General features: G+C 43.7%; 49 protein-coding genes (2 of these 49 cut by a window edge). 18 read left to right on the forward strand and 31 right to left on the reverse strand.

The annotated features are described in order from the left end of the window. Nucleotides 1-846, forward strand: partial view of a tetratricopeptide repeat protein gene (locus tag M1L62_RS20215; RefSeq protein WP_254561437.1) — the 3' portion only. 387 nt of this gene lie to the left of the window's left edge; the window shows 846 of its 1,233 coding nt (coding positions 388-1,233); its start codon lies off the left edge, out of view; the stop codon is at nucleotides 844-846. Between the two features lie 87 nt (nucleotides 847-933). On the opposite strand, the gene M1L62_RS20220 is transcribed toward M1L62_RS20215, so the two are convergent. From M1L62_RS20220 to M1L62_RS20240, 5 genes are all read right to left on the reverse strand, one after another. Continuing rightward, on the reverse strand, nucleotides 934-2,328 hold the full coding sequence (locus M1L62_RS20220; protein ID WP_310589994.1) for a dipeptidase: 1,395 nt from the start codon (nucleotides 2,326-2,328) through the stop codon (nucleotides 934-936). 119 nt (nucleotides 2,329-2,447) lie between these two features. After that, entirely contained in the window at nucleotides 2,448-3,104 is a 657-nt protein-coding gene (gene plsY, locus M1L62_RS20225) for a glycerol-3-phosphate 1-O-acyltransferase PlsY (protein ID WP_254561439.1), read from the reverse strand. Between the two features lie 153 nt (nucleotides 3,105-3,257). Continuing rightward, nucleotides 3,258-7,940: a hypothetical protein gene (locus M1L62_RS20230; protein WP_254561440.1), complete on the reverse strand. Its 4,683-nt coding sequence runs from the start codon at nucleotides 7,938-7,940 to the stop codon at nucleotides 3,258-3,260. Nucleotides 7,941-8,015: 75 nt separating this feature from the next. After that, nucleotides 8,016-8,852: a 50S ribosomal protein L11 methyltransferase gene (prmA, locus tag M1L62_RS20235; RefSeq protein WP_254561441.1), complete on the reverse strand. Its 837-nt coding sequence runs from the start codon at nucleotides 8,850-8,852 to the stop codon at nucleotides 8,016-8,018. Nucleotides 8,853-8,999: 147 nt separating this feature from the next. Continuing rightward, nucleotides 9,000-10,814, reverse strand: coding sequence for a glycosyltransferase (locus tag M1L62_RS20240; RefSeq protein ID WP_254561442.1), 1,815 nt, complete (start codon nucleotides 10,812-10,814; stop codon nucleotides 9,000-9,002). A gap of 229 nt (nucleotides 10,815-11,043) precedes the next feature. On the opposite strand from M1L62_RS20240, the gene M1L62_RS20245 reads away from it, so the two are divergent. Then, complete coding sequence (locus M1L62_RS20245; RefSeq protein WP_254561443.1) at nucleotides 11,044-12,612, forward strand: glycoside hydrolase family 10-like protein; 1,569 nt, start codon at nucleotides 11,044-11,046, stop codon at nucleotides 12,610-12,612. A gap of 111 nt (nucleotides 12,613-12,723) precedes the next feature. Beyond that, on the forward strand, nucleotides 12,724-13,941 hold the full coding sequence (locus M1L62_RS20250; RefSeq protein ID WP_254561444.1) for an NADH-quinone oxidoreductase subunit D: 1,218 nt from the start codon (nucleotides 12,724-12,726) through the stop codon (nucleotides 13,939-13,941). 287 nt (nucleotides 13,942-14,228) lie between these two features. Here M1L62_RS20250 and M1L62_RS20255 read toward each other — a convergent pair whose 3' ends face one another. After that, the gene (locus tag M1L62_RS20255; protein WP_254561445.1) at nucleotides 14,229-15,239 is read right to left on the reverse strand and encodes an aspartate-semialdehyde dehydrogenase; all 1,011 of its coding nucleotides are present in this window, start codon (nucleotides 15,237-15,239) and stop codon (nucleotides 14,229-14,231) included. Between the two features lie 211 nt (nucleotides 15,240-15,450). Between M1L62_RS20255 and M1L62_RS20260 the strand changes: the two genes are divergently transcribed. Then, the gene (locus tag M1L62_RS20260) at nucleotides 15,451-15,606 is read left to right on the forward strand and encodes a hypothetical protein (protein WP_254561446.1); all 156 of its coding nucleotides are present in this window, start codon (nucleotides 15,451-15,453) and stop codon (nucleotides 15,604-15,606) included. On the opposite strand, the gene M1L62_RS20265 is transcribed toward M1L62_RS20260, so the two are convergent. Together M1L62_RS20265 and M1L62_RS20270 are read right to left on the reverse strand one after the other, a co-directional pair. Continuing rightward, nucleotides 15,593-16,183: a DUF4082 domain-containing protein gene (locus M1L62_RS20265; protein WP_254561447.1), complete on the reverse strand. Its 591-nt coding sequence runs from the start codon at nucleotides 16,181-16,183 to the stop codon at nucleotides 15,593-15,595. The two genes, M1L62_RS20260 and M1L62_RS20265, sit on opposite strands and share 14 nt — an antisense overlap. 130 nt (nucleotides 16,184-16,313) lie before the next feature. Further along, nucleotides 16,314-16,892 (reverse strand): 5-formyltetrahydrofolate cyclo-ligase, encoded by a 579-nt coding sequence (locus tag M1L62_RS20270; protein WP_254561448.1) that lies wholly within the window; start codon nucleotides 16,890-16,892, stop codon nucleotides 16,314-16,316. 272 nt (nucleotides 16,893-17,164) lie between these two features. Between M1L62_RS20270 and M1L62_RS20275 the strand changes: the two genes are divergently transcribed. From M1L62_RS20275 to M1L62_RS20295, 5 genes are all read left to right on the forward strand, one after another. Further along, nucleotides 17,165-18,376, forward strand: coding sequence for an NADP-dependent isocitrate dehydrogenase (locus tag M1L62_RS20275; protein ID WP_254561449.1), 1,212 nt, complete (start codon nucleotides 17,165-17,167; stop codon nucleotides 18,374-18,376). A 180-nt stretch (nucleotides 18,377-18,556) separates the two neighbouring features. After that, nucleotides 18,557-19,807 (forward strand): BamA/TamA family outer membrane protein, encoded by a 1,251-nt coding sequence (locus tag M1L62_RS20280; RefSeq protein WP_254561450.1) that lies wholly within the window; start codon nucleotides 18,557-18,559, stop codon nucleotides 19,805-19,807. 48 nt (nucleotides 19,808-19,855) lie between these two features. Beyond that, nucleotides 19,856-20,644 (forward strand): AAA family ATPase, encoded by a 789-nt coding sequence (locus M1L62_RS20285; RefSeq protein WP_254561451.1) that lies wholly within the window; start codon nucleotides 19,856-19,858, stop codon nucleotides 20,642-20,644. Between the two features lie 218 nt (nucleotides 20,645-20,862). Next, nucleotides 20,863-22,092 (forward strand): pyridoxal phosphate-dependent aminotransferase, encoded by a 1,230-nt coding sequence (locus M1L62_RS20290; protein WP_254561452.1) that lies wholly within the window; start codon nucleotides 20,863-20,865, stop codon nucleotides 22,090-22,092. A gap of 164 nt (nucleotides 22,093-22,256) precedes the next feature. Then, entirely contained in the window at nucleotides 22,257-23,321 is a 1,065-nt protein-coding gene (locus M1L62_RS20295) for a ferredoxin--NADP reductase (protein WP_254561453.1), read from the forward strand. 71 nt (nucleotides 23,322-23,392) lie between these two features. Here M1L62_RS20295 and M1L62_RS20300 read toward each other — a convergent pair whose 3' ends face one another. From M1L62_RS20300 to M1L62_RS20320, 5 genes are all read right to left on the reverse strand, one after another. Beyond that, nucleotides 23,393-25,249, reverse strand: coding sequence for a M56 family metallopeptidase (locus tag M1L62_RS20300; protein WP_254561454.1), 1,857 nt, complete (start codon nucleotides 25,247-25,249; stop codon nucleotides 23,393-23,395). Next, nucleotides 25,246-25,626: a BlaI/MecI/CopY family transcriptional regulator gene (locus M1L62_RS20305; protein ID WP_254561455.1), complete on the reverse strand. Its 381-nt coding sequence runs from the start codon at nucleotides 25,624-25,626 to the stop codon at nucleotides 25,246-25,248. Before M1L62_RS20305 ends, M1L62_RS20300 begins: the two co-directional genes overlap by 4 nt. 271 nt (nucleotides 25,627-25,897) lie before the next feature. Continuing rightward, complete coding sequence (dnaN, locus tag M1L62_RS20310; RefSeq protein ID WP_254561456.1) at nucleotides 25,898-27,022, reverse strand: DNA polymerase III subunit beta; 1,125 nt, start codon at nucleotides 27,020-27,022, stop codon at nucleotides 25,898-25,900. 110 nt (nucleotides 27,023-27,132) lie between these two features. Beyond that, nucleotides 27,133-28,791 (reverse strand): gliding motility-associated ABC transporter substrate-binding protein GldG, encoded by a 1,659-nt coding sequence (gene gldG / locus M1L62_RS20315; RefSeq protein ID WP_254561457.1) that lies wholly within the window; start codon nucleotides 28,789-28,791, stop codon nucleotides 27,133-27,135. Between the two features lie 64 nt (nucleotides 28,792-28,855). Next, entirely contained in the window at nucleotides 28,856-29,749 is an 894-nt protein-coding gene (locus tag M1L62_RS20320; RefSeq protein ID WP_254561458.1) for a 3-keto-disaccharide hydrolase, read from the reverse strand. Between the two features lie 258 nt (nucleotides 29,750-30,007). On the opposite strand from M1L62_RS20320, the gene M1L62_RS20325 reads away from it, so the two are divergent. Beyond that, nucleotides 30,008-30,232: a hypothetical protein gene (locus tag M1L62_RS20325; RefSeq protein ID WP_254561459.1), complete on the forward strand. Its 225-nt coding sequence runs from the start codon at nucleotides 30,008-30,010 to the stop codon at nucleotides 30,230-30,232. Here M1L62_RS20325 and rnr read toward each other — a convergent pair whose 3' ends face one another. From rnr to lipB, 4 genes are all read right to left on the reverse strand, one after another. Continuing rightward, complete coding sequence (gene rnr / locus M1L62_RS20330) at nucleotides 30,233-32,620, reverse strand: ribonuclease R (RefSeq protein ID WP_254561460.1); 2,388 nt, start codon at nucleotides 32,618-32,620, stop codon at nucleotides 30,233-30,235. It lies immediately after the preceding gene. 66 nt (nucleotides 32,621-32,686) lie between these two features. Further along, nucleotides 32,687-33,496, reverse strand: a complete 810-nt coding sequence (locus M1L62_RS20335; RefSeq protein ID WP_374760314.1) for a 3'-5' exonuclease — start codon at nucleotides 33,494-33,496, stop codon at nucleotides 32,687-32,689. After that, nucleotides 33,447-33,860 (reverse strand): hypothetical protein, encoded by a 414-nt coding sequence (locus M1L62_RS20340; protein ID WP_254561462.1) that lies wholly within the window; start codon nucleotides 33,858-33,860, stop codon nucleotides 33,447-33,449. Before M1L62_RS20340 ends, M1L62_RS20335 begins: the two co-directional genes overlap by 50 nt. 12 nt (nucleotides 33,861-33,872) lie before the next feature. After that, nucleotides 33,873-34,625 (reverse strand): lipoyl(octanoyl) transferase LipB, encoded by a 753-nt coding sequence (lipB, locus tag M1L62_RS20345; RefSeq protein WP_254561463.1) that lies wholly within the window; start codon nucleotides 34,623-34,625, stop codon nucleotides 33,873-33,875. A gap of 186 nt (nucleotides 34,626-34,811) precedes the next feature. On the opposite strand from lipB, the gene M1L62_RS20350 reads away from it, so the two are divergent. The 7 genes from M1L62_RS20350 (at nucleotide 34,812) to M1L62_RS20380 (ending at nucleotide 44,940) form a co-directional block, all read left to right on the forward strand. After that, nucleotides 34,812-35,168, forward strand: coding sequence for a YraN family protein (locus tag M1L62_RS20350; RefSeq protein ID WP_254561682.1), 357 nt, complete (start codon nucleotides 34,812-34,814; stop codon nucleotides 35,166-35,168). A gap of 241 nt (nucleotides 35,169-35,409) precedes the next feature. Beyond that, entirely contained in the window at nucleotides 35,410-37,701 is a 2,292-nt protein-coding gene (locus M1L62_RS20355; RefSeq protein ID WP_254561464.1) for a glycosyl hydrolase family 95 catalytic domain-containing protein, read from the forward strand. 155 nt (nucleotides 37,702-37,856) lie between these two features. Further along, a complete protein-coding gene (locus tag M1L62_RS20360) occupies nucleotides 37,857-40,610 on the forward strand; it encodes a DUF1553 domain-containing protein (protein ID WP_254561465.1) in 2,754 nt (917 codons plus the stop codon). Nucleotides 40,611-40,615: 5 nt separating this feature from the next. Beyond that, a complete protein-coding gene (locus M1L62_RS20365) occupies nucleotides 40,616-42,091 on the forward strand; it encodes a DUF1501 domain-containing protein (RefSeq protein ID WP_254561466.1) in 1,476 nt (491 codons plus the stop codon). A 55-nt stretch (nucleotides 42,092-42,146) separates the two neighbouring features. Next, complete coding sequence (locus M1L62_RS20370) at nucleotides 42,147-42,467, forward strand: L-rhamnose mutarotase (RefSeq protein WP_254561467.1); 321 nt, start codon at nucleotides 42,147-42,149, stop codon at nucleotides 42,465-42,467. Nucleotides 42,468-42,493: 26 nt separating this feature from the next. Then, a complete protein-coding gene (locus tag M1L62_RS20375; RefSeq protein WP_254561468.1) occupies nucleotides 42,494-43,978 on the forward strand; it encodes a c-type cytochrome domain-containing protein in 1,485 nt (494 codons plus the stop codon). A gap of 41 nt (nucleotides 43,979-44,019) precedes the next feature. Then, a complete protein-coding gene (locus tag M1L62_RS20380) occupies nucleotides 44,020-44,940 on the forward strand; it encodes a sugar phosphate isomerase/epimerase family protein (protein ID WP_254561469.1) in 921 nt (306 codons plus the stop codon). Here M1L62_RS20380 and msrC read toward each other — a convergent pair whose 3' ends face one another. After that, the gene (gene msrC, locus M1L62_RS20385) at nucleotides 44,941-45,426 is read right to left on the reverse strand and encodes a free L-methionine (R)-S-oxide reductase MsrC (protein WP_254561470.1); all 486 of its coding nucleotides are present in this window, start codon (nucleotides 45,424-45,426) and stop codon (nucleotides 44,941-44,943) included. Nucleotides 45,427-45,744: 318 nt separating this feature from the next. Here msrC and purU point away from each other — a divergent pair, with 318 nt between their 5' ends. Next, the gene (purU, locus tag M1L62_RS20390; protein WP_256527746.1) at nucleotides 45,745-46,578 is read left to right on the forward strand and encodes a formyltetrahydrofolate deformylase; all 834 of its coding nucleotides are present in this window, start codon (nucleotides 45,745-45,747) and stop codon (nucleotides 46,576-46,578) included. A gap of 139 nt (nucleotides 46,579-46,717) precedes the next feature. Here the strand turns inward: purU and M1L62_RS20395 are convergent, their stop codons facing one another. The 13 genes from M1L62_RS20395 to ilvC all read right to left on the reverse strand — a co-directional run. After that, the gene (locus tag M1L62_RS20395) at nucleotides 46,718-47,872 is read right to left on the reverse strand and encodes a 2-isopropylmalate synthase (RefSeq protein ID WP_254561471.1); all 1,155 of its coding nucleotides are present in this window, start codon (nucleotides 47,870-47,872) and stop codon (nucleotides 46,718-46,720) included. A gap of 302 nt (nucleotides 47,873-48,174) precedes the next feature. Next, entirely contained in the window at nucleotides 48,175-49,245 is a 1,071-nt protein-coding gene (leuB, locus tag M1L62_RS20400) for a 3-isopropylmalate dehydrogenase (RefSeq protein WP_254561472.1), read from the reverse strand. 150 nt (nucleotides 49,246-49,395) lie between these two features. After that, entirely contained in the window at nucleotides 49,396-50,979 is a 1,584-nt protein-coding gene (locus M1L62_RS20405; protein WP_254561473.1) for a hydroxymethylglutaryl-CoA lyase-like TIM-barrel protein, read from the reverse strand. Between the two features lie 78 nt (nucleotides 50,980-51,057). Continuing rightward, nucleotides 51,058-51,654 carry a 3-isopropylmalate dehydratase small subunit gene (gene leuD, locus M1L62_RS20410; RefSeq protein WP_254561474.1) on the reverse strand — a complete coding sequence of 199 codons (597 nt, stop codon included), beginning with the start codon at nucleotides 51,652-51,654 and terminating at the stop codon, nucleotides 51,058-51,060. Nucleotides 51,655-51,780: 126 nt separating this feature from the next. Further along, on the reverse strand, nucleotides 51,781-52,152 hold the full coding sequence (locus tag M1L62_RS20415) for a GxxExxY protein (RefSeq protein ID WP_254561475.1): 372 nt from the start codon (nucleotides 52,150-52,152) through the stop codon (nucleotides 51,781-51,783). Nucleotides 52,153-52,308: 156 nt separating this feature from the next. Beyond that, a complete protein-coding gene (leuC, locus tag M1L62_RS20420) occupies nucleotides 52,309-53,712 on the reverse strand; it encodes a 3-isopropylmalate dehydratase large subunit (RefSeq protein ID WP_254561476.1) in 1,404 nt (467 codons plus the stop codon). A 283-nt stretch (nucleotides 53,713-53,995) separates the two neighbouring features. Next, on the reverse strand, nucleotides 53,996-54,286 hold the full coding sequence (locus tag M1L62_RS29760; protein ID WP_374760313.1) for a type II toxin-antitoxin system RelE/ParE family toxin: 291 nt from the start codon (nucleotides 54,284-54,286) through the stop codon (nucleotides 53,996-53,998). Further along, nucleotides 54,283-54,489 carry a hypothetical protein gene (locus tag M1L62_RS20425; RefSeq protein ID WP_254561477.1) on the reverse strand — a complete coding sequence of 69 codons (207 nt, stop codon included), beginning with the start codon at nucleotides 54,487-54,489 and terminating at the stop codon, nucleotides 54,283-54,285. The genes M1L62_RS29760 and M1L62_RS20425 overlap by 4 nt, the downstream gene beginning before the upstream one ends. A 71-nt stretch (nucleotides 54,490-54,560) precedes the next feature. Beyond that, complete coding sequence (locus tag M1L62_RS20430; protein ID WP_254561478.1) at nucleotides 54,561-55,409, reverse strand: helix-turn-helix transcriptional regulator; 849 nt, start codon at nucleotides 55,407-55,409, stop codon at nucleotides 54,561-54,563. Between the two features lie 6 nt (nucleotides 55,410-55,415). Beyond that, nucleotides 55,416-56,657: a threonine ammonia-lyase IlvA gene (ilvA, locus tag M1L62_RS20435; RefSeq protein WP_254561479.1), complete on the reverse strand. Its 1,242-nt coding sequence runs from the start codon at nucleotides 56,655-56,657 to the stop codon at nucleotides 55,416-55,418. Nucleotides 56,658-56,675: 18 nt separating this feature from the next. Continuing rightward, a complete protein-coding gene (locus tag M1L62_RS20440; RefSeq protein ID WP_254561480.1) occupies nucleotides 56,676-56,882 on the reverse strand; it encodes a hypothetical protein in 207 nt (68 codons plus the stop codon). Between the two features lie 2 nt (nucleotides 56,883-56,884). Continuing rightward, entirely contained in the window at nucleotides 56,885-57,322 is a 438-nt protein-coding gene (locus M1L62_RS20445; protein ID WP_254561481.1) for a DUF6932 family protein, read from the reverse strand. A 92-nt stretch (nucleotides 57,323-57,414) separates the two neighbouring features. Next, nucleotides 57,415-57,671: the final stretch of a ketol-acid reductoisomerase gene (gene ilvC, locus M1L62_RS20450; RefSeq protein ID WP_254561482.1), read on the reverse strand. The gene runs 790 nt beyond the window's last position; only the last 257 of its 1,047 coding nucleotides appear in the window; its start codon lies off the right edge, out of view — the gene reads right to left on this strand; the stop codon is at nucleotides 57,415-57,417.

Consider the following 57,671-nt stretch of genomic DNA (forward strand, 5'->3'; position numbering starts at 1 on the left):
CCTGCATTTTTCCTAGCGGCCGCCTATGCCTTCAAGGGACGTCTTTATTCGGAACGTAAAATGTGGACGAAAGCCACTTTTGCGGGAAAAAATGCATTAAAATACCTGGAAGTCTGCAAGGGCAACGGAGACTTATCGCCCGAGCTGCTTTTCGGGGACGGAATCTATAACTATTACGCGCAATGGGTACCCAGTGAATATCCGCTGCTGAAACCGATTCTGGCTTTTTTTCCAAAAGGGAATAAAAAACTCGGGGAACAGCAATTGGAAAAAGTAGGAAATAATGCCTTTTACACGCGTGTGGAGGCCCGGTATTTCCTCCTTCAGATTTACAGTATGGAAAACGAATATGGAAAAGCGTACGAAATGGCGAAGTACATGTGGCAGACCTTTCCAAACAATCCCTATTTTGAACGGTATTTTTGCCGCACGGCATTTGTGACGGGTAAAACTGCGGAAGCCGAGAAAGCTGCTCAGAATATTCTTGATAAGATAAGTCAGGGAATGCCGGGTTATGAAGGTGTGAGCGGCCGAAACGCGGCCTATGTTTTAGGGTTTTATAACTTGCAGTATTACCGGAATTATGATCTGGCAAGCCAGTACTTCAAAAAGGCGGTTGATTTTTCGACACAAACAAATTCTTTAAACGCCGGTTATTATGTGTCGTCACTTTTAGGGCTGGGGAAAATCGCTGAAATGCAGAAGAACTATGACGAGGCGCTTAGTTATTATAAACTTGCGGACGACAAGGCCGACCGTAATTCCAGTCAGGATAAGGAGGCTAAAAAACACATCGACAGTCTGAAAAAACTGAAACGCGAAGAGCGGAGGAACAGACGAAAATAATCATTTTTATACCCGTCGGATGGTCAAAAAACCATCCGACGGGCCGCTCCGTCCGACGGCTTTTTTGCCGTCGGACGGATAAAAAAACTACTCTCCCTTTTTCAAGGCAGCATAATGCTTGAAGAACAAAGGAATGGTTTCAATGCCTTTGTAGTAATTGAACAGACCATAACTTTCGTTGGGACCGTGAAGTCCGTCCAGATCCAGGCCGAAGCCCATTAAAATACTCTTTCTGCCCAGTTCCTGCTCGAATAAAGCCACGATCGGGATACTTCCACCGCCACGGGTTGGTATTGGTTTTTTACCAAAGGATTCTTCCATAGCCAGTTCAGCAGCCTTGTACTCCAGTGAATCCGTTGGTGTCACATAAGGCAAGCCGCCGTGGTGAGGCACCACTTTTACTTTCACCGAAGCGGGCGCTATCGATTTGAAATGTTTTGTGAAAAGATCACAAATTTCCAGATCCGTCTGGTTGGGAACGAGACGCATGGATATTTTGGCATTCGCTTTGGACGGTAAAACAGTTTTAGCTCCCTCGCCGATATAACCTCCCCAGATACCGTTTACGTCGAGTGTAGGGCGGACAGAGGTACGTTCTATCGTTGAGTAGCCTTTTTCTCCGGCGACATCGTCAATCTGAAGGTCTTTTTTGTACTCGTCAAGATCAAACGGCGCCGCATTTAAAGCGTCTCTTTCAGTCTGCGTTAGGTCCTGCACGTTATCATAGAATCCCGGAATGGTAATATGTCCGTTTTCATCTTTAAGTGACGCGATCATTTCGCACAAAACGTTGATCGGATTAGCAACACCTCCACCGTAAACACCCGAATGTAAGTCGCGGTTGGCTCCCGTAACTTCCACTTCCAGATAAGTAAGTCCGCGTAGTCCGGTTTCGATGGACGGCACGTCGTTGGCAATCATACTGGTATCTGAAATCAGGATCGTGTCGCATTTCAGCATATCCCGGTTTTCTTTCACAAATGTTTCCAGATGCGAAGATCCTACCTCTTCCTCTCCTTCAATCATCATTTTGACATTACAGGTCAAAGAATCCGTAGCAAGCATGGTTTCAAATGCCTTGATGTGCATGTAAAACTGGCCTTTGTCATCGCAAGCTCCACGTGCATAAATGCGCTCGTTTTTAATGACCGGCTCAAAAGGAGGCGAATCCCAAAGCTCATAAGGGTCCGCAGGCTGTACATCGTAATGCCCGTAAACCAGAACTGTGGGTAAGGAAGAATCTATTAACTTTTCCCCGTAAACAATCGGATGCCCTGGCGTTTCGTAAATTTCAACTCTGTCGGCTCCTGCTTCGGAAATACGGTCGCGTACAAATTCTGCTGCACGGCGCATATCATTTTTGAATTTGGAATCGGCACTAACCGAAGGAATTCTGATAAGATCCAGCAGTTCATTCAGAAATTTATCGCGATTTTTTTCGATGTAGTTATTCATTGTGTTAGCATTATAAAATTTAAAAATAAACCGTTCCGAATAGATTTTCCGGCTTATAAACCTGTACGATTTTAACGGTGCCCAATATAAAAAAATAACCCCTAAGGTTGGAACCTTAGGGGCGGGTATTTCTATTTTTTAATTTTTCAGGAATGTCCTTTTGACTTTGATTTCGCGAAAATGTTCACGCGGTTTTCATTTCCATTCAACAGTCTCACAATGTTTTTCTGATGCGTGATCACCACCAAAACGAACATAACAAAACCGAAGATTACCAGTAACGTCTCGGGCTGTCCGAAAACGCCCAGTAATGATAAAACCGGGAAAGCCAGTGTTGCAAGGATAGAGCTTAACGAAACATATTGAGAGGCAATTAATGTCAGCAGGAAAATGGTGATACTCATGGCGGCAAGTTCAGGGTGAATGGCTAGTACCATACCCAACAGGGTCGCAATACCTTTACCCCCTTTAAACCCAACGAATACCGGGAAAATATGCCCTACAATGGCAATGATACCAAAAATAATCTTGTACATCAGGATATCTCCCTCACCGATTGTTCCCATGTAAAAAAGCATGGAAGCAAGACAGGTGGCGGTCCAGCCTTTCATAACATCAATAAGCATAACAATGGTACCAGCCCGTTTGCCAAGTATCCTGAAGGTGTTTGTAGCTCCCGCATTTCCACTTCCGTGCTTCCGTACATCAATTCCGAAATAACCAATTCCGTACCATACTGAACTCGGTATAGATCCTAATAAATAGGCGGCTATCGTCGTAATTATAAACAAGGCTACGCTCATTTTGTATTATTAGTAGGTTAATTTGAACTTTAAAAGTTTCTTAAAAATACGATACTTTTGCTACTTAACCAAGCAAACGGTATTAAAACATCAAATTGCAAAAATAGGTTTACTTAACGAAAAATTAAAATTTACGTCATAATAGTTTGACAATCAGAACCCATCCGCCTTTTCTTCTTTTTTCTTTTTTTCTTCCGCCGGAACCACTTTTTTCTTGACAGTCTTGGTAAGTTTTGCCTTTTTCACCGCCGGTTGGTAGAAGTCGTCAAACCTGTTTACAAACAAATCCTTCTCTTCAACGCCCAAAGAGACCAAAGTCATATCTTTGGATTTTACATTGGCTCCTTTTGAGGTAACAAGGTCATTGAAATCAACCTGGGAGGAAACAACGCCAAGCTCTTTTTCTTTCAGGTCAAAATAATACCAGACATCCGGCGAGGCCTGAAGAAAGAGGCTAAACTCATCACCCAGTTCAGAACGACGAATTTCCAGCACGCCGTCCATCTGCGCATTGATGTTGTTTTTGCCAAAATTTGAAACACCGATTGGCCCCTGAGAGAAATACGCGTTGTGTACCGGCGACCAGTGCAGATCCACGCTGGATATCACCAGCGGTACGTCCAATGCAGGAGACGCATCGAACAATGGTTTGTAACCCGCAGCGGAAAGTTTCACATAGGCGTCCACGGCTTTGGAACCAATCAGTGCTGAAAGTTTTCTGTTCAGCTGCTCGGCATCGTCGTCGGCTGCAGTGCTGTTTTGTTCTTCCAGGTTCGTTTCCACGATTTTGGCAGCCAGCTGAGGCAGGACCGGTTCCAGCGCTGAAAGTTTCATCAGCAGCATCGAATTAAATTTGAAACGGGAACTGTCCACCTGCACATTTGCAATACCGGTAGATTGCAGCCAATCCGTGGCGGTAAATTTCATCGGACCGGAAAACGAGGCAATACCGGTTTTGTCATCAAAAGTCAGCGTATTGGCTTCATCAACCAGACCATCCGGACCTGGCGGCGGCGCTACTTTGAAGGCTTTTTTGTCTTCATCGTAGTTCATCGTTCCCTGTGCCAGATAGATATCCTGATCGCCGTCAGACTCTTTCGGAGATAAAAACGACATGTACATACCGCGGCTTTCATTGAAATGCAGACCCACGGAAAGCGGCAGCTCGTGTTCGTTTTTGAGGTTTTTATCAATTTTAACACCAACAGTTTCACCCGGAGCATCTTTGTACACAATCCATGAGCTCTGGAAGTCCTTGCGGAATTTTATAACAGGTTTTACAAATCCGTCCAGTTGCAGCGATGGTTGATAGGCGATTAGATTGATATCACCTTTATACTGGATTCTCGGTGAAAGGATCAGGTTTTCCGCTTCCTTGATCTGCGCTTTGGCCGTGGTGTAATATCGGATCGGGCCGGCTTCCTTGTTATTTTTTGATTTTTTGCCTTCTGCCGCAGCCTCAATTTCCCTCAATTCAAAATTCTGCATCTTGATATTGAAAGTGTCTTTTCGGGCGGTGATGTACTGATAAGTAGCCGATCCCTCAAAGCGGTTCCGTGAATCAATTTTTATATCGGCATCACGCAGACGGTGAGAGGCATTCAGGGTGTCGATCTCGATCCGGGCTTTCTTTAACGGAACAATTTTTCCGTTGCTACCAATGCTCACCATGCCTTTATCAGGAATGATTTTAACGTCTGCCGTACGGATAAAGGGTACACCGCGAACATTCAGCGTTACTTTATCCACATCATAAATCCCCTCAGAGCCCTGGAAAGTCAGACCTTCCTGTTCGGGGGAGATGGAGGTATAGGAAGATGTTTCGCCGAAACCTTTCATCAAAATAGTTTTTTTCAGGATGTCCCATTTTGCTGTGGCAATCAGCGTCTGATAAGACGCCGCGGGAAGCTGCATGCCCGACGAATCGGAATCGAAACCGGTGGAATCGGTAACAAAGTTTACGATCGACGTTTTGATGTTGAAGTCGATATTAACGTTTTTACCTGTCAGGATATCTTTCGCTGCTTTGGGCTGTCCTCCGTTAATTACAAACTGTGATTTATTGGCAAGAAATCCGTCCTTATTGAATTTTATATCAGAAGAAGTTAACTCTGAATCGGGCCGTTTTAGCTTGCCATTTCCATAAAGTCCCGAAGAACGCAAGAGCAAACCACCTTCCAGACTCGTTGTTCCTTTGTAAAACGAAAAGGATTTACCCTGTGTGTTGATAAACATGCTGTCGGAATTCGGGAACCAGCGCAATGCATAGTCTTTCAATTCTACGGCCGGGAAATAACCTTTGCCGATGGTGGCTTCTTTTATGCTCGCCAGTTCACCAGACGCAAGCAGGGAATCGGAGGTCAACAGCACATTTTTTGCCGTCATGGAGGCAGATAAATAACGCATGACAGCCTTCGACTTCAAACCGCTGTTATCCATCACGAGCGTATCCGTGAACCGCGCCATGGCTTTCCCTCCGTATAGTTTCATTTCAGTTACCGGCGGTTTGTACTCAAATCCGAGGGAGTTATCAGGCATACTTTTCAGGATGGTCTGAACGGGCGGGATAATGCCGTTTGAATTAAATGTTCCTTCAAAAATCACGTCGCGCTGATCCAGCCCGTCCATATCAATCTTCGGAATTTTGAAAAAGACCTCTCGCGGATACAGAACGGTACCCCTTTCCGGCTGATCGAAATAAACGATCATCCCGTCGGGTACGACAAGCCTCGGTGATTTTTTCCCTTTCTGGATACCTGACTTATTTTGAGGATCACTCAGGTAAAATGTACCTCCTTTTTCATATTTCACGTGTCCGCCAACTTGTCCGGATTGTCCCTTGGCAAATTTTTCCTTTGGCGTAAATGTGATCGAGTCGTTTGGATTTACATTGACAAAAAACTGACCGTAATTGAATTTTAGATTTGAGCCTCTGAACTGGTAATTATTGGCAACCAGCTGTCCGTTCATGGTAAAATCACGATTTTTGGCAATAACGAGTTTCTTGTCAGAAGGAACAGCGTATATTTTCAATGAATCACTGACGATAAACCTGCCAACGCCCAGAACGGTCAGCAGCGTATCCTTCATGGAGATGGTCGCATTGGCCACTTCATCGTTAGCCGAGAACTGAGACGTTACCTGGAAGTTGTCATAATCCGTTTTGTCAATATTACCCAAAACGTAAAGAATCCCTTTCTTGGAAACGGCAAATTCGTCCGTTACCTTATCATGCTTGAAATAACCTTCCAGGGCAAGCCTTTCTAATGCACGGTGAAGGATCACGGGATCCTGCTTGAATTTTCTAGCCACATCTTCCGCTAAAAAAGTCGGTTTTTTTTCAGTTTGGGAATAATTAACGGCCATTAAAAGCGGCTGAAAACCATATTCCTGCGCAATTCCCCTGAAACGTTCTTTTTTGAAAAAATCGAAGGATTCCAGTTTTACCGGTACAACCTGTTTTCCGTCGATGCGTAAAAATTCTACCTTATCGTTCGGGAAATTCCAGCGCATTGCCTGCGACCAGATGCTCATTTTGTGATAAGAATCCTGATAAGGAAGCGGCGCAAAATCTGTTTTTTCTGCACGTCCCAGTTTTACCTGTCCCTCCTGATCATTGTAAAAAAATGTGACACCGGGGTGATACAAAGAATCTCGTCCCAATGGCATAGAATAAGTTGCCATGGGTGCCGAAATCACGGAATCTTTCAGCGCAAACTTGCGGCTTGTGACGGTAAATGCCGGTTTTTCCTTGTAAGAAACCGTGATTTTGGTAGGTTCATCGCTCAGTGAAGTACTATACATCGTTGTGCCGATCAAGGCAAAACCTCCTTTATAATCGATATTTTTTCGCGATGCTTTAAGTTTCGCGTCGTTACGGTTGGAAACAAAACGAGGATACGGGGCTGGTTGGCTTTTTGATCTTTTTACACTCCGATACTCCAAAGTACCCTTGATGGGATTGGCAAGCTGATTTTCGTCGTGTAATGTAACATTTTCAGCCACTAATTTTGGCTGGGTAATGTTAAAAGAATAGGTATCTAAATCAGCAAAAATCGAAGAATCTCCTGCGGCCTGCCAATTAAATTTCCCTCCTTTTCCGGCGAAAATACCTTCTTTCAAGGAAACACTTCCGGTTGCGGGACCGAATACGGTTGAGTCGCCGGCCGCCACCATGCCAAACATTACGTTTTGCAGGTCTATCACGGCACCTGAAACGGGCGGGATAGGATTTGATTTAGGAGAAATAACAATGTTTGAGTCGACAGGAGTATCCCAGTTGTCGGCGGCCTGCACCTTCTGTGCTTCCACGACTGCTGCGCTGGTGGTATCAAACCGGAATTTGTACGAGCCGCTCAGCAGATAAAGTGAGTTGAAATTCGATGTGTATAGTTTATTGGTTTCAATCGTATTTTTTATTGTTTCCAGAATACGCTGAAAAGTTTTTGCGTCATATTTTTCACCGGATTTTGCGGCGAGATCAAGAAAACCGTCCACGTCGTTTCCTGCTCCCTTCGCGAGCGTATGCGTATTTTTGATCAGAAGATGCAGGACAGGGCCTGCTTTTTGTCCTTTGGAGAATTGCGTACGGACAACGCCAATAAATTTTGCCTGCTGAGGCGCACTGATACCGCTCATCCAGATGCTGTCCAGCTGGGCAGTCGACCGCATGTAAAGTGGATTTTTTGTACCGTCCATGAGCTTTCGGATCTGGACCATAAACTGGCCCGGATCGTCGGAAGCTTTGATATTTTGCGCGGATAAATTTTTTCCTGAGAGCAGGATTATACAGATTAACAGGAAGTAACGGGTGATCTTCATGTAGTATGCAGCCAAGGTTGATCTTATGATTTCTTTATTTAAGCCATTGAAATGCAGTAAGTAACATTTCAATGGCTTAAAACGCAGGATCTATTTTTCTTTTTCAAAAACAACGGTTGCCCATTGATTACGTGTATTGGATCTTAGTTTTTTCAGGCCGCTTTCTTCGGCACAACGTTCAATATCTGCCTGATCCATTTCATAAAATCCGCTGGTTACGAGCCATCCTCCCGGCAGCAGATGCTGAATGTATTTCGGGATTTCATCGAGCAGGATATTACGGTTGATATTAGCCAGAATTCCACCGAACATTTTCTCGGAGGGAACCTCGTTGATCGTTCCTTTAAAAACCTCCGCTTCCTCTCCCAGCCCGTTCATTGCAAAATTTTCGACCGTATTTTCAACCGCCCATTCGTCAATATCAAAACCCAGCAAACTCGTCGCGCCCAGTTTTGAAGCCAGAATCGCCAGAATTCCTGTCCCGCAACCGACATCCATAATCGAAAGGCCTGCATGGGGAAGGTTTAGCTGTTCGTTCATGACCAGCCAGGTTGTTTCGTGGTGACCGGTGCCAAACGACATTTTCGGTTGAATCAGCAAATCATAGGTAAAATCCGGATCAGGCTCGTGAAAAGTGGCCCGCACCCGGATTTCTTTGCCAACTTCAATAGGCTCATAACTTCTTTCCCACTCCTCATTCCAGTTCTTCCTTTCTAACGATTTCCATGTTCCCGCTATTGCAGTCATATCACTGTATTTGGCGATTAACTCTTGCAATGCCGTCTCATTGAAATCTTCTTCCGGTATGTATGCCGATAAACCTTCGTCGGTTTCCACGAAAGATTCAAATCCAGCCTCGGCCAGCTCAGCCATTAATATTTCTGTAAACTCTGATTGTAGTTCCAGTTGTACTTCTACGTAATTCATGCTTTTTGGGATATAGATAATCGACGGTGAAGGTGTTGATTTTTTTTAGGAATTCAAGGGATATGACTTAAAAAAGCCCACAAATGCGCGTGTGCGGCATTGCGGGCTTTTTACGATTTATGTTTTACGGGAAGATATTAGCTTCCGTCAGGGTTTTCTTCTTTTGACAGCCAGATCGTGAGCCGTATCATAATAAGATCTCAGGTTCATCCAGTCGAAAACATCGGAGATATTCTCAACCCGGTTGCGCTGCATGATCCTGTCGCGGCGCTGCATTTTCACAAATTTGAACAAAATATCAGCCATTTGATCGGCAGCCTGCGCATAAGTCTGTGATTTACGGTTAATGACATAAATACCACGATTTTCATAATCTCTCATGATCTGCATGATATAGTCGCCAAAACCGGATAGATCACTCGTCACAGTCGGAACGCCGCGAACCACACATTCCAGCGGTGTATATCCCCACGGTTCATAATAGCTTGGGAAAACACCAAGATGGCATCCGCGAACAAACTGCCCATAGTCAAGACCAAATAGCGGATTTGTTGACGAAATGAAATCAGGGTGATAAACAATTTTAACCCGGTCGCGCTCATTGTTCACAAGATTGGCCTTTTTACAGAAATCGGTGATTCCGTCTTCCTGTTTTAAATCGTGGGTTACAAAGGCAGGCAGTTTATCCGTTTTCCAGGTCTGAATGGTACGGCGTAGGCGCAGACGCCAGTATTCATCAACAAAATTATTCAGGTCTGGCATCTTGTGGTCAACACCGGATGCAGCCGCCAAAAACAATTTTTCGCCTACTTCTTTTTCAATGGCAGTACAGGTTTCCTGCAATTCATTCAGTACCGCTCTCGACTGCAAAACATCAGGATTTACAGAATAATATGGTTGTTTGGTCACGATAAACATCACGACAGTCGTATCCATATTGGCCTGCACCATTTTCCAGTTAAGGCGTGCAAGTGCTTCCAGCGTCAGGTCATAACCTTTGTTGCTGTACTCGTAGCGCCCCGACGTGAAAAAGTAGAGCGTTTTGTCAAGATCAAAAGAATAACTCGGGAAAAAATGTCCCAAAACAAATTCATGAATCCGTTCCTTATACTTCAAATGGAGATTCTGGAATTCATGGACAGCCTGAAACCTGACCACGTTTAATCCGTTTGGCGTCACCAGATCCGGCATTCTTCCCAGGAAAACCTCGCATTCGCGGGCCGTAACATCACTTACGGTCGTCAGCACGTGGGCACCTAAGGCAGCTTGTCTTTCAATGGAAGCCTGGGTTACGATGCCGTAATTCCTTGCTTCCTGTTCCCAGTCAAAAAATGGAAGTTTACTGTAAAATCCATCGACGTTTTGAGCCAGATACCGGCCAAGCATGGTTGCGTGTGTGGTAAAAGTCGTTGCGATTTTTACATTTTCTCTTTTGAGGTCGGGCAGTCCGCTGCTCGCCATCCATTCGTGAAATTGGGCAGATATCTCCTCTCTACGCGCATTTTCTTCTGCATATTCTTTCAGGTAAATACGCACCAGTTCCCCAAAACATAAGGTTTGGTTGACCAGCGGCTCCACATTAATAGTCGAGATCCGGTTATTTTCCCAAAGATTGTACTTGATAACATCCAGCTCATGAGCAATGCTATCGAGGTCAAAAAGTACAACACGTGGTTTGCCGGTTACAAGCCAGAAACCATAATGTACTCTATAACCCATTTCACGCAATCTGCGCACTGTGCGGCCAACAGTACAGTCATCCAAATCCGTAATTTCTTCAAATTCGGAGGATGCCTTCTTTTCAAAATAAGGGCCTAGCAAAAAGTAATTATCTTCCCACTTTTCCACCATTGCCGGCACTTTAGTCCGGATAACAGTATAAATCCCACCGACCTGATTACAAACCTCCCAGGCTATTTCAAAAAGGACGTTTTTTTTAGTTGTTTTTACAAATGGTTCCAATATGGGATATAGGTTAAAACGTTATAGCTGTATATGCAAAGGGTAAAATTTTTGCGTTTTGTCACAAAAAAACCTTGTAATTACACAATAAATATGCAGAAAAATTATTCACAATAACAATATATTGAACATGTTTATTTGCCGTTGAGACAAATTAAGCAACTTCTCGGCTAACTTTGGACTAAAATACGTTACTTTGATCGGATTAACATTTTGCATTCGTTATATAGTGAAAAAAATCCCAATTATTGCGTTTACCTTACTGCTGACCACTTTTTTGCTTAACGGTTGCAAAGCCCAAAGCACTGATTCTGAGAGTATATATCCACCCAAAAGAGAATTCAGGGCCGTCTGGATTGCTACGGTTGATAACATCGACTGGCCCAGCAGTAAAAATCTTGTGCCTGATGAACAGCGAAATGAGTTTTCAGCGCTTCTTGATTTTCACAAAAGGGTAGGAATGAACGCAGTTTTTGTCCAGGTACGCGCTGCCGGGGATGCCTTCTATGCAAAAAGCGCTGAGCCCTGGTCTGAATGGTTAACCGGCCAGCAAGGACGCCGGCCCGAACCGATGTGGGATCCAATGGAATTTATGATCAGAGAGTCTCATAAGCGGGGACTTGAATTTCATGCCTGGCTAAACCTGAATCGTCTGGTTCATAAATCTTCAAGAAGTGTCTCTTCCGAAAATATCAGTAAAATACATCCGGAATGGATAATCAGTTATGATGGTTATAAATTGTTTGACTTTGGCCTGCCCGAAGTACGCCAGTTTATAACTGATATAACCGTCAACGTGGCTAAAAACTACGATGTTGACGGAATTCATTTTGATGACTATTTTTACCCGTATGCGGTCGCCGGGCAAACCATTGAAGACGAAGCGACATACCGGAAATATGGGAGAGGATTTGCGACGAAAGCGGATTGGAGGAGAAATAATGTTGATCTGCTTGTCAAACAAATTCACGATGCACTGATGGCTACAAATCCGCGCATCAAGTTTGGAATAAGTCCTTGCGGTGTGTGGAGAAATAAGGGAACGGATTCGGAAGGTTCAAAAACATATGGCGCGCTTGCATCCTATGATGATCTTTTTGCTGATAGCCGGAAGTGGGTTCGTGAAGGATGGGTGGATTATATCGCTCCACAGGTTTATTTTTCTTCAAAATTTGGTAAAGTACCTTATAAAAACCTCGTAGACTGGTGGACGGAGAATTGTTATGGCCGCCACTTTTATGTGGGGCTCGGGGCCTATCGTGTAGGCGGCAAGGAAAAGGATGCGCAATGGGCTAATCCGAGAGAAATGCCAAATCAGGTTCGTTATTCGAGGGAGAATGAAGCAGAGGGGACTATATTTTTCAGCTCCCGTTCTCTAAAAAATAATAATCTGGGTTTTGTGGATTCCCTGCGGAATGACCTGTTCTATTATCCGGCCCTGGTTCCGACGATGACATGGAAAGATGCAATTCCACCGCTTTCACCTAAAAGTCTGAAAGCAACTTTGCTGAATAATGGACTTGAATTATTCTGGGAAAAACCCGACCCTGCAACGGATGGTGAAACAGCTACCTATTACGTTATTTACCGTTTTGAACCGACTGATAAACCGACGGCCCATGATCCAAGGAAGATTCTGGGCATGGCTTATGAAGGCGAGCGTTTCGTAGATATGACTGTTCAGTCTGGCAAGAGATATGTGTATTATATTACCGCCGTTGACCGGCTGCATAATGAAGGTAGGCCTATAGGTCCGTTAAAAGTTGAAGTACTTGATCAAAAACTGCAACGATTCTAGTCATTGATCGATGTGTGGGTTGGTTCTGATCTGCATTTGGCAATCAATTCGGTGAGGTTTTTGTTCGTATATTTGAAAAGACTTTCTGAGAAGAGAAAATAAGAAAATAGCATGAGTAACGCCATCCAATACGAATACCGTCCTGAATATCTTTCAGTTTCCGCCCCGAATAAGTACAACTCCGAAACGCTTCGTACTGAGGAAATGGTGCTGAATATGGGGCCGCAACATCCATCGACACACGGTGTGTTGAGGCTGGAAGTAGTGACGGATGGTGAGGTGATCGTTGACGTAGTGCCACATCTGGGATATCTGCACCGCTGTTTTGAAAAACATGCTGAGGCTCTGCCCTTTAATCAGATCATTCCATACGTAGACCGGATGGATTACGTAACAGCGATGAACTCCGAACATGCATATGTGATGGGTGTGGAACGGATGTTGGGTATTGAGAATGACATTCCAAAGCGTATTGAATATATCCGGGTGGTGGTTGCCGAGCTTAACAGACTCGCGTCACACTTTGTGGCTTTGGGCACTTATGCCATGGATATTGGTGCTTATACCCCATTTCTTTGGATGATGCGTGATCGTGAACAGATTTTGCGTTTGCTGGAATGGGTTTGCGGTGCGAGAATGCTCTACAATTATATCTGGATCGGAGGTTTGTTTTATGATTTGCCGGTTGGATTTGAGGAGCGTTGTTCAGAATTTATGAATTACCTGAAACCAAAGCTTCTGGAATTGCAGCAGCTGGTTGTGGATAACAAGATTTTTATTCAGCGTACTGCCAATGTGGGCGTCCTGCCTTTGCCGGTTGCTATCAATTACGGCTGTACCGGACCAATGCTGCGTGGATCGGGTCTGCGTTATGATTTGCGCCGTGTGGATGGTTATTCGGTTTATCCGGAACTGGATTTCGAGGTTCCGATCGGAGAAGGTAAAATGGGAACCGTGGGCGATTGCTGGGATAGAACCTGGGTGCGCGTGGTAGAATGCCAGGAATCTGTAAAAATGATTGAACAAAGCCTGATTCAATTGACAGGGGATCACAAACGGACGCCGTCATTTGATCCGCAGGCGGTTGTTCCTAAGAAAATACGCCCAAAAGCCATGGATTATTACGTCCGTGCCGAAAACCCGAAAGGAGAGCTCGGATTTTTCTTCCGTACGGATGGGCGCTCGGATATACCTGTAAGGTGTAAGGCAAGAGCTTGTTCGTTTAATAATCTCTCTGTTATTGGTGAGTTGTCGAAAGGTGCTTTACTCGCGGATTTGGTTGCTATTATTGGTTCTATTGACGTCGTTATGGGTGAAGTCGACCGATAATTAACGGGCGTTTATTTTTTGATAGATACAAGACATTGGCAGTAGCGAATAGCTCCTTTGGAGCTCGGTGTTTGTAGAAAAGCATTGTACATACGATAATTACGGCCGTCTCGAAGCCTTCTGTTCATTTCAAGGACACTCCAATGGAGTGTTATATAAACAAAGAAATCTATTGCTATAAACAGGCTGCTCCTACGGAGCAGGTTATTCTGCTAATACATGATCAATAAACGCGAAAAGAGTTGCCGGCCGACAACTCTTTTCGCGTTTATTGATATTTTAAAGTATTACGCTTCCTGTGAAACTCCAACCAGGTCATGCTTTGCAAGGAATTCAGCAATTTGAACGGTGTTGGTAGCAGCTCCTTTACGAAGGTTATCTGCAACGATCCACAAATTCAATGTTTTTGGCTGAGACTCATCACGACGGATGCGACCTACAAATGTTTCGTCTTTTCCGTGTGCCGTCAATGGCATTGGATAAAGGAAGTTTTTAGGATCATCCTGAATTATAACGCCTTCTGCTTCGCTCAAAATCTGACGAACTTCGTCAAGATCGAATTCGTTTTCAAACTCAATGTTAACAGCTTCCGAGTGCCCGCCAATTGTAGGAATACGAACAGTAGTAGCTGTTACAGCGATACTGTCATCACCCATAATTTTCTTGGTCTCGTTTGTCATCTTCATTTCCTCTTTCGTATAACCGTTGTCAAGGAATACATCGATGTGCGGTAACACGTTCAGGTCAATCTGATGCGGATAAACCTTTGCAATGCTGTGATCGCCTGCGCGTTCAGAGAAAAGCTGGTCCACAGCAGCCTTACCAGTACCCGTTACTGACTGATAGGTAGAAACAACAACACGTTTGATTTTATATTTCTGATGTAACGGATTCAAAACCACTACCATCTGAATGGTAGAGCAGTTTGGATTCGCTATAATTTTATCTTCTTTTGTCAACGTCACGGCATTGATCTCAGGTACTACGAGTTTTTTCGTAGGATCCATTCTCCATGCAGATGAGTTATCGATAACGGTAATTCCGGCTTCGGCAAATCTTGGAGCAAGTTCCAGAGAAGTGCTGCCACCCGCTGAAAATATCGCGATTTCAGGTTTGGCTGCAATGGCTTCCTCAAATCCGATTACCTTAATCTGTTTACCCTTGAATGTAACTTCCTTACCAACAGATCTTTCAGATGCAACGGCCAATAATTCCGTTACGGGGAAATTACGCTCTTCGAGCACTTTGAGGATTTCGCCGCCCACCAAACCGGTAGCGCCTACTACTGCGATTTTCATTCTAAAACCAAGATTAATGTGATTTGTAAAATTGTCTGTTACTCAACGAATTTGGCCAAAATGACCTGCTTCCGAAAAGTGCTGCAAATTTACGATGAAAATTAATAACAAATGGTGTTTTTATTGTACAAATGCTTCTGAATCGCAATTCGGGTGGTGAGTGCTGTCGGCTTTTGGTGTTGGGCAATCAGATTTTACGCTGTTAATTGATGTGAACAGAACCTTTTTGCAGGTTGTCAAGGGGGAAGATATTGACCATATTATTGAAAAATACGGGGTCGAAAAAGAAAGAACCGGGATAACCAGTCGAGTTAAGTCGCTGGTTATCCCGGAAGTGATGAAGTGTTTTAGTCTTAATCAGGAATGAAAGTAAAATCCGAAAATCCATACATTCTGCCGGTTTCAGCTCCGCCGTCAGGGAATTTTGGCGTTGCGACCGCTTTGTACACAGAAGACTGAACCAGAATACTTCCGCGGGCAATCGGGAAAATATTGACGTTGGTATTTGAAATGGTAAAAAACTTTTTGGCACTTCCGCCCACAACGGTATTGATGCTGATTACATATTTTTTATCCTTTTCAACCAGAAATTCATCAATACCTGCCTCTACAAATTTATCGGGCGTCGATTGTTCCAGTGTTTTCTGACGAAGCAAAGCCTTGGTGCTCTGATCCCATAAGGAAACGGTGTAAGAACCAGGCTCAGGCATTTTGCAGCTTAATTTTGTGATTTTACCGGCTGAGGAAGTGCTGAAAACATAACCCAGCTCCCAGGAAACCGCCGCGGCTGTGTTTTGTGTCCAGGTAGTTTCCTGCAAAAGTGTCGTCATAATGTTTTCGCTTGGTTTTACAGCGGCAGTCTTATCGTCATCCTTGCTACAAGAAATCAGGGTCATCAATGCAGCCAGCGCGAGTACAGATAAATAGGTACGGAAGTTTTTCATGTTTTCTAAAAGTTTTAAAGTGGACTTTAATGCTGGAATTAGTTATGTTAATTCCTTAGTCGCACTTTTCGTTTTCAGGGAAACATGGATATAATTATTTTCTAAAAAAATGATTCGCGATTTCAAAAGATCAGAACCTAATGATCGTTTGCGGGGTGATGCAGTAATCCATTTTAATATCAAAAGAATCGATATCGATAAATCTTTCATCTGCTTCGAAGCACGACAAACCTACCTTCATCACGTCGGTCCTGCATTGCGGTAGAAAACGATCATAAAAACCGCCGCCATATCCTACCCGATAGCCATTTTTATCAAAGGCCAAAAGAGGTATCAGGACCGCATCGATTTCCTGTGGCGATATTTTTAAGGACGTTGCGGGGTCGGGCTCCGGAATTTTCCACCGGCTATCAATCAGTTTTGTTTCGGGAGTGAGCAGGAAGTGCTCCATTTCCCGGGTGCCGGGTATTACCCTTGGTGTTAGAATTCTGATTTCAGGATCAAATAGGCTTAAAAATCCGATGATTTTCCAGGTGTCAATTTCATTTTTGCCATGCTGCGGCAAAAAAACGTGAATGGTTTTCAATGACTTTCCATCGACGAACAATTTCGTATTGGCCAGAATACCGTCATTGCGTTTTGTTATTTCTTCCGCATCCAGATCCTTCCTTTTTTGCAGGTACTCGGTACGAAAAGAAGATTTGTCCATGGTTTGAAGCAAAATTGGCAGTGTAAAAACGACATCCGGGAGAAATAACCCGAACTAAATGTAAATGAACCTGATTGTGTCAAAATCACCCTCTGGCAGGTTTCAATGGGCAATTTATATATTTATTGAAAATAACCATGGCTAAACGATTTGAAAGAATCAACATATAAAATCAAACTTACTTCCTTTCTTGTTTCGCCTTTTCAGTCTATTATTTGTACTTTCACGGTCGCATTTCAATATCTTTAACTTTCGAATAGTAATTAATAATCATGAGCAAAATTAAAGTTGCAAATCCCGTAGTAGAGCTGGACGGTGATGAGATGACTCGTATCATCTGGAAGTTTATTAAAGAAAAACTTATTTTACCTTATCTGGACGTAGATATTAAGTACTACGATTTAGGTGTTGAATATCGTGATGAAACCAATGATCAGGTTACGATCGATGCTGCGAATGCGATTAAAGAATATGGTGTAGGTATCAAATGCGCTACGATTACACCTGACGAAGACCGCGTTACTGAGTTCAACCTGAAACAAATGTGGAAATCTCCGAACGGAACAATCCGTAACATTTTGGATGGAACTGTATTCCGTGAGCCTATCGTAATGAGCAATGTACCTCGTTTGGTAACAAACTGGACTGCTCCTATCATCGTAGGACGTCACGCTTTTGGTGATCAATATAAAGCTACTGACTTCGTTGTTCCTGGAAAAGGAAAACTTACTGTTAAGTTCGAAGGCGAAGACGGAAAAGTAATTGAGCATGAAGTGTATCAATTCCAGGGACCTGGTGTTGCTATGGCGATGTACAACGTGGACGAGTCTATCCGTGGTTTTGCGCGTTCTTGCTTCAATGTAGCTTTGGGCAAAGGATGGCCTTTGTACCTTTCTACAAAAAATACCATTTTGAAAAAATATGATGGTCGTTTCAAGGATATTTTCCAGGAAGTTTACGATGCTGAATTTGCAGGAAAAGTACACTACGAGCACCGTTTGATCGATGACATGGTTGCTTCTGCACTTAAATGGGAAGGTAACTTTGTTTGGGCTTGTAAAAACTATGACGGAGACGTTCAGTCGGATACAGTTGCACAAGGATTTGGTTCTCTTGGTTTGATGACTTCTGTATTGTTGACTCCGGACGGAAAAACTTTGGAAGCTGAGGCTGCACACGGAACAGTGACACGTCACTACCGCGAGCACCAGAAAGGAAGACCAACTTCTACGAACCCGATTGCATCGATCTTTGCCTGGACACGTGGATTGGAATTCCGTGGAAAACAAGACGGCAACCAGGCGCTTATCGATTTCTGCCAGACTCTTGAAAAAGTTTGTATCGAAACCGTTGAAAGTGGCAAAATGACTAAGGATTTAGCTGTTTGTATCCATGGCAACAAAGTAAATCACGGAGAGCATTACCTTTACACAGAGGAATTCCTTGAAGCGATCAACGACAATTTGCAAGCTGCTTTGGCATAATATATTTGTAGTAAACACTTTTAAAGCCGTCAGTTCTTTTAGAAACTGGCGGTTTTTTTATTTCCAAAAATGGAACGCGCTGTCGTTCGTGCAGTTAGAAAAAACTTAGATCTCGTTCAGGCCAGGCACAGAATTTGTATTTTGAACTACATTTGATCTCATTTAATCTGATCAGTGAACTTGTTCAAGACTGTCTTTCTTGTCCTTTTCCTTTCGTTTTGCACCATCTTTTGTTGCGATATCCGGGCGCAGGCTGTTATACCTGTCCCTGACTTGCTGCATGGAGAAATGGTGATAACGGCTGACAGTACCGCGCAGCCGGAAAAAAGGGACGAGACGGATATCATGGATGTGCTGGGGCAGATGAAGAGAAAAAGCAAAAGAACCCGGGAAGTTAAGGAAGTTGCTCCCCGCAAAATTCTGTATTCTATGGTACCTGCTGTCGGGTATACCCTCTCGACCGGCGTCGTGGGTTTGCTGAGTGCTAATGCTGCGTTTTACCTGAGCGACACGGCTACGACCAACATTTCAAGCATCAATACCAGCTTCAATTATTCGCAGTACAATCAGATTACGATACCGGTGCTGGCCAATATCTGGACAAAAGATAATGGTTATAATTTCGTGTTTGACTGGCGTTATTTCAAATATCCACAGGATACTTATGGCCTTGGCGGGCACAGTTCGCTATCCGACGCTGACCGGATTAATTATTCACACGTCCGGTTGCACCAGACGGCCCTCAAAAAGGTAACCGGTGCATTTTATCTGGGCATTGGTTATCAGCTCGATTATCGCTGGAAGATAAGACAGGAAGGCAGCAATGAGGATGTGACGTCTTATGGGCTCACCAGTAAATCTGTTTCGTCCGGGCTTGTAGGGAACGTGTTGTATGACAGCAGGAAAAATTCAATCAATCCGGAAGCCGGGCTTTATGCCAATGTGCGTTACAGAACCAATTTAACTTTTTTGGGAAGTAATACGAACTGGCAGTCGCTGGTTCTGGAACTCCGAAAATACGTCAATTTTCCGAGAGGAAGCCGGAATACACTGGCGTTTTGGGATTTTAACTGGTTAACACTGGCCGGAAAACCACCGTATCTGGATTTGCCGAGCACGAGCTGGGACCCGTCGAACAATACAGGGCGGGGATATATCCAGGGAAGGTTCCGCAGCCCGAATATGTTGTATTTTGAATCGGAATATCGTTTTGTCCTGACACAGAATGGTTTGATCGGAGGTGTGGTATTTGCAAATGCCCAGAGTTTTTCCAATTGGCCTGATAAGAAATTCGATAAAGTTGCGCCCGGCGCCGGTTTGGGGATCCGTCTTAAAATAAATAAAACTTCCCGCACAAATATTGCGGTGGATTATGGCTTCGGAGCAGGCGGTTCAAGAGGATTGTTTGTAAATTTGGGAGAAGTTTTTTAACATGTACCGATATTTTTACTGAACAAAAATTGGACCTTTCCAGCATTTATGATGATCACTTCCCTAGAAATCCAGAGTTACAGAAATCTCAAAAATGTAGGAATTGATACGTTAAGTCAGGTAAATCTGATTATCGGCAAGAATAACACCGGAAAGACGAATCTGCTGGAATCGATCAATTTTTACGCTTCACAGAAGGAATTGAATGAAATGGAGCGGGTGGAGGTTAACGATGAAGCTCCTGACTTGCTGACCGAAGACGAGATCCTGATCCCGGAGAATATCAAATTTATCAAATCGAATTCCAGCATTCAGGGCTTTTTAACGGAAACGACCTTCGACAGTTTTTCGCAGGGTACCAGCGACAGGGCGCTTACCTGTCTGAAATTTATGGATGATCGGATCCTGGAAATTGATTTTCTGGCGGATAACTTACGCAATCCGCTGGCGACGCTGAAAAACGGAAAAAGTGTTTCGCTGCTGCGGATGGGTCACGGTATTCACAGAGTCCTGACAATTTTACTGGCTTTAAGTACTTGTAAGGACGGTGTGATCCTTATCGACGAACTTGAAAATGGGCTGCATTATGGCATTCAGGAAGAGCTCTGGAAGCTGATTTTTGAAATATCAGCCTCACAGAATATTCAGGTTTTTGCTACAACACAGAGTCTTGATGTGATTAGGGCATTTGGCAAAACTATCAATCACAACGAGGCCGAGCCGTTAAACGGACAACTGATTAAACTGGAATATGTGGAAGGAGTGATTGAACCGTTGACTTTTGACGCAGAGGAATTAAAGGTAATTGTCGGGAATTCGATTGAAGTGCGGAGGTAAGCGGCTGGTTATGAATGTGTATTCATTCGTTTTTAGCTAGTTTATTTATCTACATTAAGCAAAATTCTCAGGCATATATTCTTTTTTTTCTTCAACTCCTCCTATTTTCTAAACTACTTCCAAAAAACCCGTAACTTTGCGGGCAATTTGTGGATTCTGATTCCGAAAGGAGTAAATCGCAAACTGATTATTTTCATTTTAACTTAATTTTTGTTGCAATGTCCGCAGTAGCAGAGCAAACCCAGGTGGAACCACGGTTGCTGGCCGACCGCATCAACGCCCTCGAAGAATCTTCAACGTTGGCGATGACCAAAATGGCCCGTGAATTGGCTGCCCAAGGCCACAAAGTGATCAGTCTGAGCGTAGGAGAGCCAGACTTTAAGACGCCCGCATTTATTTGTGAGGCTGCCAAAAAGGCAATTGATGATGGATTTCACGGTTATTCGCCGGTAGCAGGTTATCCTGACTTGCGAAAGGCAATTGCTGATAAGCTTAAGCGCGACAATAATATAGATTGGAAACCAGAGAACGTTGTGGTTTCTACAGGTGCAAAACATTCACTTGCGAATGTAATTCAGGTATTGATCAATCCAGGCGACGAGGTAGTGATTTTTGCTCCTTACTGGGTGAGTTATTCTGAAATGGTGAAACTTGCAGAAGGAAAGTCTGTGATCGTAGAAGGTGCTTTTGATAATGATTTCAAAGTAACGGCTGCACAACTTGAAGCTGCGATTACGCCTCGTACCAAAATCGTGATGTACGCATCACCAAACAACCCGACAGGATCTGTTTACTCAGAAGCTGAGTTAAGAGAAATCGGTGCAGTTTTGGAAAAACATGAGGATATCTATGTTTTAGCCGACGAGATTTACGAATATATCAACTTTACAGAAGCAGGACATTTCAGCATGGGTTCAATCCCGGCTTTGAAGGACCGTGTGATCACTGTGAATGGTGTTGCCAAAGGTTTCGCTATGACAGGATGGAGAATCGGTTTCATCGCAGCTGCAAAATGGATCGCTGACGGCGTTGAAAAATTACAGGGACAAGTTACGTCCGGAACCAATTCAATCGCTCAGAAAGCGGCTACGGCTGCGTTCAACGGTCCTTTGGATGCGACAAAAGAAATGACGAAAGCTTATGCTCGTCGTCGTGACCTTGTGGTTGGTTTGCTTAAAGAAATTCCAGGCTTCAAAGTAAATGTGCCTGACGGAGCATTTTACGCATTCCCGGATGTGAGCTATTATTTCGGCAAGTCTGACGGGACCAATTTGATCAAAGATTCTGACGATTTCTGTAACTGGTTATTGAACAATTCTTATGTTTCTACCGTAGCTGGCTCTGGTTTTGGTGCACCAAACTGTATCAGAATTTCAACCGCAGCGGCTGACGAAGCATTGGCAGAAGCGGTTCAGAGAATCAAAGATGCGGTAGCAACTTTGAAATAATAACAATAAAATTTTAGTACAGGCCTCATGGATTTTCAATACCATGAGGCTTTTTTTTACCCGGACGAATTACATTTGCCAATTACTTGTTGAATAGAAATACATCACAAATTCAAGATTTTAAAAGCTGACTGCTGATAGCCGAAAGCTGACAGCCACAAACCATGAGCAAGTATTATTTTTTAAGAGTCAAAGAAATTGAAAAAGAAACAGAAGATGCATCAACAATCCATTTCTGGCATCCTCTGAATGAAGTAATTGCCTATCGTCCGGGACAATTTTTAACCCTTCTGTTGCCTGACGGAGACAAAAAAGTACGCCGCTCCTACTCCATGTCGAGCTCCCCTTATACCGATGTTTCACTGGCTATTACGGTAAAACGTGTGCCCGGTGGTTTTGGATCGAATCTGTTGCTGGACACGCTGAAAGAAGGCGATGTCGTGGAAGTGATGGAACCGATGGGGTTATTTTTTCCGAAACAGGAAGACGATCAGGTTCGGCAGGTTGTATTTATCGGTGCGGGCAGCGGAATAACACCACTGTTCTCGATCTCGAAATCAATCCTTATGGTAGAACCTGAAAGCGAAGTGGTTTTGATATATGGTAGCCGGACTGAAAGCAGTATCATTTACAAGGAGAAGATCAAGGCACTTCAGGACAAATACAAGGAGCGGTTCAAGGTGATTTACACGCTGAGCCAGCCGGAAGAAAACTGGCAGGGCGAGCGTGGGAGACTTAATAAAAGCCATATTCTGAAAATCATGGAAGGCTTGCCGGATCTGAAGGTGAATGAGGCCGAATTTTTCCTGTGCGGGCCCGAAGATATGATGGAGGAGGCGCACAGAGCGCTGGCGATCAGAGGTGTTGCGCTGAATAAAATCAGACAGGAAAGTTTTATGACGGCAACGGCTGCTAAACCCGGTGAGGTGACCATGGAAGAAGACGATACGCTTAAAACCCGCGAAATAACATTGTTTTACGAGGGAACCGAATATAAAGTGCCGGTAAAACCGCATGAGAGCGTGCTTGAAGCTGCGCTGAATATGGATATTGATCTGCCATATTCTTGTCAGGCGGGCATGTGTACGGCTTGCATGGGCAGATGTACTTCCGGAAAGGTGCAGCTGGATGAGGAAGATGCCTTGTCGGAAGCGGAGTTGAAAGAAGGATTTATTCTGACCTGCGTGACGCATCCTATGAGCGATGACGTTGTAATCGAGGTTGAATAACTTTTGTAACAGAATAAAGAAGCCTGATTAGTGGAACACTTTGTGTTCTGTTCATCAGGCTTCTTTATGATTTATTTTTTGATCGGTGGCGCGGGTGCTACCGGAGGTCTGGGTACTGCTCCGGGAGCTGGTACAGGTGCCGGTGGCGTGACCCGGGCTGGTGGCGGAGGAGGTGCAAACTCGACCCGGGATGCTCGTTTTGCAGAAACGGCCCGGCGGGCTCTGACACTTGGACGGGCCATCGCGTAATTTCTGGGAATTAGCGACAAGGACGTAAGTCCGATTTTTGCCCCGAGATCATCTATTTTCCTGCTTAACTCCTCGATTTCCTTCTCAACCGCGTTATAGGGTTCCTCGGCTTTCTCTGTTTCCTTATGATTTGCTGACAACTCGGCGTTCAGCTGGTTTATGATTTGTTCCTGAGCTTTAATTTGCTGTTCGAAATCTGCCAGTTGTTTGTCCAGATCAGCTTCGCTTACTTTTGTTTTTAGCTTACCATCAGAATGGAGCAGATGAGAGCGTTTTTCTATCAGGCCCTGGCGTGTTTCGCTGGCCCGATCTTTTTTCCAGTCCAGCTTCTCCTCATTTCTTTCAAAATGCTCGATATCAAAATGTTTCTTCTCCATTTCCTGCTGAAGCTCCTGCATACGGCGTTGCAAGGGTTCCATTTCTTTTTGCAGCGCATCCATTTTTTGCTGAAACTCACCCATCTTGGCTTTCAGCGAATCACTCATTTGATATTCAGGTTCATCGATATCAATGTCGAAATCAATATGCTCTTCGATATCAGGGACGGCCACAAAAACTTCCGGGTTAACGTCGGCAACAACAGTTTCGCCATTTTTTGTAACCACTTTATGTTTGGTGGAAACCTGATGCGTTTTCGCTTTTTTCTTTTTTACGTTATCCTGTCCGACGGCATACATGGAAATGCCTGCAAGTGCCGCAATAAATACGAGGGTGATCGGTAAATTTCCCATAATACGTGCTGGTTTCGGGGTTATGCCCATTACTCTTTTTACTCTTTGTAATAACAGTGGTTTTTTGGAAGCAAATGCCATTGCCAGAGAATGGTTTGTTTTCCATTCGGCAATACCGACAAGGGCATGGGCCAGCGACATGCGGTCGCCGCAAACTTCTACGGCAAGATCATCACAGCAATGTTCGCGTTCGATACGGACTCTTTCGGATAACCACCAAAGTGCGGGGTGAAAGAAAAATACCACTTCAACAAAGGATTGCAGCATGTTAACCAGGTAATCGTAGCGACGAATGTGGGCCAGTTCATGCGCCAGAATGGCTTCGATTTGCGAAGTGGGAAAACCGGTCAATAATCCGATTGGAATTAACACCACCGGTTGTAAGGTGCCGATGACCATTGGCGTCAGAATTTTGGCTGATTCTTTTAGCTCGATGGATTGGTAAATTTTCAGCTTGGCCGTTAACACACCAAATCTTGCCCGCCATTCCTTGTTCATCACCAGTCGGGAGTTATGGCGCAGATGCTCGGTGTAAATCCAGCCGCCTAAAAAACGCAATATCAAAACAAAAGCACCAATCAGCCAGCAGATTACAAGTTCCTGAATGTGCGTAGTCAGCCAAAGCTGCAATTTTGTGGTCAGTGAAACTTCATACGTTAATGTTTTCCAGTCTGTTACAACTTGTGTGCCGGTTCTTAGGGCCGTGGTTAAGGCCTTTTGGGAAGAGTTAAGGTAGTAAAAGGAAAACGTGGCGACCGAAGCGATTACCTGAAGACAAAGTGTTCCGATGCCCAGATTATAGCGCAGACTTGCGGGGCTTTTCCTTAAAAAATAAAATCCAATACTGGCGATAAGCGCGAGTAAGGCACCTTGCCAAAGCGAATGTACCAGCGTCCACCCAAATGCGGAGACCAGTGCTTCCGAGAATAAGTTGAAAAACATTTTCATGACGGGCGATTGTTTTCAAGGTTGTTTAGTAATTCACGAATTTCATCAAGCTCTTCTTTGGAGGTGGAATGGTTTCCCAATGCTTGAATCACCAAACGCGCGGCTGATCCTCTGAATGTGGATTCAACGAACCGGCCTAAGAGGTCTTGCTGCGTCTCTTCTTCGTCAAGCAATGCAACATAAATGTGGGAACGGCCGTTTTCTGTACGGTATAACAACCCTTTGTCGTTCATGATCTGCATTAACTTTAAGGTCGTTGTGTAGCCCGTGTCTTTGGATTCAGAGAGAAAATCGTGAACTTGCCTCACCGTTGAAGGCCCTTCTTTCCACAGGTAGTTCAGAATTTCAAGTTCGGATTCGGTTGGTTTAATAATCATGGTCTAATAAATATTGAATTGATAATCAGAATAACAGCTAAAACTATCACCTACGAATAAGTTCGTAACAAATTTGTACGAAAAGATTCGTATTTCAAAGCACTATCTACGATATTTTTCGTATGTTATTTGAAATTGATAATATTTTACTTTGTAAGTGATTGATTTGTAGTGAAATAAAAAAATCCTGTGAGAAAACTCTCACAGGATTTTTTTATTATTTTAACAGAAATTAAGAAAATTGAGATCGGTTGGCGATCAATTTTAATTTCTAAACATACGTATTTAACATCACCGGCATCACCAGCATCAGGATATCTTCATTTTCTTCCTGATCAACAGGAATAATCAAACCGGCACGGTTTGGTGCAGAAAGTTCAAAAGTGATGGTTTTGCTAGACAAGTTTCCAAGCACCTCGATCAGGAATTTGGCGTTAAAACCAATCTCCATATCATCGCCATTGTATTCGCAAAGCAAACGCTCATTCGCTTCGTTTGAATAATCAAGATCTTCCGCAGAAATCACAAGATCGTTCAAAGACATTTTCAGACGAACCTGGTGGGTAGTACGGTTTGAGTAAATCGAGATACGACGCAAAGAGCTAAGGATTTCCATCCGGCCGATGGTCAGCGTATTTGGGTTGTTTGTTGGAATTGCATTTTCATAATCAGGGAAACGCTCATCGATCAAACGGCAGATCATACGGATATTTCCAAAGCTGAAAAATGCGTTGGAAGCTGTAAACTCGGCCTTCACCGGAACATCATCCGAAGGAAGACAAGATTTAAGTAAGTTTAAAGCCTTACGCTGAATGATCATCGATGTATCAACATCCGATTTGATATCAGAACGGCGATAACGTACCAGACGGTGGCCGTCAGTGGCTACGAAAGTTGCATTTTCAACGCCCATTTGAACAAAAACCCCTGTCATGGCAGGTCTAAGGTCATCTGTGCTGGTAGCAAATAACGTATTGGCAATCGCTGCGCCCAAAGCTGACGATGACAAATCAACGGATTGGCCACGGTTTACAGAAGGCGTTTTCGGGAAATCAATCGGGTTTTCACCAGACAGCTTGTAGCGGCCGTTATCCGAGATAATTTCCGTTCCAAAGGTTTCACTGTTCACCTGAAGCGTTATAGGCTGTTCAGGAAGGCCGCGTAATGTATCCAACAAAAGTTTTGCAGGAACAGCGATAGCGCCTTTTTCAGTAGATTCTACCTCGATCTCGGTAATCATAACGGTCTGCAAATCAGATGCAGTTACAGTCAGGCGATTTCCTTCAAGGGAAAGTAGAAAATTCTCTAATATAGGTACGATAGGGTTCGTTGAAACGACACCATTAATTGCAGACAGTTGCTTGAGCAGTACCGATGACGAAACGACAAACTTCATAATTCGTGACGGAAGTGTTTAGATAAAAAATAGAAAAAACCATACAGATCCTTAAATCTGTTTTGTAGGGAACAAAAGTATAAAAAAAAATGTACTAAGCCGATTTATTATTATGCGAATTTGCGACGGCGGATATAGTAACGCAGCGCACCGAAAATTCCCAGAATGATCAGAGGGAGAAGCAGGTTAAGTGCCTGCCAGAATTTCTTGTCTTTCTGTACTGCAATTTTATCCAGCGCCCGGATACTGATTTGTTTGCTTCGTGATGTAATAATGCCGTTTTCATCCGTCATGTAATCCAAAGCGTGCATCACAAAATCTTTATTTCCAAAAATATTAGTCGAAGCGCGGTCATAACCCAGCGGCAACGGCGTGTTTCGGCGGTAGTCGAAATCGTTCACCACAACGTCGCCATCTGCACAAATGATTATTTTCCCCTGCCCTGTTGCCTTGAAAGTTTTTGAACGCGGGTCTGCCGGCAAAATCCGGTTCTCAAATAATGAATTAATGGTACCTTCCAAAAGAACAGCCGCCAGTTTTACACCTCCATTGTATTCTGAGGGTTCGGGTTGTTGCCGTGCTTCGTTATAGCCAACCAGCGCGGGTGTATTGAGCAGTTTTGTATAAGGTGAAGTCATCAAAAGCGGAATCTTCTGAATGGCTGCCGAGCCTCCGACTGTGTCCATAGAGCTAAGGAACCGCGAATAAACGGCATCCATATTTCTTGTGATCGGACTTGGACCAAAATTGTTCAGCAATGGGAAAAAACGCCATGGCACCGCCTTGATTTCCGGTTTATCGCCCATATTGCCAACATTCATGGGAATGGTCGCACTCGCAAGGTCTTTCACCAGGTTATTGTTGATGCGTACGCCCCAACGGAAGAAAAGGTCGTTTAAATTCAAATCCAACGGCTGCACATAATTTCCTTCCAGGCTCACGCTATCCACTTTTGCTCCGTCAACAAAGAAAAGCGCTTTTCCGCCTCCGATTACATACTGGTCCAGTTTGTATTTTTCTTCCTCAGAAAAAGGAACATCAGGTTTTAAAATCATCAAAGCATCCAGCCCCTCATAGGTCTCCGGATCCTTGACGACCATAAATACATCATAACTCTGCTGCATCGTAGCGATCAGGTCGCTAAGACGTGCCGGTGGTAGTTTTTGGGTATGATTGACAAGCAGACCGATTTTTTTGCGCTCGGGGTTATCCAGAATACGAATGGCCGATGCCAGTTGAAACTCGACGTTTTCGTACGATTGATTCAACTGTTCTTCGGGGGAAGTTTCCTTGCTCCGATTTGCTTTTAAAAGCTGGACGGGTATAGCAAGCGTATCGGCCTGAATAATAGCACCCGGAAAAATCAGTTTTTCGGTACGTTTTCCATCTTCGTTGGCAAAAAGATTGGTAGGCGTTAACCCCCGATCCACCAGATTCTGATATTGCTTTTTCCTTTCGTCTTCACTCGCAGCATCGGAAGGGTCGGAAAACTGATACGTCAAATGTCCGTTTGAATACGTTTTAAACTCGTCCAGGGTCTCGCGCGTCGCACTTTCCAGGCGTTCGAAACCGGGAGGAAACTCGCCTGAGAGATATACATTGACGACGATATCTTTATCGAGATTACTTAACAGCTGCTTCGTCGCATCAGAAATGGTATAACGTTTATCTTCCGTTAAATCCCAGCGGAAAAATAACAGAGAGGCCAGCCAGTTCAGGCCAGCCAGTATAACCAGCAATAATAAGAATCTGAGAATTATTTTCTTCATGAAGCAGTAACGCCCGTTTTTCAGCAAAAATATAAAAACTAAACGGAGTTATTGCCGCATACGCCTATTTCTTGTATTTGCAGCTTTTATTATCGGCAGATTGGTAGTAGGATTTGTAATTGCTGGCCTTCGGGTCCATGCATCCTTTCAGGTTTAGTATTTCAATATCTTTAAAATCAATCGGGTGACTTTCGGCCTGGAGTGCGATATAACCGCTTCCCAAAGGTGTGCCGTCTTTTTTGATCCATTCCTCCGCATTGCTGAAATGCCCTGCTTTAAAATCATGGTCTTTTCCCACATAACCACCTCCGATTTTTGGTTTGGTAAATGTAAAAACGACATCCCCATTGATGATATGATGCACAATGGAATCGCCTAAAACGATAGCTTCGGCAGAAACCCATTGATCTCCGTTGTAAGTTTTAGAAGTGGAATTGATGCAATGTGCCTGATCAATCTTTCCGTTTACCTCAACAATGGTGCCGGGTGTACAAAGATTTCCGGTCGTGCGCTCGCCTGCATTCAGACCGCCTAAATACTGCATTTCCAGCGATACCGGGAAGTCCTGGTCAATACCTAAACTGGCGGCAGACTGAGAATGCAGCATGATACCGCTGTTACGGACATTCCAGGAAGCACCACCGGGAACCTGGTTGCCGGTAAAGCGGTATTTGAGCCGCAGTCGGTAATGTGAAAATGGCTTATTGTAATACATATGGCCATATTCCGTAGTGAATTTCTCATACTCTTTGTAATTCACGCGGATCATGCCGTCTTCGACGATAAACGTGTTTTTATAATTATCGTTGACCTTATGTCCTGCAATTTTAATATCCCAGCCTTTCAGATCTTTTCCGTTGAATAAGGATAGCCACTCTTCTTTTTCAGAGGTTTTCTGAGCGAAAGCGGAACAGGAAAGTAAGAGGAAAATGGACAGGAATTTGCAGAATTTGGACATAGTTGGATCGTGTTTGTTTTAAAAGGAAATAAAAGTTAATTTACTACTTAAATTAATTCACACACTTTAAATCTTATGTTGCCAAATGTCTCCTGAGGAAAGACGTAACCTTGAAGAGGAATTTATTAATTTAAAGAAGCTTTTGGACTTTTATGTAGGATTCAGAGACAATATATCAAGCATGAATAATCAGGAAGTGGATGACCACATTAACGATATGCTTGACAGGCTATCAGAAATTAGGAATCAGTTAGACTTATGAAGCACGAACCACTAGTGCCGGAATTATTGCAGGAAGCATTCAGGCGTTTTGCGGCTTTGACGACGGAAGAAGAAAAATCATTGTTTTGGGAGGAGTTGGCTAAAAATACAAGTGAATTTTCACCTGAAATTCTTAACCAACTATTACAGAACGGTGTTTCTCATTTGTCTGAAAGAGTAAAAACTTTACATCAGGCAGTAAAAGAAAAAATACCCGCCTGATTATCTTCTCTTCCTGTGTTTTTTCTCTTTCGGTGCGGCGGCCGCAGGTTTACTTCTTCTTGACGAAGAAGGTCTGCCCGAATCTCTTGAAGAAGACTCTCTGGATCGTCTGCTCGGTCTTTCCTCGAAACCACCACTATTTCTTGAACGGATGGATGAAGTGGTATTTCCTGCCAAATACAGATCCATGCTTCTGCGGGCAAGGTTCGTATCTTTCACCTGAACTTTTACTGCATCGCCAAAGGTGTAGATTTTTTTGGTGCGCTGCCCGATGAGGCGGTAATTTTCCTTATCGTGTTCATAATAGTCGTCTCCAAGGTCAGTCATTCTTACCAACCCCTCGGAAGCCGTTTCCGTTATTTCAACAAAAATTCCAAACTCGGTGACGCCGGTGATAATTCCATCAAAAATCCGGTCTTTGTCCATCGTACTCATGAACTCAACCTGTTTGTACTTAATGGAAGCACGTTCGGCGTCCGAAGCCAGCCTTTCACGTTCCGAAGAATGTTTACAGGCATCTTCATAGATATCACTGCTTACCGATTCTCCTCCATTCAGATAGTGCTGCAACAAACGGTGCGACATCACGTCGGGATAACGGCGTATCGGCGATGTAAAATGTGTATAACGTTTGAAAGCCAGTCCAAAGTGACCAAGATCTTCTACGCTGTATCGTGCCTTTGCCATCGTTCTGACAGCCAGTGATTCGATCAGGTTTTGTTCCGGTTTTCCTTCCACCTCATGAAGCATACTGTTCATGGACTTGGCGATTTTCTTTTCATCATCTACTTCCAGTTTATGCCCAAGTTTGGCCACAAAAGAGGCAAATGTTTTCAGACGGTCCGGGTCCGGTGCTTCGTGGACACGATACACCATCGTATTTTTTGACGGACCTTTGGAAAGCGAGTACACAAATTCGGCGACTCTTTTATTCGCCAAAAGCATAAATTCTTCAATCAGCTTATGCGAGTCGTGGCGCTCTTTTTGATAAACACCCAAAGGTTTTCCATTTTCGTCCAGACGGAATCGCACCTCTGCCGTTTCAAAATTGATCGCTCCGTTTTTGAAACGCTCTTTCCTGAGTATTTTGGCAATGCTGTTCAGCAATGTCAGCTCGTTGGGATAGTCGCCCTCCTTCGTATCCAGTACTTGTTGCGCCTCCTCATAGGAATAACGTCGTTCAGAGTGGATAACCGTTCTTCCAAACCATTCTTTCAGAATTTTGCCTTTCGGACTCAGTTCGAAAATCGCTGAAAATGCCAGGCGGTCTTCATTGGGACGCAGGGAACAGAGGTTATTTGAAAGTTTTTCCGGAAGCATCGGAACCGTACGGTCCACGAGATACACGGAAGTCGCCCTGCGATTTGCTTCTTTTTCAAGCTCAGTACCAGGACGAACATAATGCGACACATCAGCGATATGGACACCTACTTCCACATTGCCTTCGTCCAGATAACGTACCGACAGTGCATCGTCAAAATCCTTGGCATCGACCGGGTCAATGGTAAAGGTCAGCGTAGCACGCATATCCCTCCGCTTCAAAATTTCTTCTTTGGGAATAGCGTCAGGTATTTTCTGAGCTTCTTTTTCTACGGATTCCGGAAATTCATAAGGCAGGCCAAATTCAGCCAGGATCGCGTGCATTTCTACATCGTTTTCTCCCGCCTGTCCCAGAACATGAATAATTTCTCCTTCCGGCTGTCGCGTGCGCGTTGGCCAGGTTGTCATTTTCACGATTACCTTATCGCCATTGGAAGCACCATTCAGATGTTCAGGCTCTACAAAAATCGGGTCAAACAATTTTTTATGATCGGGTTGAACGACGGCATATTTAGGCCAAACTTCAATAATCCCGACAATTTCGGATTGCGTACGTTGGGTTATTTCAACGACACGTCCTTCTACACGTGTTTTTCCGGAATCTCCGCGGCTGGTTTGTTGCCTTCTCCCTGACTTTGACAACACCTGAATTTTGACGATATCGCCGTCCCAGGCGCCATTCAGCAGTTCGGTTTCTACGTATATATCATCCTCGCGCCCTTCAATAATCACAAAGGCAAAACCCTTGTTGACGCGGTCTACCCGTCCCGTAAGCCCGGTATCTGCCTGTGGCTTGTTAGGTGCTGCGGTAAAAGTACCGTCGACATTGGAGCGAATCCGCCCATCTTCCTGAAGTTCGTGCAGGATTTCGTTAAAAAGCGCTCTTACTTTCCTGTCTTCCACACCAAAATGGCCGTGGACGTCGAAAGGACGGAAGGAATGTTCGCTGTTCAGATCGAAAAATGCCGCAATGTCAGCTTTTAAATTATCTATATAGGATACAATGCCGTGCGGCGCTTTGGCTGTTTTTTGTTCTTTAAATTCTTTTTTTGGTTTTTTATCTCTCATGAAGTTTTATGAGTAATTGTTGATTAAGAAAGGTGGAATAGCAGCTTTGCTGTTAAAATAATCAATTTATTCCACTCTTGTAATATTATCAGCCTGTACCGGCTGAAAACTATGCATACGTAAATATAATTGCGCCAGTACAACCACATCTTCTCTGCAATATCGGCAAATTTTAGCGAGATCGTTCTCTTCGTAGTAAACACGGGTGACCTGATCACCGCTCATTTCGTTTTTGCTGCCGGGAATATCAAAAACGGCGGCGAGTAAATCCAGCGATGTATAACTCTTATAATCACCGAATTTCCATAAATCCATGGTGTCCTGATGCAGGATCTCCCAAGGCTTTTTACCAGTTATCTGCAATGCTTTAGGAATTTCTATGCCATGGATCAGCATGCGCCGGCAGAGAAACGGGAAGTCAAATTCCCTGCCATTATGGGCGCAGAGAATCAGCTGTTCTGCCGGGTATTTTTCTATAAGTGCTTTAAATTCAAGCAATAAATTTACTTCGTCGTCATTGGAGAAACTTCTGACTTTGAAAGCAATCTCGTTATTTTCGTCCCAATAAAAGGCGCCAAAGGCAATACATACAATCTTGCCGAATTCTGCATAAATGGCGCCACGATCGTAAAAATACTCGTTGTTGGAAAGTGTTTCATCACCCTTTCTCAATGTTGCGGCCTTCTTATCCCAAAGCTTTTGCATGCGCTCAGGTAGCTCGTCATAAGAGGCGTAACCGGCTACGGTTTCAATGTCAAGCAGGAGGAAATTTTTTGCTTTTCTGCGAAATTCATCTGTCATAGTGTGTGTTTGTTGTTGATTTTTTTTAGTCGTGCAGGACGCCTTCCAGACCGAGCGGCTCGATCTCGATGATATTGTCCTCCACGATACTGTCCGGTACGAAGATAAACTTTTTATCGTAAATCTGATTACCAAGGAAATAGCTGATCCAGAACTCGTTATTTAAATGAAAAACGTCGGGCATGATAGGCTCTACCACCACATGGTCCTGCGGTTTTATCTCAGGAAAAAAGTGACGCAACGTTGACGTTTTAATCCCGGCATTTTCACCAGATTCGGTATTTCCATAACCTTTCGAAGTAACAAAAACCCCTGTGATCGGCTGATCGTTTCTATTGATCACAATCACGTTCCACTCGGCCTCGTTCGCTTCATTAATCTTTCTCACAACGGCCACTTTCACACCTTCAACCGGGTGAAATGTAATATCCTTTTTCATGCTTTTTTACGCTTAATTTTCTAAAATGTCTGTTTTTGAATAGTATGGATTTCCCCAGACCATTTCAAAAAGAGTACCCAAATGATTCTTTAATGTAGCAGAAACCTCATCAAAATCCACCTCCCGACCAAGTTCTTTGCTGATGGAAGTAACTGCTTTGTCCTCGATGCCGCAGGGAACAATATTTCCGAAGTAGGCCATGTCAGTATTTACGTTCAGTGCAAAACCGTGCATGGTAACCCAGCGACTGGCTTTTACGCCCATGGCACAAATTTTCCTCGGATTTTTCTGTTCAACAAAATCGAGCCAGACACCGGTTAGTCCATTGATCCTGCCTGCGCTGATGTTATAGTCGGCCAGAGTGAGAATAATCGCCTCTTCCAGCGTCCGCATGTATTTATGAATATCCGTGAAAAAGTTGTCAAGATCAAGAATTGGATAGCCAACCAGTTGTCCCGGGCCGTGATAGGTAATATCTCCGCCACGGTTAATTTTATAGAATTTTGCCTGTTTCTGGCTCAGATCGTCTTCGTTCAACAGCAAATGATCCGGCTTACCGCTTTTGCCAAGGGTGTAAACGTGCGGGTGCTGACAGAAAAGGACTCGGTTGGGCGTAACGAGTTGTTCGTCAGCCGGCAATGTCCGGTTCTGCGTTTTTATCGAAAGCGTTTCTGCAAAGAGTTTTTCCTGATAATCCCACGCTTCCTGATAATCGATCAGACCTAAATTCTGGAATTCTGCTTGTTTGTTAATGAGGGTATTCATGTCTGGGAATATCGATTTGAATTTGGAAAGTATCAAATCATCTGATTGGAAACAAATTCGGGCCGCGGGCCTGGATGAGGTATAGTTAAAATGTTGTTTATTCAAATACCGATTAAAACCGGAAATCGTGTTGTGGTTTCTTTTTCTTACTAATCAATAACACTAATTTGTATGAAAAATGTTCGAATGGCTATACACAACACGACCGGAAGCTGGGGTGAAACCCAGGCAACAGCCTTTTTGGAAGGAAAAGGCTACGAAATCATTGAAAAAAATTATCGGCACAAACACGCAGAAATCGACCTGATTGTCAAGAAAAACAAGACGATGATTTTCGTGGAGGTTAAAACCCGGAGCGGAACAGGCTTTGGCATGCCCGAAGAATTTGTGAATTATACCAAGGCTAGACTGATCATGAAAGCTGCGGAAAATTACATTTATACTAAGGACTGGCACTTCGATATCCGCTTTGATATCGTTTCGATTTTAATTCTTTCAAACGGAGGAGTAAATATTAAACATATTGAAGATGCGTTTTCGTGAGATTGTACGAATCAGATATTTTGGAGTATAATTAGCGACCGAATTTTGATGGTTATAAACAGGACTCTCCAAAGAAGCACATGGCTGGAAGTTAATATTGTGAAAAGTATAAATTGGTAAAATTAAAATGACTTATAATTGCCTGTATTTTTCAGCCACATTTGTGGCTTCCTGTTTATAGAAATGCTTGCTGATTAACAATAATCTGGCTCCGTAGGAGCCTCCTTTGATTTCCTAAATCATGAATAAAATCCTTTTATCGTTATTATTGGCTCTGGCCGGCACTAGTAATGCTCAACCCTTGATCAAACACGATCTCCAATTTGACTCTCTGGCGACGGTCTGGGATGAAGCCATTCCGCTGGGAAACGGTACTGTCGGCGCGCTGATCTGGAAAAACAACGATCGTTTACGGTTTTCGCTGGATCGCGCGGACATTTGGGATATGCGCCCGATGGCTGGTTTGCACCGACAAGAATTCAGCTTCAAATGGGTGCAGGAGCAAGTGGAAAAGAAGGACTATAAGCCCGTTCAAAGATATTTTGATGCACCTTACGACAGAGAGCCGGCTCCGTCCAAAATTCCGGCGGGTGCCCTGGAATTTAATTTACCCGGTAATAAAAAGGTAAAATCTGTCCATCTGTCATTGGATAAGGCCTTGTGTGAAGTCAAGTGGGAAGATGGCCTGACGTTAAAAACGTTTGTGCACGCAACGGAACCGGTAGGATGGTTTAGGTTTGAAAACTTGAAAACGGACATCCTGCCAAGTCTGATTGCACCAAATTATCAGGGAAAGTTGACGGAAGGTGGAGAAGTTAATTCGCTCGTGGGCGATGACCTGGCAAGATTGGGTTACAAACAGGGCTCTGTAATCCGGCAGGGCAACAGCATTACGTATAAACAGGAAGGCTGGGGCGGATTTACGTATGAAATTACCGTTCAGTGGAAAAAAATAAATGCCGGCGCTGTGGAGGGAACGTGGAGTATTTCATCCCAATATCCCGGCAAAAAGATAAATCCGGTTTCTTCGTCAATTGCCAGGACAACTTTGCAGCGGGGATTTGATAAGGATTTTACCGTTCACAGCCATTGGTGGAAAAAATTCTGGAATCAATCGGCGATCCATGTCCCCGACCCGGTTATTGAAAAGCAATGGTATCTGGAGCAATATAAATTTGGTTCTGCGGCTCGTCGTGGAGCACCGCCGATTTCGTTGCAGGCTGTCTGGACCGCAGATAATGGCAGAATTCCACCATGGAAAGGCGATTTTCATCATGATTTGAATACGCAGCTTAGCTATTGGCCAAGTTACAGCGGGAATCACCTCGAAGAAGGTCTTGGTTTTTTTGATCATCTGGACGAAAACCTAGAGAATTACAAACGATACACCAGGACGTATTTCGGTGTGGAAGGGCTGGCAGTTCCGGGTGTGACCACTTTGGATGGAACCGAAATGGGTGGCTGGATCCAGTATTCGCTCTCTCCAACTGTGTCGTCATGGCTGGCGCATCATTATTACCTGCAATGGAAATATAGCATGGATAAGGATTTTCTCAAGAACCGGGCCTATCCCTGGGTAAAGGAAGTGTGTAATTTTCTGGAAAAAATAACAGTGAAGGATGAAAAGGGATTGAGAAAATTACCCATTAGCGCGAGTCCCGAAATCAGGGATAACAGTCTTGAAGCGTGGTTTCCACAGAACACAAATTACGATCTGGCGCTGATGAAATTTTCATTTGAGGCCGGCGCGGAACTTGCTTTGGAATTGGGTCTGGTTTCCGAATCAGACCATTGGAAGGAAATCCTGGCCAGTTTTGGAGACTTTGCGATTACAGAAAACAGCGAACTGATGTTTGCGCCGTCTCTGCCCTATCAGGAATCACACAGGCATTTTTCGCATATGATGGCGATTCACCCGCTTGGGCTGATTAAGTGGGAAGATGGAGGTAAGGCACAGGAAATTATTAAAAATTCGATCACGTTGCTGGATAAAATAGGCCCGGACGGGTGGTGTGGTTATTCCTATTCCTGGCTTGCCAACATGAAAGCCCGTGCAAAGGATGGCGACGGTGCCGCAAAGGATTTATCGATTTTTGCAAAAGCATTTGTACTTCCAAACAGTTTCCATGCCAACGGCGACCAGACAAAATCGGGCTTGTCGAGATTTACTTATCGCCCCTTTACACTTGAAGGAAACTTCGCCTTTGCAGCCGGATTACAGGAAATGCTGCTTCAGAGTTATGCAGGATTTATAGAAATTATGCCGGCAGTTCCGGATAGCTGGAAGGATATAGCTTTTGAAAAGTTGAGAGCGGAGGGTGCGTTTTTAATCAGTGCAAAAAAAGTGGACGGGCATGTTACTGAGATTAAGATCGAAGCTGAAAAAGGTGGTGTGGCTACTCTGAAATTGCCATTTGAAAAGTGGGAAACAGTAATAGCAAAAGATGTCACGACGGATATTCAGGATGAGGGTTTTATCGAATTGAAATGTAAACCGGGTGGCAGCGTTATATTGAGAAATAAAATGAACTGACCTAAATCGGAATAAAAAATTGCGCTGATTCTGAGCAGAATGTGATTGGAGTGGTATTAAGTAAAAAATAGCTGAATTTGGATTAAAGAAAGTATTTTTAATAAATCACCGGCTTTGTGTTAAAAATAACAAAAAGTTAAAAGCAGTTCCTGGCGATGAAAAAGTGGCATTTTATTGGATTGGGTGTCATCGTGGTCTTAGTATCATCATTCACCTGGTCGGGTTTGTTCGTTCATAAAGTTGATTATAACGAAGAAGTGAAGCCGATCCTGAATAAACACTGCATGGGCTGCCATGGCGGTGTTAAGCAGGCAGGCGAGGTCAGTTTTTTGTTCGAACATGAAATGCTTGAACCGGGTAAATCCGGTAAAATACCCGTTGTACGCGGAGATGCCCACGGGAGTGAAATGATTCGGAGAATTCTCTCGGATGATCCGGATGAACGTATGCCCAAAGGAGCAGACCGGCTGGCTGAGGACGATATTAATACGTTAAAAAAATGGATTGATCAGGGTGCTGCTTGGGAAACGCACTGGTCGTATAAACGTGTTGAAAAACCGGAAGTCCCGTCGGAGAAAAACCTGTGGAATCTTTTTGGTCTGGTAAAAACAGGGGACTCTGACTGGCCCAAAAACGAGATTGATCAATTTGTCCTTCAAAAATTAAAAAAGGAAAAACTCTCTCCCTCGCCGGAAGCTGATAAAGCCACGTTAATCCGCAGGGTAAGCCTGGATTTAACCGGCCTGCCTCCTACCGAAAAAGAAGTCGCGGATTTTGTCAGTGATAAATCTCCCGAAGCTTATGAAAAGGTGATTGATCGGTTGCTGAAATCGCCTGGATATGGGGAGCGGTGGACGTCGATGTGGATGGACCTTGCCCGATATGCGGATACCAAAGGTTATGAAAGCGACGGTGGCCGGAATATCTGGCGTTACCGCGACTATGTCGTAAAATCTTTCAATGCAGATAAGCCATTTGACAAATTTACCATTGAACAGCTGGCGGGTGATTTGCTGCCGCAGGGGAAGGACGGTATGCCGGCTGAGGAAAATATGATTGCGACCGGTTTTCACCGTAACACGATGATTAACAACGAAGGTGGAACCGACGACGAAGAGTTTCGTATAGCTGCGCAGATCGATCGCGTCAACACCACCTGGGAAGTCTGGCAGGGAACTACGTTCGCTTGTATACAATGCCACAGCCACCCCTACGATCCGATTCCGCACGACGATTATTATAAGTATATGGCCTTTTTCAACAATTCCAGAGACGAGGATGTCTGGGATGAGTGGCCAAAACTGCGTTTTTACAAAGGCGATGATTCGGCCAGAGTTGAAAAAGTTAAAGCCTGGATCAACAGATATGATCCGAAAGAAACTTCAAAATTTACCCAGTTTATGCGGGTGATGGAGCCGAAAATCAATTCGCACAGCTTTGTCAAGGGAGCTGAATCGACCGTTCTGTTAATTTCCTATTACGGCGTTAAGGACAAGGGGAATGCCAAAATCCCTCATGTGGATTTAACCGGAGCGGGCAATCTCGTTATGAACATATCCACGAAAGCCGAAAATGCCGTGATGTCTTTTCATCTGGATAAACTTGACGGCCCTGTGATTTCAATCGTTAAAGTGCCTGCCAGAGATACCGTGCTGGTTGCGCCAATTCCGCCGATATCAGGCCAACATGATATTTATCTCTCGCTAAAAAGCCCTAAAAATCCGACTGAATGGGTAAGAATAACCTGGCTCGCATTTCAGAATGCTTTACCGGGAGCTTCCCAGCCTGACTACGATAAAATTGTGCAGGACTATGCAACTGTTTTAACCAGATCGACGGAGAGCATGCCGATAGTTTGGGAAGGAAAAGGTGATTTTGCGCGTAAAACGAATGTTTTTGTCCGGGGAAACTGGATGGTGAAAGGCAAAGAAGTTAAACCTGATGTTCCGCAACTGCTTGCCCCAATGCCGAGAGATTACCCCAAAAACCGCCTTGGATTGGCCAAATGGATGGTTAGCCGTGACAATGCATTAACATCCAGAGTGATCGTTAACCGTTACTGGGAGCAGTTATTCGGAAGAGGTATTGTTGAAACGGTGGAAGATTTTGGTTCTCAGGGAAGTGAACCCTCCCACCCGGAATTATTGGACTGGCTGGCGGTGAAGTTTATGGAAGAGGATCACTGGAGTGTTAAAAAGCTGCTGAAAACGATCGTTATGTCGGCCACGTACAGACAAAGCTCAAAATCGGATCATACCCGTCAGGAAAAAGATCCTTATAACCGGTTTATTTCGCGAGGCCCCCGCGTCCGTCTGAGTGCGGAACAGGTGCGCGACCAGGCGATGGCGGCCTGTGGCCTGCTGTCTAAAAAAATGTATGGCCCGAGCGTGATGCCGCCGCAGCCTGAGGGTATCTGGCTTTCGCCTTACAGCGGTGAAAGCTGGAAAGTAAGTGAAGGCGAAGACCGGTACAGAAGAGCGGTTTATACTTACTGGAAACGCACAGCGCCTTATCCGTCCATGACAACTTTTGATGCACCAAGCCGGGAATTTTGCCAGTCGAGGCGAATTTTGACAAATACCCCGCTTCAGGCTTTGGTAACGCTCAATGATCCCGTATATCTGGAAGCCGCCGAAAAACTGGCAACCACCATGCAAAAACGGGGCAAAACACCGGAACAGCAGCTTAGGGAAGGTTACCGGCTTTTGACATTTCAGCCTATTGAAGATAAAAGCTTGAAAGTGCTGGTGAAAATCTACGGAGACGCCTTGAAAACATATCGTGCAAAACCGTCGGAGGTAGATAGTATTCTGGTGTATGGAAAGGAGAAAAAATCACCGGAACTGGCCGCGTTGACTGTTTCAGCCAATGTTTTGTTGAATCTTGATAATGTAGTGACCAAAGAATAATCGCTATGGAGAAGTTATTAAAGGAATTGCAACATGCCGATTTACATAACCAGACACGGCGCCATTTTCTGCAATCGGCGGGGTTTGGGCTTGGAGCACTGGGCTTGGGATCGCTGTTAGGTTCTTGCGGGAGTTCAAATGCGGGCACTGGCGTAGCCGCCGAGGCAATGGATGCCAAAATTCCTCAGTTTGCTCCCAAAGCCAAACGGGTAATTTATATCCATATGGCAGGTGCACCTTCGCAACTCGAACTATTTGATTATAAACCGGAACTGGAAAAATACCACGGAAAAGATTGTCCTGCGGAATTTTTGGAAGGCAAAAAATTTGCTTTTATCCAGGGTGTTCCCAAAATGCTCGGACCTCAGGGGAAATTCAACCAGTACGGGCAATCCGGTGCCTGGATGTCGGATTATATTCCTTATTTACAAACGGTTGCGGATGAGATTACTTTTATCAAGTCGATGCATACCGATCAGTTTAACCATGCGCCTGCGCAGTTGCTGCTGCATACGGGAAGCGCCAGACTGGGGCGGCCGAGTTTAGGGGCCTGGTCGGTTTATGGTCTGGGGTCTGAGAATCAGAACTTACCCGGATTCATTGTGCTCGCTTCCGGGGGAAGACAGCCGGACGCGGGAAAAAGCGTTTATGGAAGTGGATTTTTGCCCTCGGTTTACCAGGGCGTTCAGTGCCGTACCGGAGGCGATCCGGTTTTATACGTAACGGACCCCAACGGCATGAACCGGAATATGCGAAAGCAAACCATTGAGGCGATCAATGAAATTAATAAACAGACCTATGACGACGTAAAAGATCCTGAAATTTTAACCCGGATCAGTCAATACGAAATGGCGTTCAGGATGCAAATGTCTGTGCCGGAAGTGATGGATGTGTCCAAAGAACCGCAATTTATTCTGGATATGTACGGCGTTAAACCGGGGGAAGGGACTTTTGCTATGAACTGTCTCCTGGCCAGAAAACTTGTTGAAAATGACGTGCGTTTTGTTCAGCTTTTTGATTGGGGCTGGGATGGGCACGGTACGACGGCGGGTGATAATGTGGAAGGCGGTCTTAGAAATAAATGCCGTTTATCTGACAAACCGGTTGCAGCACTCATTCAGGATTTGAAAATGCGGGGTCTTCTGGATGAAACCCTGATTATCTGGGGAGCGGAGTTTGGCAGAACGCCCATGCAGGAGAACAGAAATGGTGTTGTTATGCCCTTTATGGGGCGTGATCATCACCTTGAAGCGTTCACCATGTGGATGGCTGGCGGTGGCGTGAAAAAAGGTTATAGCCATGGCGAAACCGATGAACTGGGTTACTATGGGGTTAAGGACCGAGTCCATGTGCATGATTTACAGGCAACAATTCTCCATCTGATGGGATTTGATCACGAAAAATTCACTTATCCTTTCCAGGGAAGGAATTTCCGGTTGACAGACACCGAGGGAAAAGTGGTGAAAAATATTATTGCTTAGCCGGATATATTTCAGGTATCGATGACTTAAGCCTGAAAATTAAACAAATGTTACGATGCAAAATGATCAGGTTTTAGCTTTCCGGATGCAGTTGATAAAAGGAAACGAAGCAGAATACAAGAAAAGACATGATGAAATATGGCCTGAATTAGCCGAGCTTTTAAAAAAAGCAGGAATCCAGGAATATTATATTTTTCTGGATGAGGTGACGCTGGCGCTTTTTGCTTTTCAAAAACTTGCCCCGGACGCTGATACATCCGGACTTTCTTCTCTACCCATCATGAAAAAATGGTGGGATTATATGGCTGATTTGATGGAGGTTAATCCGGATAATTCTCCCAAAGTTGTTGCCTGCCCGGAGGTTTTTCGGTTATAGTTTGACTCATCTGTACTGCTGTTTTTATGTTTACCCTTCTTCAGGCCTCTGACTGGACTTATTTTTTCGGACGTTTTCATCCGGTGCTGGTGCATTTGCCCATTGGGTTTCTGCTCGTTGCCGCGCTGTTGGAAGTGGGGAAGCGACTGGGGAAAATCACGTTGAGTGATTCTGTGATCACTTTTATCCTGTTCTGGTCGGCCGTTGGGGCTAGCATGGCATGCGTAGCTGGTTATCTGTTGTCGCTTGGCGGTGGTTATGAAGAGGAATTGTTAAGTGCTCATCAATGGCAGGGTATTGGTGTGGCTGTGTTTGCGTGGATTGCCTGGATATTAAAATCGGAAATCATTTCAAAAGGCGCTGTTGTATACCTGCCGGCGCTTGCTTTGGCTACGATCCTGACATTTACGGCTGGTCACGACGGAGGTTCTCTGACCCATGGCGACGGCTATTTAACGCAATACACACCGGAGGCTTTTCGCTCGCTGGCCGGCATCCCGCCACGTACGGAGGAAACAAAGGAATTAAAACCCATCGCTAACATCAATGAAGCAGTGGTTTACAAGGATATTGTGCAGCCGATACTGGAAATGCGTTGTGTCCAGTGCCATAATGCCAACAAGCAAAAGGGCGGTTTACGTATGGACGGTATGGCTATGCTGGCTAAGGGTGGTGAAAACGGGCCTGTGTTTATATCCGGTAAAGGTTTGGAGAGTGTTATGATCAAGCGCTGTTTACTCCCGGAATCAGATGATGATCACATGCCGCCAAAAGGAAAACCGCAACTTTCCGAGTCGCAGGTTGCTTTGTTAACCTGGTGGATTGACCAGGGTGCCCCTGCCGATAAAAAGGTTTCTGATCTAAAAGTTACCGAACAGATCAAACCGGCGCTGGCATTGCTGACGTCTGGAACAACGGGTGGCAGTGGCGGAAGCAGTGAATCAGCCGTATTAAGTTTGAAGGTCGCGGTGCCTGCCGAAAAATCTGTTGATGCCATTAAAAAGGTCGGTCTGTTGGTAATGCCTATTGCGCACGACAAAAATCTGGTGCAGGTCAGTGCGGTCAACGCGCCCGGTTTTGGGGACGGACAGTCGGGGCTGCTAACGTCATTATCGGATCAGATCGTATGGTTGAAACTGGGTCATACAAAAATTACTGATGGTGGGCTGAAGGAACTTGCCAAGCTCAAAAACCTCAATAAGCTACATCTTGAATACACGGGAGTAACGGATGCTGGCCTGAATGATCTTAAAAATTTGCAATATCTGGAGTATCTGAATCTGGTTGGGACGAAGATTACCGACGCGGGTTTGAAAATCCTGGCGGCATCAAAAAGCTTGAAAAACGTATACATCTGGAAGTCGGCGGTTACTGAAAATGGGATTTTGGAAGCGAAAAAGCTCCGGCCGGATCTGAATATCGTCAGTGGTTTTAACGAAGCGCGTGTGGCAGAATTCCTGAAAGCAGGCGATACCTTGAAGACTGAAGAAAAACCTAAGTCGACTAAATAGTTAATATTCAAGTAAGTAATTGCCATAATATTCATTACGAAATGAATCGTAGAAAGTTTATACACACTGCAACTGCGGGACTAGGCACATTGGCCGCAGTTGAATCCATAGCAAAGGACCATTCAATTTCGTTCAACAAGACAGACGCAGGCTCTCTGAAAATTTTGGCTACGAACTGGGGTTTCAAGGGAGATGTTAATGCTTTTTGTACCGCTGCAAAAAAAGAGGGTTATGACGGATCCGAGTTTTGGTGGCCACAAACGCCAAAGGACCGGGATTTGCTCTTCACTGCATTGAAAAAACACGGTTTGGAAGTTGGATTTTTATGCGGTTCAGGACTAACAGATTACAGCGCTCATCTTGACTTTTTTAAAAAATCGATTGATGCTGCCGTTAAATCGGAGATAAAGCCACTCTACATCAATTGTCACAGCGGCAGGGATCATTTTAGTTATGATCAAAATAAGGCTTTCATCGATTACACGAGTGAAGCCAGTGAAAAGAGCGGTATTCCCATTTACCACGAAACACATCGGGGCAGAATGCTTTTTGCTGCTCATGTAACCCGTAATTTTATAGAGAAAAACCCGAAATTGAGATTAACCCTTGATATTTCGCATTGGTGTAACGTACACGAATCTTTGCTCGAAGATCAGGAAGAAACGGTGCAACTTGCATTGTCCAGGGTTGGACATATCCATGCGCGTATCGGCCATGCAGAGGGACCGCAGGTGAATGATCCCCGAGCGCCCGAGTGGGAATCGGCGGTGAAAGCTAATTTGGCCTGGTGGGACAGGGTTGTCGAAAGGAAAATAAAAAACGGAGAACCAATCACTTTCCTGACGGAATTTGGTCCTCCGGGTTATTTGCCAACGGTTCCATTCACCAACCAGCCGCTTGCCGACCAGCGGGGAATCAACGTTTTTATGATGCAGCTGTTGAGAAAGCGGTATAGCAAATAGCTACAATTTTCTCTCCAAAAGGGTTAAAATGCTTTGTAGTCCGGCTGCGTCGATCTCACTGAAATCGTCGAGCTGATCGCTGTCAACATCCAGAATCATGGCCACGGTGCCGTTTTTGTGGAAAACAGGAAGGACAATTTCTGATTTGGATGCAGAGCTGCATGCAATATGTCCGGGAAAATGGTCAACGTCAGGAACAAGGATCGTTTTCTGCTGCGAATAACTTGCACCGCAAACGCCCTTATGAAACGGGATGCGTGTACAGGCAATAGGACCCTGGAAAGGCCCGAGAACGAGTTGTCCTTCTTTCGCGATATAAAACCCAACCCAGAAAAACCCGAAAGCCTCTTTCAGGACTGCTGTAATGTTGGCAAGGTTTGCAATCAGATCACTTTCCGTTTCAATCAGACCACTGATTTGTGGTATTAAGGCATCATAGATCTCCTTGCGATCTGTTCCGACAGGTATTATTAATTCTTCAGCCATTTTTCAAGACAATATTTTATCTTTCAACATTGATTTTTATTAAAAAGTTGGAGTTAGGGGAAATTTAAAATCATGCATGGTGACGAAATATTTTATCGCAATGATGTGCCTTCGGCACATTTGGTCGGTAGAAAAGCCGGGTCAATACCGAGAGAGACGCGTTCCATAGGAACGCTTGGTGAGGGAATCTCCACAATACGCAACCTAAGAAATGTGCCGATGGTACATCTATCAAAATCGCACATTAAATACGGAATTGTCCATCAAAACGCTAAAAATTCGTTACTTAGCGGAATACTTTCAGCATAAATTGAGAAAATGAACCGACGGCATATATTGCTGATGGATGGCCCTGACCATAAGGGACTTATTTATCAGGTTACCCGCATCCTTTTTGAGTACAATCAGAATATCATTCGTAATGATGAATATGTCAGCCCATCGAAATATTTCTTCATGCGGACCGAATTTGAAGGAGAAACCGACGCAACAGAATTATTGCAGGTGCTGAAAAAGGAGCTTCCGGCTGGTTTGAACCTTCGTTTAAATCCAAAAAAGAAAAAAGATATCGTGATTTTGGTGACGAAAGAACATCACTGTCTCGGTGAATTATTGCTTCGGTATGCCTTTGATGAGCTGGATGCGACGATTCAGGCCGTGGTAAGTAATTACAATACGCTTCAACCCCTTGTGAGTAAATTCGGAATTCCGTTTCATTACATTTCACATGAAAATAAAACCAGGGAAGAGCACGAGGAATCGATTTTGAGGACACTGGATGTGTACCGGCCTGAATATCTCGTTCTGGCAAAATACATGCGGATCATCACACCGGAATTTGTCGATAACTTTCCTGACAGGATCGTTAATATCCATCATTCGTTTTTACCAGCGTTCATCGGTGCAAATCCTTACCGACAGGCTTTTGAAAGAGGTGTGAAAATTATTGGGGCAACCGCTCATTTCGTAAATAACGACCTGGATGAAGGCCCGATTATTGCACAAGACGTAAAATCAGTGGATCACAGACAAACGGCAACAGACATGGCTACCCTCGGCAGAGACACCGAAAAACGTGTCTTAACGTCGGCTTTGAAGCTGGTTTTCAACGATCGTGTCTTTATTCACAACAACAGAACGATTATTTTATAAATAGAAAAAAGCCCTTAGTCATACTCACCGAGGGCTTTTTGTAATCTGATGGATGTTATTGATTATGTAATGTTACAAAAAAACCTCGTAACATCAAATTCATATTCAAGCAATTATCCAAAATGATGTATGAAAAATATTAAGCAGTGACAACCGTTCTTGCCAAATCCACCAAATCTTTGTCGTTTACTTCTTTCTTTAAATCGGCTACATCTAGGAATCTTTTGTAAAGATCATCCAAAATTACTTTGTCAAAAGTAAAGCCTAATAGCTCCAAACGGTGTTTTAAGGCATGACGTCCGCTTCTTGCAGTCAATACGATATCTGACTTATCCACACCCACGTCGGTAGGATTCATGATCTCGTAGTTCAGCGTATTTTTTAAGTGGCCGTCCTGGTGAATTCCTGACGAGTGCGCAAATGCATTACGTCCTACGATCGCTTTATTCGCCTGAACCGGCATACGCATCATTTTTGAAACCAACTGGCTAGTCGGGTAAATCAACTGTGCATTAACACCTGTTTCGTAACCAAGTTCTTTATGTACATTCAACGCCATAACTACCTCTTCCAAAGAAGTATTTCCGGCACGTTCGCCAATTCCATTCATGGTTACCTCCACCTGGCGTGCCCCTTCACGGATACCAGCCAATGTGTTGGCAGTCGCCAAACCAAGATCGTTGTGACAGTGAATAGAAATTGTTGCGTTATGAATTCCTTTTACGTTCTCAAAAATATATTTGATTTTGGCACCATACTCTTCCGGTAAGCAATAACCTGTTGTGTCAGGAATATTTACTACCGTTGCTCCCGCTCCGATCACAGCCTCAACCAGTTGCGCAAGGAAAACAAGATCCGCTCTTCCTGCGTCTTCACAGTAAAATTCTACGTCTTCTACCTTTGTTTTTGCATACTTGGTAGCAGCAATAGCTCTTTCAATAATCTTTTCTCTGGTCGTATTGAATTTGTGTTGAATGTGGATATCAGAAGAACCGATACCTGTGTGAATACGACCGCGTTTTGCAAATTGAAGCGCATCACCTGCTGCGTCGATATCACCCGTAACTGCCCGTGACAATGCGCAAATGATTGGCTCACGAACAACTTTGGAAATCTCTACGACAGATCTGAAATCTCCCGGACTTGATACAGGAAAACCAGCTTCAATTACATCTACCCCCAGCTTTTCGAGTTGTGTGGCTACAATTATCTTTTCTTCCGTTGTCAATTGGCTTCCCGGGACTTGTTCGCCGTCGCGTAATGTGGTGTCGAAGATTTGAACTCGCTGACTCATTGTTGGGTACTTTGATTAAAGATTGAATTACGAATTTACTAATTTTAAGACAATATAAAACCCTTTCCTGTTGAGAGAAAGGGTTTTATATCTATTCAAGACAATGCCTTTCTCCTTGTTACGGGTTACTCTGAATGAGCAGCAAAATGCAATTGTCGTATGATTTCATGTTAAATATATCTTGCGAAAATTCGCTAACTGCGATTTTCTTCTGCAAAGTAATAAGAAGATTTTGGTTCAACAAATCTTCTTAATGAAAATTCAAAAAAAGATATATTTTATAATGAATCTAATTTTTTATATTAAATACGTTTTAAGATTTCTTCACCGATTGCGTCGGTACCCAAAATCATTTCCGGAGCAGTGGTAGAATCTGCAATATCACGTGTACGGAAACCAGCTTTTAATACCTGATCAATCGCTGAGATAATAGCGTCTGACTCTTCTTTCAACCCAAAAGAAATATCAAGTAACAAAGCAGCTGAAAGAACAGATGCCATTGGATTAGCAACACCCAGACCCGTAATATCATGCCCGGAACCGTGGATTGGCTCATAAACACCTGTGCTGTCTCCTACCGAAGCAGACGCCAGCATACCCATAGAACCTGCAATCTGACTTGCTTCGTCCGTCAGAATATCACCAAATAAGTTGGCCGTAACCACAACGTCAAAGCGACGCGGGTCCTTGATAAGCATCATCGCAGCAGAGTCAACAAACTGATGCTCTACGGTGATATCAGGATATTCAGGTGCGAGGGCCTGAACTACTTCACGCCAAAGTCTGCTTGTTTCCAAAACGTTTGCTTTGTCAACAGAACATAATTTTTTTCCACGTGTACGAGCAGCTTCAAATGCTTTGCGGGCGATACGTTCTACTTCGTAACGGCTATATTCTGCGATATCGTAAGCGGTGTCTCCGTCATTTTTACGGCCTTTTTCTCCGAAATAAATGTCTCCTGTCAATTCGCGGAAGAAAAGAATATCAGAACCTTTAAGGATTTCAGGCTTGATAGAAGAAGCACCCAGAAGCTCGTCAAAAAGTTTGATTGGGCGTAAGTTGGCATATAAACCAAGCTCTTTACGCATTTTAAGCAAACCTTGTTCCGGACGCACTTTTGCAGTTGGGTCGTTATCGTATTTAGGGTGGCCTACTGCTCCGAACAAAATCGCATCAGAAGCACGCATTTTTTCCAAAGTCTCGTCCGGAAGTGGGTTTCCTGTCGCTTCAATTGCCACGTGGCCCATAAGTGCCTCATCATAGATGAATTCGTGTCCGAATTTCTCAGCGATTTTTACAAGAACTTTTTTTCCTACTTCTGTAACTTCCTGTCCGATACCATCACCAGGTACTATTAAGATGTTCTTCTTCATTATAATGGTTAAAATTTACAATCCGTTGGCCGGTTAAGTCCAGCTATACGGTTTTAATTATGGTTTTGATTTAGATTTAAAAATTTCTTACGTCGCATCAAACAGGTCGTCCCGACGTGACTTTGAGTTGGCGTGACTGGCCTGTTTATCTCACATTTTCTGAAATTCAGGATTAACCTCAGCCAGTTTGGATGATAAATCAACGGCCGAAGGAACGCCTAATAAATTCAGCATTTTCTGTGTTGCCTGAATGGCGGAAACCGTCTGGTCGGAATCCAACCCCCTGGTTTTGATATCTTTACCGTTCATTTCCCAGGTAATGATTGTCTCGCAAAGTGCATCAGTTTTACCACCTGGCGGGATCCGCACGGTATAATCCGTCAGCATAGGTAATGAAATTCCTTTTTTTGCATAGATCTTTTTCAGCGCATTCATAAATGCGTCATACTGACCGTCACCTTGTGCATTTTCTTCATAAATCTCGTCACCAAAAGTGATCTGCAATGTTGCGGATGGTTTAAGATTTTTTGAATGCGTTAACACATAATTGAGGATCACAACCTTTTCCTCAATAGCACTGCTATCGAGTACATCGGAAATGATATACGGAAGATCTTCCGGTGTCACCACTTCTTTGCGGTCACCAAGCTCAATGATTCGTTGTGTAACTTTTTTAAGGTCGCCATCGCTTAATGTGATACCGATATCCTTTAAGTTGTTCTCAATATTGGCTTTTCCCGAGGTTTTGCCAAGCGCGTAAGAACGAAGCCTGCCAAATCGCTCCGGCATCAGATTGCTGAAATATAGGTTGTTTTTCTTGTCGCCATCCGCATGAATACCAGCTGTTTGTGTAAAAACACTTTCGCCGACGATCGGACGGTTTGACGGAATTCTTATACCGGAAAATGTCTCGACAATCTTGCTGATTTTATACAGAGATCTTTCCACAACCGAAGTTTCAACCTCAGGCATGAAATCCTTTAAAACGGCTATGGTACTGGCCAGAGAGGCATTTCCTGCCCGCTCGCCCATCCCGTTGACAGTCAGGTGAAGTCCGTGTGCACCCGCTCTGATGGCCTCCATCACGTTAGCGATGCTCAGATCGTAATCGTTGTGGGCGTGAAATTCGAAATGATGACCGGGGTAGCGATCAACGATTGATTTTACAAATTCGTAAGATTCAGCAGGTGTCAGAATTCCCAGCGTATCCGGTAAAAGAATTCTTTTTACAGGTTGTTTGGTCAGGAAATCCAGCGCAGCGAAAACGTAATCCCTTGAGGTACGCATGCCGTTGCTCCAATCTTCCAGATAAACATTACAGCTTATTCCTTTCGAATTAGCGAGTGAAATGACTTTCTCGATATCCTCGAAATGTTGCTCGGGAGTCTTTTTTAATTGAAAAGTGAGGTGATTTAAAGAACCTTTGGTAAGCAGGTTCATCACTTTGGCACCGGAATTAAGCATCCAGTTGATGGACGCATCTCCGTCTACAAAAGTCAATACTTCGATTTTATCAATAAAACCGTTTTCATTTGCCCAGTTTGTAATTTTCTTAACCGCCTCAAATTCCCCTTCCGACACACGTGCCGAAGCAATTTCAATGCGGTCAACTTTCACTTCCTGTAACAGCAGCTGCGCAATTGTCAGCTTTTCTGTTGCAGAAAACGACACTCCGGAGGTCTGTTCACCGTCCCGGAGTGTCGTGTCCATTATTTCTATATAGCGTTTGCTCATAGGGCTATCGGCTATCGGCTATTGGCCGTCGGTCGCAGCGGGTAAGCTGACAGCCGATAGCCGACGGCCGAAAGCCATTTAATATAGTCTTTGTGCTTCAAATTCCTTGATATCACTCTTCATCGCCTGTAGGTAGTCAATATCGTCAAACCCATTGACCATATTGTGTTTTTTGTACCCATTGATATCGAATGATTCCTGTTCACCTGTCGCTACAATCGTGATCGTTTGTTCCGGAAGGTTCACTTCAAGTTCTGCGTTAGGATCTGCTTCGATGGCAAGGAATATTTTATCAAGGAATTCAGGGCTAACCTGAACCGGTAAGATGCCTATGTTCAAAGAGTTACCTTTGAAAATATCGGCAAAGAAACTTGATACTACACAACGGAATCCGTAGTCATAGATCGCCCAGGCAGCATGCTCACGGCTTGATCCGCTTCCGAAGTTATGTCCGCCAACAAGGATTTTTCCTGTATAGATCGGATTGTTCAGTACGAAATCCTGTTTAGGAGTGTCGTCGCCATTGTAACGCCAGTCTCTGAAAAGGTTATCTCCAAATCCTTCACGTTTTGTAGCTTTAAGAAAACGAGCTGGTATAATCTGGTCAGTATCAACGTTTTCGATCGGCAAAGGAACTGCCGTGCTTTTTAATATGGTGAATTTATCGTAAGCCATTTTATGTTTTATGTTTTAGGTTACACAGAGGTGCACAGAGTTTAAAAGAGGAACACTGAGATTTTGTTATTTTATTAGTCTATCTCTGACTGCCTCATTTGACTCTACGGTTCTCGTTGAAACCATTCAATTTATGAATCTTTTAATGCCGTTCTTTAATACTGAAACATTGAAATTGATTAACAGACCTGCATTCATTTCGGAAAATCTCATGTAAGTTAGAATTTGAGCAGTGTGAACATTATTAATTATTTCAACACTTTTTAATTCAACTACTACCTGATTCTCAACAACGAAGTCCATTCGATAACCATATTCGATGTTAATTTCTTTATAGCGAACAGGTAACGGCTTTTGTCTTTCAAAATACAAACCTGCATTACTTAATTCGTAGGCCAAGCATTCTTCATAAGCCGATTCAAGTAAACCCGGACCTAATTCCTTATGAATTTCAATACAACACCCAATAATCTCTCCGGTAATTTTATTTATTTCCATACGATTTGTTTTAGGACATGGTTAATTCCATATACCAAAAACAAATAGTTAAGTCACATAAAAACAGTTAGAAAGAATAAATTCTAAATAACCTCAGTGGCTCTCTTTTTAACCGCGCGGCGGCCGCTCTGAGAACCTCTGTGTAACCGATATAAGTTACAGCAAATCACGCGGATCCGTCACAACTCCCGTTACCGCCGCTGCCGCAGCTACCAATGGGCTGGCCAAAAGCGTACGTGCTCCCGGGCCCTGACGACCTTCGAAGTTACGGTTGGAGGTACTTACTGCATATTTGCCGGCTGGAATTTTATCATCGTTCATCGCAAGACATGCAGAGCAGCCCGGCTGACGAAGTTCAAAACCTGCTTCGGTTAGGATGTCAAGAATTCCTTCTTCTTTGATCTGCGCTTCAACGATGTGTGAACCCGGAACAACCCATGCAGTCACGTTATCCGCTTTCTTACGTCCTTTTACGATTGAAGCAAAGGCACGGAAATCTTCGATACGTCCGTTTGTACAGCTACCGATGAATACATAGTCAATCTTTTTACCCAACATCGACTCGTTTTCATGGAAGCCCATGTAGTTCAACGATTTGTCGTAGGTTGCTTTTCCTCCTTCAACTTGCTCAGCAGTAGGAATGTTACGGGAGATACCCTGACCCATACCCGGATTTGTTCCGTAGGTGATCATTGGCTCAATATCCGCAGCATCAAAAGTATATTCTTTGTCAAAAACAGCGTCTTCATCTGTTTTCAGCGTTTTCCAATAAGCCAATGCCTCATCCCACTTCTCGCCTTTCGGAGCTTGTTCACGGCCATTGATGTAATCAAAAGTAGTCTGGTCCGGCGCGATCATACCACCGCGAGCTCCCATTTCGATACTCATGTTACAAACCGTCATACGGCCTTCCATGGTCATATTTTCAAAAACATCGCCGGCATATTCTACAAAATAACCCGTAGCACCTGCTGTTGTCAGTTTTGAAATAACATATAACGTTACATCTTTTGGGGTAACTGCTTTGCCTAATGTACCATTTACGTTTACACGCATTTTCTTTGGTTTTGGCTGCATGATACACTGAGAAGAAAGTACCATTTCAACCTCAGAAGTACCGATACCAAACGCAATAGCGCCAAATGCACCGTGTGTGGAAGTATGAGAATCACCGCATACAATGGTCATTCCCGGTAGTGTGATACCATTTTCAGGCCCTACAACGTGAACGATACCATTTTTTACATTACCCAACCCCCAGTGTGAAATACCATATTTCGCCGAGTTTGTTTCCAAAGCTTTAAGTTGATTTGCCGAAAGTGGATCCTGAACCGGAAGGTGTTGGTTGATTGTGGGTGTATTATGGTCAGCCGTAGCAAAAGTACGTTCCGGATAAATAACACCAATATTTCTGCTTTCAAGTCCCAGGAAAGCAACCGGACTGGTCACTTCATGGATAAAATGACGGTCGATGAAAAATACATCCGGGCCATCTTCAATTTTACGTACAACGTGTGCATCCCACACTTTGTCAAACAGGGTACTCGCTTGATTACTCATTCTCAATTTATGGTGAATATGTAACTAATTTTATTTTTTAATGACTTTTAGAGGCTAAAAATCAGGCCCATTGACCGGAATAATACCGGGGCAGAAAATCATGAATCAAATTTCCACAGAATACTTGATATAAGTATAACGGGAAACGTTCAAAAAATAGTGTTTTTGGTTTGAAGTGATAGTTTGAGCGGAAATCTTTATCGATTTCGAGGAAATTTTCAAAAATTGACTGGTATTGTACAGTATTTAGATTGGATTACGGTAGCCGATGGATTTAATGAGCTTATCCTATCAAAACGTCTTGTCTATTATCCCAAAAGAACAAAATCTGAATCTCAAAGGAATTCACTTCATAGAAAAAAGAGCAGTTTTTGTTAATTCTTCCCTGCCTGACATTTGGCCGTTCTGCGGTCGACTTAAATATTAACGGTGTTTCTGAGATTTGAGCAAGTGTCTGAAATACCTTTGCCTCAAATTTTTCAGCGGTATTTCTACCCCATTTCAAATTTATTCGTTCAAAAATGGCTTCGTATGTTTCAACTGCGGTATGTGTAAGGACAATCTCAAATCTCATTTTGAAAGAGATCGTCTTTGCTTAAATTCATCGAAGGAAATTGTTTGACCATTTAATACATTTTGACGACCTTCATCAATTCCTTCAAGCACATGGTTTGGTAAAGTACCCTGTATTTTTTCATAAGGCACTTTCAAAGTTTCAAGAAAATCAATTATAACCTTTTCCTGATCTTTTGTTGGATGTATAATCAGTGTTTCCATTTTGTGTGCGAAGTTTGTTTCAATGCATGCTGTAAATATAAAGAATTGAAGCAGACTGTTCTAAACTAAATTCACCCATGCTTCTTCGGCGTAACCCCAAACTTTTCCTTATACATTTTTATGAAATGAGAAACACTTTCATATCCGATCTCAGTGCTGATCTCGGTTACGTTTTTGGTGTTGTTTCTTAGTAGAAAATCGGCGTAGTCCAGCCGTTTATTTTTCAGCCAAAGGGCTGGTGACGTTTTAAATTCGTCCTGGAAATCACGCTTGAAGGCGGAAAGACTACGGCCAGACAACCGTGCTAATTCATTTAACGTTAATGGTTTAAGGTAATAGCTGTTCATCAAAAATGACAAATCCACCTTTTCCCCAATATAAAGGCTGTAAAGATTTGCCCGTAGCTGTTTTGAAGTGTCCAGTTCCAGCAGGTGTAAAAGCAATTCCTGAAATTTCAGTCTCAAAAAGTGATTTTTTAATTCTGTCCTTGACCGGAAATAGGGAAAAACAGACTGGATGAACTTCTCGAAGTTATCATCCGATTTCAGCGGTAAAATTGGGTTTTCCAGCACCGTGGTCGTTTCATCCGGGTTAAAAAGCTCGGGATGCAGGTTTACAAATTCCTTTAAAAGCTTTTCATCAAAGAAGAAAACAAGACTTTTGTAAGATTCGTTGATGGACTCGGACATCAGGTAAAAACCCCGCTGGACAAAAAGAATATCGCCTTTTTCCACATAAACTTCCTGGGTCGGGCTGCTGAATTTCTTTTCTCCTTCCAGCACGACAATAACGGCATGCTCCTCAAAAAATACCTCATAACGTGAAGGGTAAACCTCGTTGCGATAAGCAACAAAGGTCATATCCTGAATCTTGAGGGATTCAAATTCCTGGGCGCTTATGTGGGATGGAACGCGGAGCATGTTAATTTAAACCATAAACTGAAATAAATCCGGCTGGTCATTCAGGTATTCGTACACAATTCTATTTTCGTTCATACGCAGGATTAACGGGTCAAAGTCTTCCCGATTTTTTAATTCAATACCAACGAGTGCGGGACCTTGTTCCCGGTTTGTTTTCTTCACATATTCAAATCGTGCGATGTCATCATTAGGCCCGAGCACGTTCAGAAACTCCCGGAAAGCGCCGGAGCGCTGCGGGAAACGAATGATAAAATAATGTTTCAGACCTTCATAAAGCAAGGATCTCTCCTTGATTTCTTCCGTTCGTGTGATGTCGTTATTGCCGCCGCTGATCAGGGCGACTACATTTTTGCCTTTAATTTCGTCTTTAACCATGTCCAGCGCAGCGACAGTTAGTGCTCCTGCCGGCTCGGCCACGATCGCTTCTTCGTTGTAAAGCTGCAAAATGGTCGAGCAAACTTTTCCCTCAGGAACGAGTAAAACGTTGTCAAGACTTTTGCTGCAAATTTCAAAGGTGATATCGCCGGCACGACGTACGGCGGCACCATCAACGAACTTATCAATATTGTCGAGTGTAACAACGTGCCCTTCCTCGATGGATTTTTGCATCGTAGGAGAACCCAATGGTTCTACACCAATCAGTTGCGTTTTGGGAGAAAGCTGTTTGAAAACTGTTGAAATACCGGAAGCTAATCCGCCGCCGCCAATGGCCATTAAGAGGTAATCAATCCTGAAATTGGCATCTTTGAATATCTCCAGACCAACGGTTCCCTGTCCTTCGATAACTTGTAAATCGTCAAATGGATGTACAAATGTGGCGTTATTGGCATTTTGATATGTTACGGAAGCGTGATAGGCGTCATCGTAGGTATCACCTACCAGATGTACTTCCACCCACTCTTTTCCAAATAAACGAACCTGTTTGACTTTTTGGGCAGGCGTGGTCGTCGGCATAAATATGGCCCCTTTTACTTCCATTTTCCGACATGCGTACGCAACACCCTGGGCATGATTTCCTGCGCTCGCACACACGACACCGCCCGCCAGAGCTTCGGCGCTCAGGCTTGCCATTTTGTTATACGCACCTCTGATTTTATACGAACGAACCGTCTGCAGGTCTTCTCTTTTTAAATAAATATTGGCTTCATACTGCTCAGACAAGTGGGCGTTATAAAGCAATGGGGTATGGTTGATGATTCCACGAAGCCGTTCGGCAGCGAGGAAAATGTTGTCGAGTGTTGGGGACATATTTAATAAAAGGTTCTTTTATGCAGCAATTTGAACCTTGGCGTTTGTTGCTTGAGATAGTAAGTCAGCCAGTTGTTGCGACAATTCTTTTTTCAGAGAAATGTACTGATTAATAATTAGATTTTCTGATCCTGAGTCCACATGCCTTTTAATCATGTTTTCCACACGACGGATTTTTTCAAGGGTATGAAAAATTTCTATTTCAAGTTCATCGTGAATTTCCATAATCAGAATTTTAGTTCAATGAATCCTTTCCGTCTATTCTTTCTATCGGATGTGAAGAAATGAAACCAGTCTAACTTGTCAAATTGTGTCAGATCAAAATTAGGATGATCGTCAGGAAAGACTTTCACATAATACAAATCTACAAATTCTTGCCTCTCTTTTAAAGCGGTTAACTGATTCTCTTTTGATTCGAAATGTTGAAAATTAATAAATACAACAATGTCTATATCATTAGGATCATGTTTCTGTGTTACAAAACTCCCATCAACCCATATTGTAAAATCATCGGGTATGATGCTTTGGACACCGTTGATAAAAGTGGACAGTGTGGAAAGAAGTAATTTGCGGCGTTGATCAAACCCGAAAACTGCTTCAAACTCATTTAGATCTGGTGTGTGTGCTTTGTATGGAAACAGATTTCCATTATTGTCAAACTCCATAATTATTTAAAAAAGTACCCCTGACTCTTAACGAAATCAGGGGTATATATTTTTCAAATTTCAAAAAAGAAACCTGACTTGAAATCAGCGAATTATCCGCGCTCAGGACGAAGGCTACGTACCGTAGTACCTGCACGCCAGATTTCTGACTCACGAAGTTCAGCTAATTCTTCTTCCAATTTCACGCGGTAGTCAGGCTGTGAGTTACGAGTGATGGAGATATTAGCTTGTTCTCCTGATTTTACAGAATTGTAAAGTTGTTCGAAAACCGGCTTAGTAGCGTCACGGAAAGGTTTCCACCAGTCAAGAGCACCACGTTGAGCAGTTGTTGAACAGTTTGCGTACATCC

The sequence above is a fragment of the Dyadobacter diqingensis genome (genome assembly GCF_024220585.1).
GTDB lineage: Bacteria > Bacteroidota > Bacteroidia > Cytophagales > Spirosomataceae > Dyadobacter > Dyadobacter diqingensis.

Coding starts and splice junctions, on each gene's coding strand:
- msrC (WP_254561470.1), bottom strand. CDS start 45,426: ATGGCTGAAGAATTAATAATACCTGTCGGAACAGATCGCAAGGAGATC.
- M1L62_RS20295 (WP_254561453.1), top strand. CDS start 22,257: ATGAGCAAGTATTATTTTTTAAGAGTCAAAGAAATTGAAAAAGAAACA.
- M1L62_RS20430 (WP_254561478.1), bottom strand. CDS start 55,409: ATGCTCCGCGTTCCATCCCACATAAGCGCCCAGGAATTTGAATCCCTC.
- M1L62_RS20270 (WP_254561448.1), bottom strand. CDS start 16,892: ATGGACAAATCTTCTTTTCGTACCGAGTACCTGCAAAAAAGGAAGGAT.
- M1L62_RS20425 (WP_254561477.1), bottom strand. CDS start 54,489: ATGGAAACACTGATTATACATCCAACAAAAGATCAGGAAAAGGTTATA.
- leuB (WP_254561472.1), bottom strand. CDS start 49,245: ATGAAGAAGAACATCTTAATAGTACCTGGTGATGGTATCGGACAGGAA.
- M1L62_RS20265 (WP_254561447.1), bottom strand. CDS start 16,183: ATGAAAAACTTCCGTACCTATTTATCTGTACTCGCGCTGGCTGCATTG.
- M1L62_RS20300 (WP_254561454.1), bottom strand. CDS start 25,249: ATGAAAATGTTTTTCAACTTATTCTCGGAAGCACTGGTCTCCGCATTT.
- prmA (WP_254561441.1), bottom strand. CDS start 8,852: ATGAATTACGTAGAAGTACAACTGGAACTACAATCAGAGTTTACAGAA.
- M1L62_RS20285 (WP_254561451.1), top strand. CDS start 19,856: ATGATGATCACTTCCCTAGAAATCCAGAGTTACAGAAATCTCAAAAAT.
- dnaN (WP_254561456.1), bottom strand. CDS start 27,022: ATGAAGTTTGTCGTTTCGTCATCGGTACTGCTCAAGCAACTGTCTGCA.
- M1L62_RS20290 (WP_254561452.1), top strand. CDS start 20,863: ATGTCCGCAGTAGCAGAGCAAACCCAGGTGGAACCACGGTTGCTGGCC.
- M1L62_RS20250 (WP_254561444.1), top strand. CDS start 12,724: ATGAGTAACGCCATCCAATACGAATACCGTCCTGAATATCTTTCAGTT.
- M1L62_RS20320 (WP_254561458.1), bottom strand. CDS start 29,749: ATGTCCAAATTCTGCAAATTCCTGTCCATTTTCCTCTTACTTTCCTGT.
- purU (WP_256527746.1), top strand. CDS start 45,745: ATGAACCGACGGCATATATTGCTGATGGATGGCCCTGACCATAAGGGA.
- M1L62_RS20355 (WP_254561464.1), top strand. CDS start 35,410: ATGAATAAAATCCTTTTATCGTTATTATTGGCTCTGGCCGGCACTAGT.
- M1L62_RS20445 (WP_254561481.1), bottom strand. CDS start 57,322: ATGGAGTTTGACAATAATGGAAATCTGTTTCCATACAAAGCACACACA.
- gldG (WP_254561457.1), bottom strand. CDS start 28,791: ATGAAGAAAATAATTCTCAGATTCTTATTATTGCTGGTTATACTGGCT.
- M1L62_RS20325 (WP_254561459.1), top strand. CDS start 30,008: ATGAAGCACGAACCACTAGTGCCGGAATTATTGCAGGAAGCATTCAGG.
- ilvA (WP_254561479.1), bottom strand. CDS start 56,657: ATGTCCCCAACACTCGACAACATTTTCCTCGCTGCCGAACGGCTTCGT.
- M1L62_RS20380 (WP_254561469.1), top strand. CDS start 44,020: ATGAATCGTAGAAAGTTTATACACACTGCAACTGCGGGACTAGGCACA.
- M1L62_RS20365 (WP_254561466.1), top strand. CDS start 40,616: ATGGAGAAGTTATTAAAGGAATTGCAACATGCCGATTTACATAACCAG.
- M1L62_RS29760 (WP_374760313.1), bottom strand. CDS start 54,286: ATGAGATTTGAGATTGTCCTTACACATACCGCAGTTGAAACATACGAA.
- plsY (WP_254561439.1), bottom strand. CDS start 3,104: ATGAGCGTAGCCTTGTTTATAATTACGACGATAGCCGCCTATTTATTA.
- M1L62_RS20375 (WP_254561468.1), top strand. CDS start 42,494: ATGTTTACCCTTCTTCAGGCCTCTGACTGGACTTATTTTTTCGGACGT.
- M1L62_RS20275 (WP_254561449.1), top strand. CDS start 17,165: ATGAGCAAAATTAAAGTTGCAAATCCCGTAGTAGAGCTGGACGGTGAT.
- lipB (WP_254561463.1), bottom strand. CDS start 34,625: ATGAATACCCTCATTAACAAACAAGCAGAATTCCAGAATTTAGGTCTG.
- M1L62_RS20255 (WP_254561445.1), bottom strand. CDS start 15,239: ATGAAAATCGCAGTAGTAGGCGCTACCGGTTTGGTGGGCGGCGAAATC.
- M1L62_RS20415 (WP_254561475.1), bottom strand. CDS start 52,152: ATGGAAATAAATAAAATTACCGGAGAGATTATTGGGTGTTGTATTGAA.
- M1L62_RS20340 (WP_254561462.1), bottom strand. CDS start 33,860: ATGAAAAAGGATATTACATTTCACCCGGTTGAAGGTGTGAAAGTGGCC.
- M1L62_RS20395 (WP_254561471.1), bottom strand. CDS start 47,872: ATGAGTCAGCGAGTTCAAATCTTCGACACCACATTACGCGACGGCGAA.
- M1L62_RS20360 (WP_254561465.1), top strand. CDS start 37,857: ATGAAAAAGTGGCATTTTATTGGATTGGGTGTCATCGTGGTCTTAGTA.
- M1L62_RS20440 (WP_254561480.1), bottom strand. CDS start 56,882: ATGGAAATTCACGATGAACTTGAAATAGAAATTTTTCATACCCTTGAA.
- leuC (WP_254561476.1), bottom strand. CDS start 53,712: ATGAGTAATCAAGCGAGTACCCTGTTTGACAAAGTGTGGGATGCACAC.
- M1L62_RS20405 (WP_254561473.1), bottom strand. CDS start 50,979: ATGAGCAAACGCTATATAGAAATAATGGACACGACACTCCGGGACGGT.
- M1L62_RS20305 (WP_254561455.1), bottom strand. CDS start 25,626: ATGATTATTAAACCAACCGAATCCGAACTTGAAATTCTGAACTACCTG.
- M1L62_RS20350 (WP_254561682.1), top strand. CDS start 34,812: ATGGCTATACACAACACGACCGGAAGCTGGGGTGAAACCCAGGCAACA.
- M1L62_RS20370 (WP_254561467.1), top strand. CDS start 42,147: ATGCAAAATGATCAGGTTTTAGCTTTCCGGATGCAGTTGATAAAAGGA.
- leuD (WP_254561474.1), bottom strand. CDS start 51,654: ATGGCTTACGATAAATTCACCATATTAAAAAGCACGGCAGTTCCTTTG.
- rnr (WP_254561460.1), bottom strand. CDS start 32,620: ATGAGAGATAAAAAACCAAAAAAAGAATTTAAAGAACAAAAAACAGCC.